Source organism: Pseudomonas sp. LG1D9 (genome assembly GCF_002949995.1).
Classification (GTDB): domain Bacteria; phylum Pseudomonadota; class Gammaproteobacteria; order Pseudomonadales; family Pseudomonadaceae; genus Aquipseudomonas; species Aquipseudomonas proteolytica.
This window is the reverse complement of the sequence record NZ_CP026881.1, coordinates 114,379-170,432: the sequence shown is the minus strand read 5'-3', so window position 1 is coordinate 170,432 and position 56,054 is coordinate 114,379. Positions and strand designations below refer to the sequence as shown.

The 56,054-nt window shown below is 57.7% G+C and carries 55 protein-coding genes, 1 tRNA gene and 4 pseudogenes (1 of these 60 running past the window's edge); 35 read left to right on the top strand and 25 right to left on the bottom strand.

Annotated features, from left to right (window positions below; all coding sequences use genetic code 11):
• Window positions 1-38: 38 nt before the first annotated feature.
• The 3 genes from infA to aat form a co-directional block, all read right to left on the bottom strand.
• Window positions 39-257: a translation initiation factor IF-1 gene (gene infA / locus C5F71_RS00815; RefSeq protein WP_002553999.1), complete on the bottom strand. Its 219-nt coding sequence runs from the start codon at window positions 255-257 to the stop codon at window positions 39-41.
• 100 nt (window positions 258-357) lie between these two features.
• A complete protein-coding gene (locus C5F71_RS00810) occupies window positions 358-1,065 on the bottom strand; it encodes an arginyltransferase (protein WP_029293558.1) in 708 nt (235 codons plus the stop codon).
• Between the two features lie 55 nt (window positions 1,066-1,120).
• Entirely contained in the window at window positions 1,121-1,801 is a 681-nt protein-coding gene (aat, locus tag C5F71_RS00805; protein WP_029293560.1) for a leucyl/phenylalanyl-tRNA--protein transferase, read from the bottom strand.
• A 521-nt stretch (window positions 1,802-2,322) separates the two neighbouring features.
• Here aat and C5F71_RS00800 point away from each other — a divergent pair.
• Genes C5F71_RS00800 through cysG form a run of 6 tightly spaced genes read left to right on the top strand, consistent with a single transcriptional unit; the run spans window position 2,323 to window position 9,811 of the window.
• Entirely contained in the window at window positions 2,323-4,731 is a 2,409-nt protein-coding gene (locus tag C5F71_RS00800; protein WP_029293562.1) for a DNA translocase FtsK, read from the top strand.
• Between the two features lie 57 nt (window positions 4,732-4,788).
• Window positions 4,789-5,412 carry an outer membrane lipoprotein chaperone LolA gene (gene lolA, locus C5F71_RS00795; RefSeq protein WP_029293564.1) on the top strand — a complete coding sequence of 208 codons (624 nt, stop codon included), beginning with the start codon at window positions 4,789-4,791 and terminating at the stop codon, window positions 5,410-5,412.
• Window positions 5,413-5,422: 10 nt separating this feature from the next.
• Window positions 5,423-6,748 carry a replication-associated recombination protein A gene (locus C5F71_RS00790; RefSeq protein ID WP_029293566.1) on the top strand — a complete coding sequence of 442 codons (1,326 nt, stop codon included), beginning with the start codon at window positions 5,423-5,425 and terminating at the stop codon, window positions 6,746-6,748.
• Entirely contained in the window at window positions 6,745-7,119 is a 375-nt protein-coding gene (crcB, locus tag C5F71_RS00785; protein WP_029293568.1) for a fluoride efflux transporter CrcB, read from the top strand. The genes C5F71_RS00790 and crcB overlap by 4 nt, the downstream gene beginning before the upstream one ends.
• Window positions 7,120-7,135: 16 nt before the next feature.
• Window positions 7,136-8,416 (top strand): serine--tRNA ligase, encoded by a 1,281-nt coding sequence (gene serS / locus C5F71_RS00780; protein WP_029293570.1) that lies wholly within the window; start codon window positions 7,136-7,138, stop codon window positions 8,414-8,416.
• Window positions 8,417-9,811, top strand: coding sequence for a siroheme synthase CysG (gene cysG, locus C5F71_RS00775; RefSeq protein WP_029293572.1), 1,395 nt, complete (start codon window positions 8,417-8,419; stop codon window positions 9,809-9,811).
• A 129-nt stretch (window positions 9,812-9,940) separates the two neighbouring features.
• On the opposite strand, the gene C5F71_RS00770 is transcribed toward cysG, so the two are convergent.
• From C5F71_RS00770 to C5F71_RS00740, 7 genes are all read right to left on the bottom strand, one after another.
• Window positions 9,941-10,936 (bottom strand): glutathione S-transferase family protein, encoded by a 996-nt coding sequence (locus tag C5F71_RS00770; protein WP_104910384.1) that lies wholly within the window; start codon window positions 10,934-10,936, stop codon window positions 9,941-9,943.
• Between the two features lie 88 nt (window positions 10,937-11,024).
• Window positions 11,025-12,026, bottom strand: coding sequence for a glycosyl transferase family protein (locus tag C5F71_RS00765; protein WP_104910383.1), 1,002 nt, complete (start codon window positions 12,024-12,026; stop codon window positions 11,025-11,027).
• Complete coding sequence (locus tag C5F71_RS00760; RefSeq protein ID WP_029293579.1) at window positions 12,023-12,358, bottom strand: TusE/DsrC/DsvC family sulfur relay protein; 336 nt, start codon at window positions 12,356-12,358, stop codon at window positions 12,023-12,025. Before C5F71_RS00760 ends, C5F71_RS00765 begins: the two co-directional genes overlap by 4 nt.
• Window positions 12,355-12,648 carry a sulfurtransferase complex subunit TusB gene (gene tusB / locus C5F71_RS00755; protein WP_104910382.1) on the bottom strand — a complete coding sequence of 98 codons (294 nt, stop codon included), beginning with the start codon at window positions 12,646-12,648 and terminating at the stop codon, window positions 12,355-12,357. The genes C5F71_RS00760 and tusB overlap by 4 nt, the downstream gene beginning before the upstream one ends.
• A complete protein-coding gene (gene tusC / locus C5F71_RS00750; protein ID WP_104910381.1) occupies window positions 12,648-12,998 on the bottom strand; it encodes a sulfurtransferase complex subunit TusC in 351 nt (116 codons plus the stop codon). Before tusC ends, tusB begins: the two co-directional genes overlap by 1 nt.
• Window position 12,999: 1 nt before the next feature.
• On the bottom strand, window positions 13,000-13,392 hold the full coding sequence (tusD, locus tag C5F71_RS00745) for a sulfurtransferase complex subunit TusD (protein ID WP_104910380.1): 393 nt from the start codon (window positions 13,390-13,392) through the stop codon (window positions 13,000-13,002).
• Between the two features lie 87 nt (window positions 13,393-13,479).
• A complete protein-coding gene (locus C5F71_RS00740; protein ID WP_029293588.1) occupies window positions 13,480-14,151 on the bottom strand; it encodes a Bax inhibitor-1/YccA family protein in 672 nt (223 codons plus the stop codon).
• A 152-nt stretch (window positions 14,152-14,303) separates the two neighbouring features.
• Here C5F71_RS00740 and C5F71_RS00735 point away from each other — a divergent pair.
• Window positions 14,304-14,394, top strand: a tRNA-Ser gene (locus tag C5F71_RS00735).
• Window positions 14,395-14,677: 283 nt separating this feature from the next.
• Window positions 14,678-14,842 carry a hypothetical protein gene (locus C5F71_RS28870; protein ID WP_158682843.1) on the top strand — a complete coding sequence of 55 codons (165 nt, stop codon included), beginning with the start codon at window positions 14,678-14,680 and terminating at the stop codon, window positions 14,840-14,842.
• 261 nt (window positions 14,843-15,103) lie between these two features.
• Here C5F71_RS28870 and C5F71_RS00730 read toward each other — a convergent pair whose 3' ends face one another.
• Window positions 15,104-15,403, bottom strand: coding sequence for a hypothetical protein (locus tag C5F71_RS00730; RefSeq protein ID WP_092239209.1), 300 nt, complete (start codon window positions 15,401-15,403; stop codon window positions 15,104-15,106).
• A gap of 536 nt (window positions 15,404-15,939) precedes the next feature.
• Window positions 15,940-16,230, bottom strand: a pseudogene (locus tag C5F71_RS29160) (hypothetical protein); the annotation flags it as partial.
• 387 nt (window positions 16,231-16,617) lie between these two features.
• On the opposite strand from C5F71_RS29160, the gene C5F71_RS00720 reads away from it, so the two are divergent.
• Window positions 16,618-17,133 carry a hypothetical protein gene (locus C5F71_RS00720; RefSeq protein ID WP_092239211.1) on the top strand — a complete coding sequence of 172 codons (516 nt, stop codon included), beginning with the start codon at window positions 16,618-16,620 and terminating at the stop codon, window positions 17,131-17,133.
• A complete protein-coding gene (locus C5F71_RS00715) occupies window positions 17,130-17,519 on the top strand; it encodes a hypothetical protein (RefSeq protein ID WP_092239213.1) in 390 nt (129 codons plus the stop codon). Before C5F71_RS00720 ends, C5F71_RS00715 begins: the two co-directional genes overlap by 4 nt.
• Window positions 17,520-17,735: 216 nt before the next feature.
• Here the strand turns inward: C5F71_RS00715 and C5F71_RS00710 are convergent, their stop codons facing one another.
• Window positions 17,736-18,308, bottom strand: a complete 573-nt coding sequence (locus tag C5F71_RS00710) for a PAS and helix-turn-helix domain-containing protein (protein WP_092239215.1) — start codon at window positions 18,306-18,308, stop codon at window positions 17,736-17,738.
• Window positions 18,309-18,479: 171 nt separating this feature from the next.
• Between C5F71_RS00710 and C5F71_RS00705 the strand changes: the two genes are divergently transcribed.
• The 4 genes and pseudogenes from C5F71_RS00705 to C5F71_RS29575 all read left to right on the top strand — a co-directional run.
• Window positions 18,480-19,823, top strand: a complete 1,344-nt coding sequence (locus C5F71_RS00705; RefSeq protein ID WP_092239217.1) for an MFS transporter — start codon at window positions 18,480-18,482, stop codon at window positions 19,821-19,823.
• A 212-nt stretch (window positions 19,824-20,035) separates the two neighbouring features.
• A complete protein-coding gene (locus C5F71_RS29585) occupies window positions 20,036-20,572 on the top strand; it encodes a cupin domain-containing protein (protein WP_092239219.1) in 537 nt (178 codons plus the stop codon).
• Between the two features lie 146 nt (window positions 20,573-20,718).
• Window positions 20,719-21,015, top strand: coding sequence for a DUF1330 domain-containing protein (locus C5F71_RS29580; RefSeq protein WP_092239221.1), 297 nt, complete (start codon window positions 20,719-20,721; stop codon window positions 21,013-21,015).
• Window positions 21,016-21,101: 86 nt separating this feature from the next.
• Window positions 21,102-21,221: pseudogene (locus tag C5F71_RS29575) on the top strand (DUF4113 domain-containing protein); the annotation flags it as partial.
• A gap of 101 nt (window positions 21,222-21,322) precedes the next feature.
• On the opposite strand, the gene C5F71_RS00685 reads toward C5F71_RS29575, so the two are convergent.
• Window positions 21,323-22,255, bottom strand: coding sequence for a LysR family transcriptional regulator (locus C5F71_RS00685; RefSeq protein ID WP_092239223.1), 933 nt, complete (start codon window positions 22,253-22,255; stop codon window positions 21,323-21,325).
• Window positions 22,256-22,364: 109 nt separating this feature from the next.
• Here C5F71_RS00685 and C5F71_RS00680 point away from each other — a divergent pair, with 109 nt between their 5' ends.
• The 3 genes from C5F71_RS00680 to C5F71_RS00670 are packed head-to-tail and all read left to right on the top strand — an operon-like array spanning window position 22,365 to window position 24,709.
• Window positions 22,365-23,450: a TauD/TfdA family dioxygenase gene (locus C5F71_RS00680; protein WP_104910379.1), complete on the top strand. Its 1,086-nt coding sequence runs from the start codon at window positions 22,365-22,367 to the stop codon at window positions 23,448-23,450.
• 4 nt (window positions 23,451-23,454) lie between these two features.
• Window positions 23,455-24,213: a TSUP family transporter gene (locus C5F71_RS00675; RefSeq protein ID WP_029293609.1), complete on the top strand. Its 759-nt coding sequence runs from the start codon at window positions 23,455-23,457 to the stop codon at window positions 24,211-24,213.
• 16 nt (window positions 24,214-24,229) lie between these two features.
• The gene (locus tag C5F71_RS00670; RefSeq protein WP_016964635.1) at window positions 24,230-24,709 is read left to right on the top strand and encodes a YbaK/prolyl-tRNA synthetase associated domain-containing protein; all 480 of its coding nucleotides are present in this window, start codon (window positions 24,230-24,232) and stop codon (window positions 24,707-24,709) included.
• A gap of 152 nt (window positions 24,710-24,861) precedes the next feature.
• On the opposite strand, the gene C5F71_RS28865 is transcribed toward C5F71_RS00670, so the two are convergent.
• A complete protein-coding gene (locus tag C5F71_RS28865) occupies window positions 24,862-25,314 on the bottom strand; it encodes a hypothetical protein (RefSeq protein WP_158682842.1) in 453 nt (150 codons plus the stop codon).
• 343 nt (window positions 25,315-25,657) lie between these two features.
• Window positions 25,658-26,872 carry an aldose 1-epimerase family protein gene (locus tag C5F71_RS00660; RefSeq protein WP_029293613.1) on the bottom strand — a complete coding sequence of 405 codons (1,215 nt, stop codon included), beginning with the start codon at window positions 26,870-26,872 and terminating at the stop codon, window positions 25,658-25,660.
• Between the two features lie 319 nt (window positions 26,873-27,191).
• On the opposite strand from C5F71_RS00660, the gene C5F71_RS00655 reads away from it, so the two are divergent.
• The 5 genes and pseudogenes from C5F71_RS00655 (at window position 27,192) to C5F71_RS00640 (ending at window position 30,929) form a co-directional block, all read left to right on the top strand.
• Window positions 27,192-28,085, top strand: coding sequence for a hypothetical protein (locus C5F71_RS00655; RefSeq protein ID WP_070996073.1), 894 nt, complete (start codon window positions 27,192-27,194; stop codon window positions 28,083-28,085).
• 90 nt (window positions 28,086-28,175) lie between these two features.
• Window positions 28,176-28,844: pseudogene (locus C5F71_RS29570) on the top strand (PAS domain S-box protein); the annotation flags it as partial.
• 234 nt (window positions 28,845-29,078) lie between these two features.
• A pseudogene (locus C5F71_RS29565) lies at window positions 29,079-29,444 on the top strand (methyl-accepting chemotaxis protein); the annotation flags it as partial.
• Window positions 29,445-29,643: 199 nt separating this feature from the next.
• Window positions 29,644-29,859: a hypothetical protein gene (locus tag C5F71_RS00645; protein ID WP_158682841.1), complete on the top strand. Its 216-nt coding sequence runs from the start codon at window positions 29,644-29,646 to the stop codon at window positions 29,857-29,859.
• Window positions 29,860-29,888: 29 nt separating this feature from the next.
• Window positions 29,889-30,929: a sensor domain-containing diguanylate cyclase gene (locus tag C5F71_RS00640; RefSeq protein WP_104912576.1), complete on the top strand. Its 1,041-nt coding sequence runs from the start codon at window positions 29,889-29,891 to the stop codon at window positions 30,927-30,929.
• Window positions 30,930-31,044: 115 nt separating this feature from the next.
• On the opposite strand, the gene C5F71_RS00635 is transcribed toward C5F71_RS00640, so the two are convergent.
• The 5 genes from C5F71_RS00635 to C5F71_RS00610 all read right to left on the bottom strand — a co-directional run bounded on the left by C5F71_RS00635 (window position 31,045) and on the right by C5F71_RS00610 (window position 36,202).
• Window positions 31,045-31,353 carry a hypothetical protein gene (locus C5F71_RS00635; RefSeq protein ID WP_104910376.1) on the bottom strand — a complete coding sequence of 103 codons (309 nt, stop codon included), beginning with the start codon at window positions 31,351-31,353 and terminating at the stop codon, window positions 31,045-31,047.
• Window positions 31,354-31,408: 55 nt separating this feature from the next.
• Window positions 31,409-32,011, bottom strand: a complete 603-nt coding sequence (locus tag C5F71_RS00630; RefSeq protein WP_104910375.1) for a hypothetical protein — start codon at window positions 32,009-32,011, stop codon at window positions 31,409-31,411.
• Between the two features lie 270 nt (window positions 32,012-32,281).
• Window positions 32,282-34,687, bottom strand: a complete 2,406-nt coding sequence (locus tag C5F71_RS00620) for a TonB-dependent receptor (RefSeq protein ID WP_104910374.1) — start codon at window positions 34,685-34,687, stop codon at window positions 32,282-32,284.
• A gap of 76 nt (window positions 34,688-34,763) precedes the next feature.
• Window positions 34,764-35,699: a FecR family protein gene (locus tag C5F71_RS00615; protein ID WP_104910373.1), complete on the bottom strand. Its 936-nt coding sequence runs from the start codon at window positions 35,697-35,699 to the stop codon at window positions 34,764-34,766.
• A gap of 5 nt (window positions 35,700-35,704) precedes the next feature.
• Window positions 35,705-36,202, bottom strand: coding sequence for an RNA polymerase sigma factor (locus C5F71_RS00610; RefSeq protein ID WP_224791095.1), 498 nt, complete (start codon window positions 36,200-36,202; stop codon window positions 35,705-35,707).
• A gap of 822 nt (window positions 36,203-37,024) precedes the next feature.
• On the opposite strand from C5F71_RS00610, the gene C5F71_RS00600 reads away from it, so the two are divergent.
• Both C5F71_RS00600 and C5F71_RS00595 read left to right on the top strand, forming a co-directional pair.
• Window positions 37,025-37,345, top strand: a complete 321-nt coding sequence (locus C5F71_RS00600) for a hypothetical protein (RefSeq protein WP_029293635.1) — start codon at window positions 37,025-37,027, stop codon at window positions 37,343-37,345.
• Window positions 37,346-37,471: 126 nt separating this feature from the next.
• Window positions 37,472-37,843 carry a hypothetical protein gene (locus C5F71_RS00595; RefSeq protein ID WP_029293636.1) on the top strand — a complete coding sequence of 124 codons (372 nt, stop codon included), beginning with the start codon at window positions 37,472-37,474 and terminating at the stop codon, window positions 37,841-37,843.
• A gap of 286 nt (window positions 37,844-38,129) precedes the next feature.
• On the opposite strand, the gene C5F71_RS00590 is transcribed toward C5F71_RS00595, so the two are convergent.
• From C5F71_RS00590 to C5F71_RS00580, 3 genes are all read right to left on the bottom strand, one after another.
• Complete coding sequence (locus C5F71_RS00590; protein ID WP_029293638.1) at window positions 38,130-38,879, bottom strand: nucleotide excision repair endonuclease; 750 nt, start codon at window positions 38,877-38,879, stop codon at window positions 38,130-38,132.
• Between the two features lie 176 nt (window positions 38,880-39,055).
• Window positions 39,056-39,286, bottom strand: coding sequence for a DUF6434 domain-containing protein (locus C5F71_RS00585; RefSeq protein ID WP_070996080.1), 231 nt, complete (start codon window positions 39,284-39,286; stop codon window positions 39,056-39,058).
• A 31-nt stretch (window positions 39,287-39,317) separates the two neighbouring features.
• On the bottom strand, window positions 39,318-39,923 hold the full coding sequence (locus tag C5F71_RS00580; protein ID WP_029293642.1) for a hypothetical protein: 606 nt from the start codon (window positions 39,921-39,923) through the stop codon (window positions 39,318-39,320).
• 229 nt (window positions 39,924-40,152) lie between these two features.
• Here C5F71_RS00580 and C5F71_RS00575 point away from each other — a divergent pair, with 229 nt between their 5' ends.
• Both C5F71_RS00575 and C5F71_RS00570 read left to right on the top strand, forming a co-directional pair.
• Window positions 40,153-40,359, top strand: a complete 207-nt coding sequence (locus tag C5F71_RS00575; RefSeq protein ID WP_158682840.1) for a hypothetical protein — start codon at window positions 40,153-40,155, stop codon at window positions 40,357-40,359.
• A 5-nt stretch (window positions 40,360-40,364) separates the two neighbouring features.
• Window positions 40,365-41,153, top strand: a complete 789-nt coding sequence (locus tag C5F71_RS00570) for an aminoglycoside phosphotransferase family protein (protein WP_104912575.1) — start codon at window positions 40,365-40,367, stop codon at window positions 41,151-41,153.
• 425 nt (window positions 41,154-41,578) lie between these two features.
• Here C5F71_RS00570 and proP read toward each other — a convergent pair whose 3' ends face one another.
• Complete coding sequence (proP, locus tag C5F71_RS00565; protein ID WP_029293649.1) at window positions 41,579-43,081, bottom strand: glycine betaine/L-proline transporter ProP; 1,503 nt, start codon at window positions 43,079-43,081, stop codon at window positions 41,579-41,581.
• A 299-nt stretch (window positions 43,082-43,380) separates the two neighbouring features.
• Between proP and C5F71_RS00560 the strand changes: the two genes are divergently transcribed.
• The 9 genes from C5F71_RS00560 to C5F71_RS00520 all read left to right on the top strand — a co-directional run.
• Entirely contained in the window at window positions 43,381-44,715 is a 1,335-nt protein-coding gene (locus C5F71_RS00560) for an EAL domain-containing protein (RefSeq protein WP_104910371.1), read from the top strand.
• 384 nt (window positions 44,716-45,099) lie between these two features.
• Window positions 45,100-45,765 (top strand): response regulator transcription factor, encoded by a 666-nt coding sequence (locus tag C5F71_RS00555; RefSeq protein WP_029293653.1) that lies wholly within the window; start codon window positions 45,100-45,102, stop codon window positions 45,763-45,765.
• Between the two features lie 131 nt (window positions 45,766-45,896).
• A complete protein-coding gene (locus C5F71_RS00550) occupies window positions 45,897-46,562 on the top strand; it encodes a response regulator transcription factor (RefSeq protein ID WP_029293655.1) in 666 nt (221 codons plus the stop codon).
• 20 nt (window positions 46,563-46,582) lie between these two features.
• Window positions 46,583-48,949 (top strand): ATP-binding protein, encoded by a 2,367-nt coding sequence (locus C5F71_RS00545; RefSeq protein WP_256588167.1) that lies wholly within the window; start codon window positions 46,583-46,585, stop codon window positions 48,947-48,949.
• Entirely contained in the window at window positions 48,946-51,288 is a 2,343-nt protein-coding gene (locus tag C5F71_RS00540; RefSeq protein WP_104910369.1) for an ATP-binding protein, read from the top strand. Before C5F71_RS00545 ends, C5F71_RS00540 begins: the two co-directional genes overlap by 4 nt.
• A gap of 322 nt (window positions 51,289-51,610) precedes the next feature.
• Complete coding sequence (locus C5F71_RS00535) at window positions 51,611-52,159, top strand: fimbrial protein (protein ID WP_029293661.1); 549 nt, start codon at window positions 51,611-51,613, stop codon at window positions 52,157-52,159.
• Window positions 52,160-52,231: 72 nt separating this feature from the next.
• Window positions 52,232-52,978: a molecular chaperone gene (locus C5F71_RS00530; RefSeq protein WP_029293662.1), complete on the top strand. Its 747-nt coding sequence runs from the start codon at window positions 52,232-52,234 to the stop codon at window positions 52,976-52,978.
• Window positions 52,979-53,065: 87 nt separating this feature from the next.
• Window positions 53,066-55,609, top strand: coding sequence for a fimbria/pilus outer membrane usher protein (locus C5F71_RS00525; RefSeq protein ID WP_371923362.1), 2,544 nt, complete (start codon window positions 53,066-53,068; stop codon window positions 55,607-55,609).
• A protein-coding gene (locus tag C5F71_RS00520) for a fimbrial protein (protein ID WP_104910367.1) crosses the window boundary here: on the top strand, window positions 55,606-56,054 show its start. 679 nt of this gene lie beyond the right edge of the window; 449 of the gene's 1,128 nt are visible here — the first part of the coding sequence; the start codon lies at window positions 55,606-55,608; its stop codon lies off the right edge, out of view. Before C5F71_RS00525 ends, C5F71_RS00520 begins: the two co-directional genes overlap by 4 nt.

Sequence of the window (56,054 nt, the reverse complement as noted above, 5' to 3'; positions counted from 1 at the left end):
AAACGCCCGGCATAACCGGGCGTCTTGTATTGACTTGTTTAGCGAGCGCGGTAAGTGATGCGCCCTTTGCTCAAGTCATAGGGCGTCAGCTCGACGCGCACTTTGTCACCGGTAAGAATACGAATGTAGTTCTTGCGCATCTTGCCGGAGATATGCGCGGTTACGACGTGCCCATTTTCCAACTCCACACGAAACATGGTGTTGGGCAGGGTGTCGACGACAGTGCCTTCCATTTCGAAGCTGTCTTCTTTCGACATGCAGTAAAGCCCTCGGTATCCAGTGAATGGCCCGGTGCAACTGCGCCAGGCAAAAGCGGCGTGCATTGTGCCCGAAAAAGGGTGTTTAAGCCAAGGGGTTCTAGTTAAGCGTGACCCATCTTTGATTAATTAGCAGCTCAATGGGCCGATATTGGGTCTTGTAGTTCATCTTTTTGCAGTTTTTGATCCAGTATCCGAGGTACACCGCTTCCAGATTTTGCCTGGATGCTTCACTGATCTGCCACAGGATGGCGAAGCGCCCCAGGCTACGGCGCTCTTCAGCGGGCTCGTAAAAGGTGTAGACCGCCGACAAGCCATTGGGCAGCAGGTCGGTGACCGCGACCGCGAGCAGCCTTCCTTCAAGCCGGAATTCGTAGAAACGCGAGAACGGCAGGTCGCGCACCAGAAACGTGGAAAACTGGTCGCGACTGGGTGGGAACATGTCGCCGTCTGCGTGGCGCTGTTCGATGTAGCGCTGGTAAAGATCGAAATATTCCTCGCTGAAACCGGGCTTGGCTGCGGTCACGATCAGGTCGGCATTACGTTTGAGGATGCGTTTTTGATTACGGTCCGCCAAAAATTGCGCCACAGGTATGCGCGCCGGCACACACGCGTTGCAGTTCTGGCAGTGCGGCCGATACAGGTGGTCGCCACTGCGCCGAAAGCCCATCTCTGACAGATCCGCATACACGTGCACGTCCATCGGCTGGCTGGGGTCGAGGAACAGCGTCGTCGCCTGTTCCTCGGGCAGGTAGCTGCAAGAGTGGGGTTGAGTGGCATAAAACTTCAAGCGCGCCAACTCGGTCATGATCAACCCTCGGATAAGCTTTGAAATAAGTGTAAGCCAGGTGTGCGCATGTCGCCTAAGAAACCCACGGCCCACTGCTGGCTTGATCAAGATGGTCGCGCAGGTAACCGGCAAAGTCGCTGCGGGGGATGGCGCGGGCGCCGAGGCTGTGCAGGTGATCGGTTGGCATCTGGCAGTCGATCAGGACAAACCCCCAGGCCTGCAATTGCCTGACGAGCGTGGCAAAGCCGAATTTCGAGGCGTTGTCTGCGCGGCTGAACATTGATTCGCCAAAGAACAACTGGCCCATGGCCAGGCCGTACAGGCCGCCAACCAGCGTGCCCTGGTCCCACACCTCGACAGAATGGGCATAGCCCCGTTGGTGCAGTTGCAGGTAGGCGTTCTGCATGGCGTCGGTGATCCAGGTGCCGTCTGCATAGCTGCGAGGTGCAGCACAGGCCTGTATGACGGCGGCGAAGTCCTGGTCGAAGGTCACCTCGTAGCGTTGCTGACGCAGCAGCTTGGCGAGGCTGCGGGATACGTGCAGTTCTGCGGGGAACAATACCGTGCGCGGGTCGGGCGACCACCACAGGATGGGCTGGCCTTCCGAGAACCAGGGGAAGCAGCCATGGCGATAGGCCTGGACCAGGCGGTCGGCGGACAGGTCGCCACCGGCGGCGAGTAGGCCGTTGGGTTCACGCATGGCTTTTGCCAGCGGTGGGAAAGTCAGGGTATTGCGTTGCAACCAGGTGAGCATGGGTAGTCAGGCTTACGGAAGGGGAGGGCGGTGACAGGCCAAGGCCCGCCGCGTAGGCAGTGATTATTGTCGACCCGGCGCCACTCGGCCAGCGCGATCGCGCAATCAGTGCCCAGATGCATGAGCGAGTGTTTCTGCAACTCTATAGCGGTGATGCGGTCGTAATCGCGTCATGTCGCCATCCGTTGGGCGGGAATGCTGGGTAAAGCTTGTCCAGTCTGATAAAAACAGCTCATAAGCCTTTGTCAGTAAAGACAATGCATGCTCAAATTGAAACGTATGGGCAATGCGCTTGTGTATGCTTCAGGAGCGAGGCCGGCAGCGTGGCAACGGGCACACAAACCCGTACAATGGCGGCACTATGTCCTTGTGGGCCGGCGTTAACGCCTGTTCATGACGCAGTCACGGAGTGTTATAGGACGCTTGACGACGCTCGTTCACTTTTCACCTGCCCGGGTTGGGCAGTATTTTTATAGTCATTCAACTGTTGGACGCGCTTAAGGCGCAGGAAAAGACCCGTTTTGAAGAAATCCGCCGCAGCACCCAAAACAGCAGTGGTACCGGCCTGGCGCCAGCACCTGCACTATCGGCTCAAGGAAGGCGCGCTGATTGCCATCGGTGCTTTATGCCTGTTCCTGATGATGGCCTTGCTGACCTATGGCAAGGACGATCCGGGCTGGAGCCATAACAGCAAGATCGATGATGTGCAGAACTTCGGCGGGCCTGTGGGCTCCTACAGCGCCGATATCCTGTTCATGATCCTCGGTTATTTCGCCTATATCTTCCCGCTGTTGCTGGCGATCAAGACCTGGCAGATCTTCCGCCAGCGCCACGAGCCGTGGCAGTGGAGCGGCTGGCTGTTTTCCTGGCGCCTGATCGGCCTGGTATTTTTGGTGTTGTCGGGCGCGGCGCTGGCACATATCCATTTCCATGCACCGACCGGCCTGCCGGCGGGTGCCGGCGGCGCCCTGGGCGAAAGCCTGGGCGACCTGGCCCGCAAGACCCTGAATATCCAGGGCAGCACGCTGATGTTCATTGCCCTGTTCCTGTTTGGCTTGACGGTGTTTACCGACTTGTCCTGGTTCAAGGTCATGGATGTGACCGGCAAGATCACCCTCGATCTGTTCGAGCTGTTCCAAGGCGCTGCCAACCGCTGGTGGGCGGCCCGCGTGGACCGCAAACGCATGGTTGCGCAACTGCGTGAAGTCGATACCCGGGTCAACGAAGTGGTGGCTCCGAGTACGCCTGACCGCCGTGAGCAGGCCAAGGTCAAGGAACGCCTGATCGAGCGTGAGCAGGCGCTGACCAAGCACATGTCTGATCGCGAGAAACAAGTGCCGCCGGTCATCGCTCCCGCACCGGTCAAGGCGCCCGAGCCAAGTCATCGTGTGCAGAAGGAAAAGCAGGCGCCGCTGTTTATCGACAGCGCAGTCGAAGGCACCTTGCCGCCGATCTCGATCCTTGATCCGGCGGAAAAGAAACAACTCAACTATTCCCCGGAATCCCTGGCGGCCGTTGGCCATCTGCTGGAAATCAAGCTCAAGGAGTTTGGTGTCGAAGTGTCGGTGGATTCGATCCACCCAGGCCCGGTGATTACCCGTTACGAGATCCAGCCGGCCGCTGGGGTCAAGGTCAGCCGTATCGCCAACCTGGCCAAAGACCTTGCGCGCTCCCTGGCCGTGACCAGCGTGCGCGTGGTGGAAGTGATCCCCGGCAAGACCACCGTGGGCATTGAGATTCCCAACGAAGACCGCCAGATCGTGCGTTTCTCCGAAGTGCTGTCGACCCCGGAATACGACAACTTCAAGTCGCCGGTCACCCTGGCCCTGGGTCACGACATTGGGGGCAAGCCGGTGATCACAGACCTTGCGAAAATGCCTCACCTGCTGGTGGCCGGTACCACCGGTTCCGGTAAGTCGGTGGGGGTCAACGCGATGATCCTGTCGATCCTGTTCAAGTCCGGCCCGGAAGACGCCAAGCTGATCATGATCGACCCGAAGATGCTTGAGCTGTCGATCTACGAAGGCATTCCGCACCTGCTGTGCCCGGTGGTGACCGACATGAAGGACGCCGCCAACGCCTTGCGCTGGAGCGTTGCCGAGATGGAGCGACGCTACAAGCTGATGGCGAAGATGGGGGTGCGTAACCTGTCCGGCTTCAACGCCAAGGTCAAGGAAGCCCAGGACGCCGGTACGCCGCTGACCGACCCGCTGTACAAGCGTGAAAGCATTCACGATGAAGCGCCGTTGCTGACCAAGCTGCCGACCATCGTCGTCGTGGTCGACGAATTTGCCGACATGATGATGATCGTCGGCAAGAAGGTCGAAGAACTGATCGCCCGTATCGCGCAGAAGGCCCGTGCCGCCGGGATCCACTTGATCCTTGCGACCCAGCGGCCATCGGTGGATGTGATCACCGGTCTGATCAAGGCCAACATCCCGACGCGTATGGCGTTCCAGGTGTCGAGCAAGATCGACTCGCGGACCATCATCGACCAGGGCGGCGCCGAGCAACTGCTGGGCCATGGTGACATGCTCTACATGCCGCCCGGCACCAGCCTGCCGATCCGCGTTCACGGCGCCTTCGTTTCCGATGACGAGGTGCACCGCGTGGTCGAGGCCTGGAAACTGCGCGGTGCGCCGGAATACAACGACGATATCCTGGCGGGTGTCGAGGAGGCCGGCAGCGGCTTCGACGGTGGCAGCGGTGGCGGCGACGATGATGCCGAGACCGACGCGCTGTATGACGAAGCGGTAGCGTTCGTGCTGGAAAGCCGTCGCGCCTCGATCTCTGCGGTGCAACGTAAACTGAAGATCGGCTACAACCGCGCCGCGCGTATGATCGAATCCATGGAAATGGCCGGCGTCGTCACGGCAATGAACACCAACGGCTCGCGCGAAGTGATCGCGCCAGGGCCGATGCGCGACTGACCTCGTGCCGCGTGGCAGCACGCGGCGCGCCTTTCACATCATTCTATGAGGACTCCCATGCGTCTTATCCGCATGCTGTTGTTGCCGGCATTGGCCTTGACCGCGTTTTCGGCCCACGCTGACCAGGCCTCCGTCGCGAGCCTGACCAACCTGCTGGACAAATCCAAGACCCTGACCGCGCGCTTCTCCCAGTTGACCCTGGACGGCGGCGGCACGCAGTTGCAGGAAACGGCCGGTGAAATGGCCGTCCAGCGCCCAGGCCTGTTCTTCTGGAAAACCGATGCACCCAACGAGCAGACCATCGTTTCTGATGGCAAGAAAGTCACGCTGTGGGACCCGGACCTGGAGCAGGCGACCATCAAGACCCTCGACCCGCGCCTGAGCCAGACCCCGGCCTTGCTGCTGTCCGGTGATGTGTCGCAGATCAGCGAGAGTTTCGAGATCACCTCCAAGCAACAGAGCAATGTGATCGACTTCACCCTCAAGCCCAAGTCCAAGGACACGCTGTTCGACAGCCTGCGCCTGTCGTTCCGCAACGGCGTGATCAACGATATGCAGTTGGTCGACAGTGTCGGCCAGCGCACCAATATCCTGTTCACCGGGGTCAAGGCCAATGAGCCGGTCCCAGCCTCCACGTTCAAGTTCGACATCCCCAAGGGTGCCGATGTGATCCAGGAGTAAATCGCTGCCCATGGACCTGTTTCGAAGTGACCCGATTGCCCAGCCTTTGGCCGCGCGTTTGCGCTCGACCAACCTGGATGAGTATGTCGGGCAAGAGCACCTGCTGGCCCGCGGCAAGCCCCTGCGCGAGGCCCTGGAGCAGGGTGCCCTGCACTCGATGATTTTCTGGGGCCCGCCGGGCGTGGGCAAGACCACCCTGGCGCGGCTGTTGGCGAAAGTCTCGGATGCACACTTTGAAACGGTCTCGGCAGTGTTGGCCGGGGTCAAGGAGATCCGCCAGGCAGTGGAGGTCGCCAAGCAGCAGGCCGGGCAGTACGGTCGGCGCACCATCCTGTTTGTCGACGAAGTGCATCGCTTCAACAAATCCCAGCAGGATGCATTCCTGCCTTACGTGGAAGACGGCACGCTGATTTTCATCGGCGCCACCACGGAAAACCCCTCGTTTGAACTGAACAACGCCTTGCTCTCGCGGGCGCGAGTGTATGTGCTCAAGAGCCTCGATGAAGCCGCAATGCAGAAGCTGTTGCAGCGGGCGCTGGGCGAGGACAAGGGGCTGGGCAAACGCCATCTGAGCCTGGGGGAGGAGGGTTTCAAGATTCTGCTGGCGGCGGCTGACGGTGACGGTCGACGTTTCCTCAACCTGCTGGAGAACGCCTCTGACCTGGCCGAAGACAACAGTGAGATTGGCGTCGACCTGCTGCAAAGCCTGCTGGGTGATACCCGGCGGCGCTTCGACAAGGGCGGCGAAGCCTTTTACGACCAGATTTCCGCGTTGCACAAATCTGTACGCGGCTCCAACCCGGACGGCGCGTTGTATTGGTTTGCACGCATGATCGACGGCGGTTGCGATCCACTGTACCTGGCCCGGCGCGTGGTGCGCATGGCCAGCGAGGACATCGGCAACGCCGATCCCCGCGCCTTGAGCCTGTGCCTGGCGGCATGGGAGGTCCAGGAGCGCCTAGGCAGCCCGGAAGGCGAGTTGGCGGTAGCGCAGGCCATCACTTACCTTGCCTGTGCGCCGAAAAGCAATGCGGTGTACATGGGCTTCAAATCGGCATTGCGTGCAGCGGCCGAGCACGGCTCGCTTGAGGTCCCGCTGCATCTGCGCAACGCGCCCACCAAGCTGATGAAGCAATTGGGTTATGGCGACGAATATCGCTACGCCCACGATGAGCCGGATGCCTATGCCGCCGGGGAAGACTACTTTCCCGACGATCTGGACCCTCAGCCGTTCTATCAGCCGGTACCTCGTGGTCTGGAGCTGAAGATCGGGGAAAAGCTCAACCACTTGGCGCAACTTGACCGCCTGAGCCCGAAACAGCGGAGAAAATCATGATTCCCTTGGTCGTCGCAGTCTCCGTTGGCGGTGTAGCCGGGACCTTGTTGCGCTTTGCCACGGGCAATTGGATCAACGCCAATTGGCCGAAACACTTCTATAGCGCGACGCTGGCCGTTAATATCGTGGGCTGCCTGCTGATCGGCGTGTTATACGGCCTGTTTCTGTTACGCCCGGAGGTGCCTGTTGAAGTGCGCGCCGGGTTGATGGTGGGCTTCCTTGGCGGCCTGACTACCTTTTCATCCTTTTCACTGGATACCGTGCGCCTGCTGGAAAGCGGGCAAGTGCCGCTGGCATTAAGCTATGTGGCCATCAGTGTATTCGGCGGGCTGCTTGCCACCTGGGCTGGCCTGTCCTTGACCAAACTTTGATAAACGAGAGACCGACATGCTCGATTCCAAACTGTTACGTAGCAACCTTCAGGACGTAGCGGACCGCCTGGCATCCCGCGGCTTTGCCTTGGATGTTGCGCGCATCGAAGCGCTGGAAGAACAGCGCAAGACCGTCCAGACCCGCACCGAAGCACTGCAGGCTGAACGCAATGCACGTTCCAAATCCATCGGTCAGGCCAAGCAGCGTGGTGAAGACATCGCGCCGCTGATGGCGGACGTCGAGCGCATGGGCAGCGAGCTGTCCGACGGCAAAGTCGAGCTGGACAAGATTCAGTCCGAGTTGGATTCGATCCTTCTGGGCATTCCCAACCTGCCGCACGAGTCGGTGCCGGTTGGCGAAGACGAAGACGGTAACGTCGAAGTGCGCCGCTGGGGTACGCCAAAAGCCTTTGATTTCGAGATCAAGGACCACGTCGCCCTGGGCGAATTGACCGGTGGCCTGGATTTTGAAACTGCCGCCAAAATGTCCGGCGCGCGCTTTGCCTTGCTGCGCGGCCCGATCGCGCGCATGCACCGTGCCCTGGCGCAGTTCATGATCAACCTGCACACCGGCGAACACGGTTACGAAGAGGCTTACACCCCGTACCTGGTGCAGGCGCCGGCACTGATGGGCACCAGCCAGCTGCCGAAATTCGAGGAAGACCTGTTCAAGATCAGCCGCGATGGCGAAGCCGATCTGTACCTGATCCCGACCGCCGAAGTGTCGCTGACCAACATCGTGGCCGGCGAGATCCTCGACGCCAAGCAACTGCCGATCAAGTTCGTCGCCCACAGCCCGTGCTTCCGTAGTGAAGCCGGCGCCTCGGGCCGTGACACTCGCGGCATGATCCGCCAGCACCAGTTCGACAAGGTCGAGATGGTGCAAGTGGTCGAGCCGTCGACCTCCATGGAAGCCCTGGAAGGCCTGACCGCCAACGCCGAGCGCGTCCTGCAACTGCTGGAGCTGCCGTATCGGGTATTGGCGCTGTGCACTGGCGATATGGGGTTCAGCGCGGTGAAGACCTACGACCTGGAAGTATGGGTGCCGAGCCAGGACAAATACCGCGAGATTTCTTCGTGCTCCAACTGCGGTGATTTCCAGGCCCGGCGCATGCAGGCGCGTTTCCGTAACCCGGAAACCGGCAAGCCAGAATTGGTCCATACCCTCAACGGTTCGGGTCTGGCCGTAGGCCGCACCCTGGTCGCGGTGCTGGAAAACTACCAACAGGCTGACGGTTCGATCCGCGTGCCTGAAGTGCTCAAGCCGTACATGGCGGGCGTTGAGGTCATCGGCTAAATGGAATTTCTGCCGCTGTTTCATAACCTGCGCGGCAGTCGTGTGTTGGTCGTCGGTGGCGGGGAGATTGCCTTGCGCAAATCCCGGCTGCTGGCCGATGCCGGCGCGTTGTTGCGGGTGGTTGCTCCCCTGATCGAAGATCAGTTACGGGAATTGGTGCAGGGCAGTGGCGGTGAACTGATTGTGCGTGGTTATCAGGAGGCGGACCTTGATGGTTGCACCCTGATCATCGCGGCGACCGACGACGAGCCGCTGAACGCGCAAGTGTCCAGCGATGCCCGACGCCGGTGTGTGCCGGTCAATGTGGTGGATGCGCCGGCCTTGTGCAGCGTGATCTTCCCGGCGATTGTCGACCGCTCGCCCTTGGTGATTGCAGTGTCCAGTGGCGGCGACGCGCCGGTGCTGGCGCGCTTGATCCGTGCCAAGCTGGAAACCTGGATCCCGTCCACCTACGGCCAATTGGCCGGGCTGGCCGCGCGCTTTCGGGCGCAGGTCAAAGGTTTGTATCCCGATGTGCAACAGCGCCGGGCTTTCTGGGAAGAGGTTTTCCAAGGGCCGATTGCCGATCGGCAACTGGCTGGGCAAGGCGATGAAGCTGAGCGTTTGCTGGTAGAGAAGGTCAATGGCAAGCCGCCCCATGCGCCGGGTGAAGTGTATTTGGTCGGTGCGGGCCCCGGTGATCCGGACCTCCTGACCTTTCGCGCCCTGCGCTTGATGCAGCAAGCCGACGTAGTGTTATATGACCGCCTGGTGGCGCCAGCGATTCTTGAGTTGTGCCGTCGCGACGCCGAGCGGGTATATGTCGGCAAGCGCCGCGCCGATCATGCGGTGCCGCAGGACCAGATCAACCAGCAATTGGTGAAACTGGCCAAGCAGGGCAAGCGCGTGCTGCGCCTCAAAGGTGGCGACCCGTTTATTTTTGGGCGTGGCGGTGAAGAGATCGAGGAACTGGCGGCCAATGGCATCCCGTTCCAGGTGGTGCCGGGGATTACCGCGGCCAGCGGTTGTGCGGCTTACGCCGGTATTCCCTTGACCCATCGTGATTATGCGCAATCCGTGCGTTTCATCACCGGGCACTTGAAAGACGGGACTTCGGATTTGCCTTGGAATGACTTGGTCGGGCCGTCGCAGACCCTGGTGTTCTACATGGGCTTGATCGGCTTGCCGATCATCTGCGAGCAACTGATCCGCCATGGTCGTTCGGCAGACACCCCGGCAGCGCTGATCCAACAAGGCACCACGTCCAACCAGCGTGTGTTTACGGGCACCCTGGCTGACCTGCCACGCCTGGTGGCGGAGCATGAAGTGCATGCGCCGACACTGGTGATTGTAGGAGAAGTAGTGGTGTTGCGTGAGAAGCTGAAGTGGTTCGAAGGTGCTCAGTCCCAGGTGTGAACACCGGCACTCATATCAATTGTAGAAGCGAGCTTGCTCGCGAAAAATTCAACTGCGCCGCGTGCCTCCAGAATGCCCGCGTTATCGTTGACGATCTTCGCGGGCAAGCTCGGTCCTACAGTTTTTGCTTCAGCTCCAGACGCCCTTGCTGCTCATCTTCTGCCGGTCATGTTTGCTGTCAAACGCCTGCGACGGTCCCTTCGGCACAATCCCTGTCGGATTGATCGTGCGGTGGCTAGCGTAGTAATGCCCCTTGATATGGGCAAAATCCACTGTCTCGGCCACCCCCGGCCATTGATACAGCTCGCGCAACCAATTCGACAGGTTCGGATAATCCGCAATCCGCCGTAGGTTGCATTTGAAGTGGCTGTAATAAACCGCATCAAACCGGATCAGCGTCGTAAACAGGCGTACATCAGCCTCGGTCAGGTATTCACCTGTGAGGTAGCGGTGACCACCCAAGTGCTGCTCCAGGTGATCCAACTCGGCAAATACATCATCAAAGGCACTTTCGTACGCCTGCTGCGAAGTGGCAAAGCCTGCGCGATACACGCCATTGTTCACGGCGGGATAGATCCGCTCGTTCCACGCGTCGATGGTCGGGCGCAATGGCTCGGGGTAGAAGTCCAGGGTGTTGCCCGTCAGCTCGTTGAACGCGCTGTTGAACATGCGGATGATCTCTGCCGATTCATTGCTGACGATGTGATTGAGCTTCTTGTCCCACAGCACCGGCACCGTGACGCGCCCGGTGTAGTCGGCGGTATCGGCGGTGTAGCGCTGGTGCATGAAGGCAAAGTCGTCGAGCCTGTCGCCGGTAGAGCCATGGGCCTTGTCGAAGGTCCAGCCATTTTCCAGCATCAGCCAACTGACCACTGAAACGTCGATCAGGCTCTCCAGACCCTTGAGCTTGCGCAGGATCAGGGTGCGGTGCGCCCAGGGGCAGGCGAGGGAGACATAGAGGTGGTAGCGGCCGGCTTCGGCTTTGAAGCCGCTGTCGCCGCTTGGGCCAGCTTGGCCATCTGCGGTGACCCAGTGCCGGCGTTGCGCCTGTTCCCGTTGGAAGGCGCCATCTGCGCTACTTTCGTACCACTGGTCATGCCAGTGTCCTTCAATCAGCAAACCCATGACTGACTCCTTGGCTATTAAGCGTTGGAGTGCAGTCTAATCGTCTGGGTTCGAACAAATAGCGCAAAGGCTCGGGGTTAATGATCGATTAAATCGATTTGTCCCGCGCATCCCAATACTGCTGGGCCAGTTCAAAAGCCTGCTCCCGTGGGTGCCCAAGGCCGCGCAGGGCCAGGGCCATGGTGGCGATCAACGCCAACTGCGGGTAGCTATCCTGCACTTCGCCGCGCCACAGTGCCTTCAAATGCTCGGGATCGAGGCTGGCCGGCTTGACGTGGCGCTGGGCGGAGAGGGCAGGCCACTCCTCATCCCAGCTTGCGCCACCGGTGGTGCCATATAAGTGGCTGGCGGAGTCGGGATTGATCTCGATCTCGCCGCCATCGCCCTTGATCACAATGCTGTTGTCACCCAGCAGGCCACTGGCATCGCGATGTACACCCTGGTAACCGGGATGGAAGATGCTTTGCAGGCCGCAACGTGCGCCCAGTGGGTTGAGGATGCGCGCCAGGGAATGGATAGGTGAGCGCAGGCCAAGGATGTTGCGCAGGTCAATCATGCGCTGCAATTGCGGGGCCCAATCGCCCAGCGGCATAAACGCCAGGTTGCCTTGCGCAAGGGCGGTCTCGACCTGTTGCCAGTTGCGGCACAGTGGAATCTGCAGCTCACCCAGCAGTTGTTCGGTGTACAGCCGGCCGGCCGTGTGGGCGCCGCCGCCATGCATGAAAATTCGCACGCCGTTCTGCGCCAGGCACTTGGCGGCCAGCAGGTACCACGGCAGGTGGCGTTTTTTCCCGGCGTAGGTAGGCCAATCGACATCCACCTGCAGGGCCGGCGGGTTCAGGCGTTCGCGCAGGGCCTCGGTGAAGCCGGCGAGTTCCTCCGGGCTCTCTTCTTTGTGGCGCAGCAGCATCAGGAACGCGCCGAGCTGGGACTCCTCGACCTTCTCGTCGAGCAGCATGCCCATGGCTTCCCGCGCTTCTTCGCGCGTCAGGCTGCGGGCACCGCGCTTGCCTTTGCCGAGGATGCGCACAAACGGCGCAAAGGGATGTTCGGCGGGAGTTTCGGTGATCAACGGGGCGAAGTCGGTCATAAACAATTCGTCGGTCTGGGCAGGCCCGCCAGCTTGGCGGCAAGTTTGGCGGGAGTGCCTTTGAACAGTCGGTTGAGATGCAGGCTGTTGCCCTTTTCCGGGCCCAGCTTCAAGGCGGTGTACTTGATCAGCGGGCGGGTGGCCGGTGATAACTGGAACTCCTGGTAAAAACCCCTGAGCAGCTCGAGGATTTCCCAGTGTTCGTCGGTCAATTCCAGTTCTTCAGCGCTTGCCAAAGCGTTGGCCACCTCGGTTGACCAGTCATTGAGGTCAGCGAGGTAACCGTCTTTGTCCAGTTCTAGTGCGCGCGCGCCTACGGTCAGCGTATTCATAACCAACTGTTGACCTTGTCATGGTCGATCGACAACTGCACAAAACCTGGGTAGTCAACACTCTTGGCCCACTCCGGCAATGACAGGCCCCGGGCCTGGGCGTCTTCGGCAAGCACGAAGATGACCAAGGCACTGACCTCCAGGGCCTTGAAGGGCGCGCTACCGGCTTGCAGGGCATAGGTTGCATCGCCGCACAGCAGGATCGCGTCTTGTGCACCACACAGCCGTAGGCAACTGTCCAGTCGGCTGTCGGAAAAGGGAGAGTGGGACAATACATGCAAAGTCGACATCAGAGGGTCATCACCTGATCGTAACGGTCAATCATCTGGGAAATCTGTTCGCTGCTCAGTGGCTGCGCGCTATCAGGGGCGCTCAATCCACGCTCGGCCAAGCTGTGGCTGCACGCAAACACCTCATCGATGCCGAACAGCGAGAGTGCCTGCAGGTTGGCAGTCACATCCTTCTGCTGCACGGTTTTGGCATTCTGTGCAGGTGCCAGTTGAAACACCCCGTCATCGAGAAACAGCAGCCCAATCGGCAAGTCGAATGCGCCACCGGCCAGTACCACATCCAGCGCTTCCCGGGCGCTGGGCCCGGACCACGGCGCCTGGCGACTGATTACCAGCAAGGATCTGGACATTTCATGGCCCTCCAAAGCAAATCAGGCGGTCGGCGTCCTGGATTGCATCGTGCAATTGCCCAAGGCCCGACAACGCCCAGGGCGTATCGAGGTTCACCGCACTGCGCTGGTAGCGCGCAGCCTCCTCGGCATTGAGCACGCCGCGCCGTAACGCAGCAGCGATGCATACCACGCCATCGAGTTGGTGCTCGCTGACCAGGGCGCGCCATTGTTGGGCGATGTCCTGCTCATCCTGCGGCGTGACCACCGAATTGGCGGCGCTGTAGACGCCATCCTGATAGAAAAACAGCCGCACAATCTCATGCCCGCCGGCCAGTGCAGCCTGGGCAAACAGCAGGGCACGGCGCGAGGAGGGCGCGTGGGCGGCGGAAAACAGCGCAATTGCGAACTTCATGGAACACTCTGTAGGTAAACCTGTGCCAATGATAAAGCCGCAGGCAACAAAAAGCCCGCCGAAGCGGGCTTTTTGATGGGGCTGGGATCAGTCGTCGCGGCTCATGATGCCGAAGATCTGCAACAGGCTGACAAACAGGTTGTAGATCGATACATACAGGCTGATGGTCGCCATGATGTAGTTACGCTCGCCGCCATGGATGATGGCGCTGGTCTGGAACAGGATGCAGACCGAGGAAAACAGCACAAAACCGGCGCTGATCGCCAACTGCAGGCCGCTGATCTGGAAGAACATGCTTGCCAACACCGCCGCCAGCAACACGAAGAAGCCAGCCGTGATGAAACCGCCGAGGAAGCTCATGTCCTTACGGGTGATCAGTACATAGGCCGACAGGCCACCAAACACCAGTGCCGTCATGGCAAACGCCGAGCTGACCACTTCCGCGCCGCCCTGCATGCCCAGGTAACGGTTAAGGATCGGGCCCAGCAGGAACCCCATGAAACCGGTCAGGGCAAACGCCGACACCAGGCCCCAGGCCGAGTCGCGCAGCTTGTTGGTGAGGAAAAACAGGCCGTAGAAGCCGATCAACACCACGAAGATATTCGGGTAGCCAACACGCATCTGCTGCGCCACATACGCCATCACGCCGCTAAATGCGAGGGTGAGGGCGAGCAAGCCGTATGTATTGCGCAGGACGCGGCTAACCTCTAGCTGCTCAGCCTGCACGTTGCTATTAACTGCGTAATCCTGTTCGCGCATGGCGACACTCCTTCAGTTTTGAAACGTTCAGTCGCAAAGATCATAACAGACGCTCTGTAACAAGCTATGCAGAGAGTTTGACAGTGTGTTTCATTCGGGTATTATGGCGCCCGCTGAGACAGGATGGGCTACTATAATCCTGTGTTGCACAAGGGAAATTGGCAGAGTGGTTGAATGCACCGGTCTTGAAAACCGGCGAACGTTAATAGCGTTCCCAGGGTTCGAATCCCTGGTTTCCCGCCAAGATTCAAACAAAAGCCCCGCTTATGCGGGGCTTTTGTGTTTCTGGGGTTTGGCTGCCGCGGGCTTGTACTTGCTCAGCGTTCCATAACTATTATGGGATCGCTCCAGAACTTTTCTACTTCGACGGCTTCGCAGTGGCGCCGAGCTGGCCGGCCTGCATCAGGGTGACTTGGCCGCGATCAGCAATGCCGCAAGTGCTCAGACCCCCAGACACTGGAGAAGCAACAGGCCGCCGAGCAGGCCAGGGCCGACCTTGACGCTAAGGCTGCCAAGGAGAAAGCGGATGATCTTGCTGAAAATGAAAGGCTGCGCCGTGCTGCTGACGACTCTGCTCGCCGGCTGCGCATTGCGGGAGGTTGTCGTGCCGATACTTTTTGACGGTTCTTCTTATTCAATTGGTAGCCCAACCGGAGTATGGCGATGCCAAAAAACCAGTAGTGCTATCTGATATATGGGCACTATTTCTCTCAGCAAAAATTAGACGCGCAGAGGGATTAGGCTGCATGGCGCAATATTCTTCCGGAGCGCTCAGGTGCGTGATGAATGAGCGGCGATTTGGTGGTGGGCTGATCAAGGCTTAAAGAAAGCGAGACCTGCGAGCAGGCCATGGCGGCCTGCTGCAGTAACATTTATGAGTAGCGAGAACAACAGTGTTTTTTTGTTCCTTTAGATTTTTAGGTTGCTACTCTCTAGTGTTGATTTATTGTTTTTAAGACGCGCTTCGGCAGCTCTCGCAACGCCATCCTTTATAAGTTTCGGATTTCTCAAGCGCTGTAAGCAAATCACGACCGACTATACTATTTTGGCAGTTGTTATGTTTTTCATTTGGTTCTTTCATTCCCACGCATTGTTTTTTCAGGAAGGGGCTTACCACCGCCTGCTGCTTTGACGAAAGCGCTCTAAATCCCTTGTCCACGGCTAGCTTGGCGTAGCTTTGTACGCTCGGCTTTTCACCTTGAAATGCGTTCTGCGCGATAAGGGCCGAGAAAATCTCTCGCTCGATAGTCATTCGTTAATCCTTTGTTCAATCAACAAGTTTGCTCATGTTTTTTCTTATTCTGAGCAATGCGAAAGCATACGTTACCATTGGTTGTTTTTTTATTGAACTGGGTTTCCATCCAGCTATAAAAGGCAAGGCTTCTCATTTTTGGTCAGTAAATGTTGATATCTTGGTGTTTAGAATATTTCAATAGGTCTTTGTTTCAATTTGTTTCCTGTTAGAGGAGGTGAGGAAGTTCCGCTTTGCACTTTAATAAGGTCGTGCGCCGTGGGGGGCTCCTGTTTTTTTGCGTTAAATTTAAGGGTGAAAATACCGCTTTTGAGTTTCTCTAAAGTTCCGTGATTCCCTATTCCGGGCCGTCGATAAAAATTGCAAGGCTGGTACTTTGTGCGTAGCGACCTATACTGCTTTGACTAACTAACAGGAGTGCGAAACTCTCTAATCTCCACAGAGCAGGTGGTGCGTTTGTAGATAGAGGCTGGGTCCCTGGTCGAGTCGGTTCGGGAGTGCCAACAGAAAGCCATAAGTGACGAGGGCGCTACTCATCATTGAATCCGATGGATCAGCTCAGGCCCTCTGTTCTGCAAATTTCCCTTAGCCGTGTCGGCCTTGAACCACTCGAAAGCCTCGGCCGGCTCACCCTGGTGCAACACCATTTGCTCGCCCTGGCCTTCATCAACCCATTCAAACCAGTTGTCCACGGGCGTGATTGCCCGGTGTAGCCAGCCGCACTAGGTCTGCGTTCAAGGTTTCATCCTGAAGGTGGAGCAGGGCGCTTGGGTTGTGGGGGCTACGTTGTACCGCTCAAGCAGTGCCTCACCCACTGAGTTTGCCAGGCCGTAGATGCCCTCTCGGGTTTTGCGATTTGAGGCGACGAGCTGCGATCGATACCTGATAGGTCAAGGGACAGAATGGGGTGATCCGTAAGACATTCGGCGTGTAGTTCCAGTGGAACCACCCGAAAACAGGCGAGGAACAACGGCCGGAGTCACGCACGAGTTGGTTGGTTGCATCCGAGCCTGTTTTCAACGCTCTACGGTCGTCGCACAGGCATTTTTCGTACAAAAACTAAGGGATGAAGGCGTTTGGCTATTAGCACAAGCGTGCTATTTGATCCTTCCTACTCACGGCTCATATTAATCCTCCTAAATTACAGAAATCGGGAAAGGACCTCCATGAGCTACAGACTTCCACCCCCTTGTCGATGGCTGGCTATCTTGGTCATGGCCTGCAGTACCTCGGCCATGGCCGAACAAGCCTCGGGCGACTACTGGATCATCTACGGTAAAGGGGAGCGTCTGCACAACGAGGTCTACGTCGCCGATGCCGCCGGCATCATGCAAAAGCCTGGTGGCGTGCAATCGGTGCAGGTCATGCAGCTGTTCGAAGATCCGGCCTTCCCGACCCTCGCCGCCTATGAGGTGCAGGTCAAATGCAAACAGCGCCAGATCCGCCTGGATAGCGCCCGGGCGATACGTCGCTTCGACGGTGCCGTGAAGGATGTGAAGACCAACATCCAAGGCTGGGTCGCACCGAAGGATTACTGGTTGCAGCGTACCTTTGCCTTCGTCTGCGCCCCAGACAACCGTGTGCGCAACCAGATGTTGCCGATCGGCAAGATGCCGGCGACGCGGATGGTCGCCACCATCCAGGCCATGTTCATTCAGTTGATCGGTGTTCAAGCCAACAGCCAGGCGGTGCAAGAGTTGGATGACATGCTAGACAGCAGCGCCCGATGAACACACGTTCTTTGCTGTTTCTCAGTGTGCTGCTACCTACCCTGGTCGGCTGTATCCCGACCCTGCCGGAGTTGCGCGCCAGCCACCAATGGCAGGGGCGCGACGCCAAGCAGGCCATCGACTTCTTTGGCCCGCCCGGGCGCATGGAACCGTTGCCCAGCGGAGGTGGGGTGCAGTTGGGCTGGTACCGCGACACCACCTATGTGCGCCAGGAGGTGGTCGGCAGCACCGCCGAGAGGCAAGGCAATGTGATGGTCCATACCAATTACTGGGATGACGTGACCCATCCTGGCGGCTGCACAATCCTCATGACGGTGGACAAGGCGCGGCAGATCAGCGACTTCTCTATCAAGGGCCGCTGTAACGGCGTGAACCTGGCGCCGTAGCAGCCCTGGAGAAAAGCAGGCTAAGGCTCGTGGAGGGCGGGCTTGTTCTGCGATTGCAGTGCCCCGACTGGTCAGGCACCGCGAACCTTTTTTCCTGCTGTCCCGGTGTATGCCCATGAAGGTTGTGGTCAGCAGCATCCTCGCCGACGACCAGGCCAAAGCTATTCGGCAAACCCAAGTACCGGGAGCGCAACATGAGCGAGCAACTATCGAATTTCATTTGAGCACGATGATTTTTGAAACCAGCTCGGCACTGTTCTTCGACTTCAATTTTTTCATCAATCGCCCTCTGTGTACTTCGACCGTACGATGCGAGATACCGATCTTGCGCCCGATTTCCTTGCAGGTCAGGCCATTGACGATGTGGGCCGAAATTTCCCGCTCTCGAGGTGTCAGGTTGACGGTCGGCCGAAACACTTGATCCACAGGTTCAAAGTGCCAGACCATCAGTTGAAAGGGGTCATCCGGTGTTAGCGTATAGCCATTGGCCCTGGCCCAGAACACCTCTCCACTGCGGTGCTGCATGAAGCGCTCATCCGAGTAAGCCCCGTTGGTGGCATGGCGCAGCCAGCTGAGGCTGCGTTCGCCCACTGTTTGGTAGTCGGCCTGTGACGGATAAAGCTTGAGGAGTCGCTCGCCTATCAACACTTCTCGGTCAAAGCCGAATAGCCTTTCGAACGCTTTGTTGAGTTCGAGTATGCAGCGATTTCCAGTTATCACTTGGGGAGCCGGGGATACTTGGAAGGCTAAACTTTTGAGGTCATGCAGTTGTTGCTCAGGATTCATCATGGCGAGCGACCTTAAACCAGCGGTATCTACCGGAATAATTACATACTCAAAGCTACACATCTATGTACGTAGTTACACGAATAGCGGAGGGCTAAATGCTGGGGCAGTCTAGGCGTACCTGATGGGTATTCCTCAGCGTAATTACTATAAAAACAAGGCAGGGCTTTCGTCATGGCTTCTCACAACAAAAATCCGGCCCAGCAACGCCGGCGTGCTTTCATAGGGGCCACCTCGGGCCACCTGATTGAGTGGTACGACTACGGCGTTTATGGATTCCTGGCGGTATACATTGGCCAAGCTTTCTTCGTGTCAGAAGATCCTACCACTAGCTTGTTGAGCAGCTTCGCTGCATTCGCGTTGAGCTTTTTTATTCGCCCACTTGGAGGTCTGTTTTTTGGCCCCCTCGCGGATAAGATCGGTCGGCGCCGGACGTTAATCACTGTCCTGATGCTCATGTCGGGTTCTACTTTTTGCATAGGTCTGTTACCCACTTATCATACGATTGGTATCGCCGCACCTATTCTTCTGATCCTTATCCGTTGCGTACAGGGTTTTTCCGCCGGTGGCGAGATCGGTACGATCACAAGTTTCATCTCTGAATATGCAGGGCCGGGGCGCAGAGGGTTTTCGACGTGCTGGCTTATGGTGACAGCGGTCTTAGGACTGGTGCTTGGCGGTGTGGTGGCCAATGGTATGACTTGGTTAATGGGGGCTGAGCTGATGCAAGAATTGGGTTGGCGAATTCCGTTTCTGGTTGCGGGACCAATGGGGCTGGTCTCCATGTACATCCGCTTGAAGCTCGAAGACAGCCCGGAGTTTCTGGCTTTGCAGAAAGCTGGCGAGACTTCGAAGGCCCCTTTACGAGAGGTGTGGCAGTGGAAGCGCTCGATCACGCTAGTGTTCTTCATCATTACCCTACATAGCTCGATCTTTTATCTGGTACTAACGTTTGCCTCCACCTATATGTCTCGCATCTTGAAATTCGATAGCGGTGTAACGCTGCTGTTTGTGTTCATCGCTAGCGTGAGCGCAGCGTTTGTAATGCCATTTGGAGGTATTTTCACCGACCGTTATGGCCGTAAGCCCTTTCTACTGGTCGTGGGAGGTCTGGCAACCCTAGCGATGTTCTGGTTCTTTAAATCCGCTCCCGGAGCCACACCCACGAGCTTCTTTCTGCCTTTGATGGCCGTCGCCATCCTATTCGGACTTTACGCTTCATCCACCTACGCTACGATGAGTGAGTTGTTGCCTACCCGGGTACGTTCAACAGGTATCGCTATAGCGTATAACATTCCGGTGGCGGTGTTTGGCGGAAGCGCTCCATTTATTTCTACTTGGCTAATCCAGCAAACAGGGGATATCACCTCGCCGTGGTATTTTTACATAGGTACAGGTGTCGTTTCACTTATTGCGCTTCTAATGCTACGCAAAGAAGATTTCGTAGGAGGCGATGCCACAATTCAAAATTCTAACAATTACAAAGTCGCTAATAAGAAAGACACCATTCCCGTTTGAGTCTTCAAGGAATACGTTATTACCGTAATGCCATAGTGGGCTGTCGTTTCTCGTGAGTTAGTTCTCGCGGTAATGGTCGCGGCGACGTCATACTGCCTCTCGGTAGAGAGTACTGATGCTCTCACAAATTAATTGGGTGATGGGCGTTGTGCGCCTTGCTGTTTGAATGGGCAGTATGGGTCGTGAAGGAAAATTATGTTTTTAGGCATGAGATGGGTTGTCGTCTAAGTGTTTGTGCTGAAAAAACGAACAAGCTTTGTTTGGTATTCATGGAGAATAAGAGGGTGGACATGCAAACTTATAATAAAACTCTACCGCACCCGGAGATGCCAAGTGCGGTGGCAGAACTTTTAAAGAGGCTGGCGTACGCTACGCCGGAGAATGCGCCATTGGTGCCAGGCCGGCGCTCATTTTTCAAGTATCGCGACTTGGGGCTTACAGACGCTACTGAAGGTGTGGCGAGGGCGCAAGTCACTTGTGCTACGGACATTATGGAACAGACCGGCTGGCATTATCATATCTGTGATGTTCATTTTATTTACACCCTGCGAGGGTGGATCGAACTTGAATTCGAGGACGGTCGGGTCATACGTGTGGGGCAGGGTGAGTCTCTGTTCATTCCTCCAGGACTTAAGCATAACGAGACTGCAATTTCACCTGATCTCGAGCTCTTTGAAATGTCAGTGCCGGCTAAGATGGGGACGGTAGCATGTGACCCTCCGGATCATCTCCCCCGCCGAAGTAAATAAGAGCGTCCAGTCTTAGGCGGCATGATGGTATTTGTAGATTCCATTGAGCCGCTAATGCTGAAAGGTGCGAACGGGTACACCTCATATCCATCTTCTAGGGTGGTACTGATTAGCGTCGCCGAGAAAACTGAAAGCGCGAGGAAAATATGGAAAAGAAAGGCTATTTGTTTGCAGAGCTGACGATCACAGACCCCGACGTGTTCTACAACGAGTATATGGTGAGTGTCAGGCCTGTCCTTGAAAAGTTCGGAGCCACTTTCTTGGTAGGCACGAACCAACCACACGTCATTGAAGGTAGTCGAATCGTTCCGCGGGTCATACTGCTTGAGTTTCCTTCGGTCGATGTGGCCCACGACTTTTATTATTCTTCTGACTACCAAAACATCATTGATTATAGATTTCGATCTTCGTCGGCCCATCTATACATCTTGGATGGTCTTTAGCGCTATGTGCTGTAGCCCAAGACGCAAAGAAGTATATCCATGTGTGGACGCCCGGCGCTCAGCACTCTACCTAGCGTTCAATATGGAGGGGAACACTGCGGTCGGCCAGTGTTCCGACGAACCCCGACTGGGGAATGCGTCGGGAGATGATGAGCCGTCGTTATACGACGAGACTTGATCAACTGTGGTCGGTTGCTTGTAAGTAGCGGTGTCTGGTAATCAGGCAGGAGTCATGAGGACAGCCAGCGTCAGCTTGATGAACTCTTCATTCGCAAAGTGAGCGGTCAGGGCCGAACGACCCGTAACCTCATATCAGTGCTGAGCCGCGTTTACATTCGAGGCTTTCACCTAAGCCACGGATCATCTCCATCAATGCCTTCACCCGCAGCGGTAAATTTCCGGCCGGGTACACCGCGTGCATCTGTGGGCTCTCACCGCTGCTGGAGGTGAGTTTGTACTCAGGACAAACCCGGCACAGGCGCCCAGCTTGCACTTCGGGCTCCGCCATCCAATCCGCCAAGCGGGCGATCCCGACGCCCGCGAGGGCTGCCTGGAATACCGCCAGACCGGAGCTGAAACGAAATTTAGGATGAACCCGAAAGCTGATGGCCTGCTCCTCACTGCGAAAATTCCACTCCTTGAGAATCCGCGGCGCCGTATGCAGGATCAGCGAATGCGACTCCAGTGCCTCGATGGAGTCGGGCATGCCGTTGCGCTCCAGGTAGCCGGGGCTGGCATACAGATAACGCGAGTAACTCCAGAGCGCAAAGCCGATCAAGTCGCTGGATTGTGGAAACGCGCCGCGAATCGAGAAATCCAGCTTGCTCTTGGCCGGGTCGATGATCTCATCGGTGAAAACCACATCGATGTTAACGTCCGGATAACGCTCGCAGTATTGCGCGATCAACCGGGGCAATACCCCGTGTCCGAGAAACTCTGGGGCGGAAAACCGGATCCAGCCGGAGGCCAGGCCGCTGAGGCCGGCCAGGTCTTCATCCACCTCACGTTGCAGTTCGAGCATTTTGTATGCGTGGGGCAATAAGCATTCACCCGCTTCGGTCAAGCTCACGGCATTGGAGGAGCGATTGAACAACTTGAGCCCCACACTTTCCTCCAGGGCTTGAACCGCACGGGTCAGTGCGCTAGGGGAGCGCCCCAGAGTCCGTGCCGCGGCGATGAAGCTGCGCTTGCGAGCCACGGTCGCGAAGGCTTCAAGTTCACCCAACATATTCAACGCCACTCTCCACCTCATTGCATTTTTCACAACGCGGCATTGCAACACAAAAAAGGCCCTTCCGTTAATCTTCCTGTTCGACCCACAAGGATGGGGTAAACAGGAGCGCAAGGACGTGTCGAAGTTAGATGAAGTAATCGGGAAGGCCGCAGGGTGTGTTGATGAAGTAATTCATGAGTTGCTGGAAAAAAAATCAGTGAGTTCGAACCGACGGGAGATACCGCAAATTCATCTGTCGCTCGAAGAACAACGCGCACTTCAGGCCGGTCTGGCATCGCTGGAGGTGACCGATAGCGCCTCGGGTATCCGCAACATGCCGGACCTGGGGTTGTTGCTGGAAAGTGTCCTGAGCACCGAGAAAATCCAGCAGCTACGCAATTTTCCACGGGCCCGTGAAGTGGCGATGATCGTCAGGGGGCTGCCGCTGGACCCGCAACTGCCCGCCACGCCCTATGACCGGGAGCCGGGTATCGAGGACTTGTCGACACTGGCCGGGGCTATTTTGTCGGTGCTGCAAACTCTGCAAACCCGTCCGCTGGCGTACGAGGGTGAAAGCAACGACACCGTGTTCCGCCACGTATCGCCCAAGCACAGGCGAGAGACCGAAAAGAGCTCCTATGGCTCGCGCGCGGATCTGGGCATGCATGTCGACAACCCCCACCTGCCTTTGACCTGCGAACCCGTCTCGCAGCTGTCGGCCTGTCCGGAGTACCTGTCCCTGACCGGCCTGCGCTGCGAGCTCGATGTGCCGACGCGCATCGTCGCCATTGACGAGGTGCTGGCCATTCTGCCGGCCTACGTCGAAGAAGAATTGTCACGACCGAACTTCACCGTTCGCCGACCGGCTTCCTTCGGCAAACAGGGGAATGTGCTGGAAAACGTCCCCTTGCTGTACAGAAGCGCAAGCGATGGCCTGTATTGCCGCTACAACAAAGCGAGTGTCGAGGCGACCTGCGCTAATGCGCAGTTTGCCCTCCAATTGTTCGCCGCCGTCGCCAATCATCCCGATGTCGTGCACCACATATTGCTGCAACCAGGGGACATGCTGATCTTCAAGAACCAGCAAACCCTGCATGCCCGGGATGGTTTTACACCCCGCTACGATGGCCGTGATCGCTGGATGTTGCGTGTCTTCGGGGTCAATGATCCGGCACGCGTGGTGCCGCTGGACCCTCATCAACCCTACATAGTCAGAGCCTGATTTCATGGTCGATATTGTCATCCTTTGCGTGTTCGCCTTCGCCGCCGGCCTGATCGATGCGGCGGTGGGCGGCGGTGGACTGATCCAGATACCCGCGCTATTCAACGTGCTGCCCACCGCTCAACCGGCGGCGCTGCTGGGTACCAACAAGGTCGCGGCCGCCTGCGGCACCGCATTCGCGGCCCGGTCCTTCGTGCGCAAGGTGGTGATCGACTGGGGGCTTGTGATCCCGGCCGCCTGCGCGGCCTTTGTCATGGCCTTCTTCGGAGCCGCCACGGTGTCGTTCGTACCCCAGTCGATGATCCGGCCGGCGGTGCTGGTGTTGATTGTACTGATGGCGATCTACACCTTCTGGAAAAAGGATTTCGGCGCCCTGCACAAACCCATGCGCATCGGTACCAAGGAAAAACTGCTGGCGATCGTCATTGGCGGTGCCATCGGTTTCTACGATGGTCTGTTCGGTCCCGGCACTGGTAGCTTCCTGATCTTCCTGTTTATCCGCTTCTTCGCCTTCGACTTTCTTCATGCCTCGGCATCGGCCAAGCTCGTGAACATCGCGACCAACGTAGCGGCACTGATGTTCTTCATTCCGACGGGTAACGTGCTCTACCTGATCGCAATCCCCATGGCGGCATTCAACATCCTGGGCGCGCTCACTGGCACCTGGTTGGCGGTTCATAAAGGGGTGCCCTTTGTCCGGGCTCTATTCCTGGTGTTACTGGTGATTCTGATCAGCAAACTGTCCTACGACCTGCTCCTGTAAACCAGAGGAAAACTACATGCATCCCATGTTCGATCGCCTTGTGGCACTACTTGATGCCCGCTCAGCCTCCTACCGGGTGCTGATGCACGATGCCGAGGGGCAGTCGGCGCGCGTCGCCGAAATCCGTGGCACCGAGCCCGGCCAAGGCGCGAAGGCCATGCTTTGCTCCCTCAAGGGCCAGGCCGGCCCCTATGCACTGGTGATACTGCCGGGCGACCAGAAGCTGGACATGAAGAAAGTCGGAGCGGCCCTGGGCGGGAAAAAAGCCGAGCTGGTAAAGGCCGAAACCGCCATGGAACTGACCGGGTGCCGGATCGGCGCCATCCCTCCTTTTGTTTTCGATGAGCGGATTCAATTGATCGTCGATCCGGCCTTGACCACAGGCTACGCTGAAATAGCCTTCAACGCGGGGCGGCTGGATGCGTCGATGGTGCTCGATACGCAGGATTACCTGGCGATTGCCATGCCTCGATTGCTGGATATCAGTCAGGCCTGAGCAGACGTTTTCGCATAGGTTTCAAGAATAAATCAGTCGCCTTTTTTCTCCGTCTCTACCGGGCTGACCGGTTACTACGGGTAGAAAGCGATAGACCTCAAGAGTCCGCTTTTGGCCGACAGACGTCTATCATGACAGGCAGAAACCCCTAGTTAGGAGCCATTTGGTGTGGCGTGTAAGAATTTACCGCCTTTAGCTTCAACTGCCGAGCGAACTGCCGCGGCATCTGATGTCGAGCCGATAAATGCAAGTTGCAACTTAGGAAGCATGCTTGATGTGTTACTTAAAGCTGCAATAGCTGAGTTGGCTGCAAAAGAACTATCGGTTCCTGAGATGGCGACACGCACATCAGCTTTGCTTGCAGGGGCAATTATTTGGTGGATACCTGAAACAATTGGAGATTCTAAACCTGCACTTCCGATAAGCGCGGATGCCATAGCTCCGGAAATGCCGTTATTCGCTGCGGGAACCCAAACTAGATTGAATTTTTGTTGCTCAAATAAAATTGTCGCAGATTGTGCGGCTTGCTGTGGCGATTGGCTCCCAGTTGTAGCGCATCCGACTAATGCAAATAACAAAATTGTGAATGCCGCGAAAAGTTTCATAACTGCTCCTGAATATTTATTAGGCGACGGTTCTGTCGCCCAATTGCTGAGTGTATGTTGTATGACTTTCCATCGCTAGTTCCACTCAAGTACTTCGTTCTGCACAGGACCTGATGTGGCCGCAAACACTGGTGGAGCATGTCGAGCTATTTGTTGAGCATTACCCGTACATGAGAACGCAGATCTCTTTTTTCTTGTCCCAAGCAAGGAATCCATACGCCAAACCAAAAGAGTTTAAGACTCAGGTCCATGATTTTTTGACCTGGATGGCTTCAGAAACCGCCTAGGTCTGCGGTGGGTCGACGCCAGCCCTTCGCGAGGGCTAGCAGTCGGGCGACAATGCTCACCCCTTGGTCAGATCAACCAGCGGCGTCTGCCGCACCTCAGTCTCCCGCCCATCCTGAATCTCGCTCACCTGCTTCAAGGCCTTATCCACCGCCGCCTTATCCGTCAACAAGCTGTAGCTGATGCGGAACTGCTTGTGTTCCTTGGGCCCAATTGTCGGCACCAGGTTCAGTGGCCGCTGATAACGGCGGTTGTAGGAAAAACTGGTCCCCGGCTCCAGCCCCGTGACATAACCCTGGCCTTGGGTATCGGTGTTTTTCCACAGGGAAAACACGGGCAGTGTCTGGGTATTGAAACCGACCGAAACGCCCAGGCTGCCGGCCTTGTTATGCAACACGGTCAACGTATCGCCCTTGGCATCGGCATACGGCACCACGTTGTAAACCGTTTCGTCGTAGTCCTTGGTCGGCGCGCGGTAAGTTTGCCAGTCGGGCAGGTCGCCCTTGGCTTTGTCGTTGAACGGCGACACCTGTTTCACCGGCGCGGCGAAACGAGCGCCTTGCTCCAGGAACGGGGTACTGAAGTTGCTGTGATACAGCGCCTGGTACTCCTTCGGATAGTCGCCATTGTTGGTCAGGGTGTCGTTGAGGGCGAACACGACGCTGCCGGGTTCGGTGACCAGTTCGGTCGCGACCGAGAAGTCGACCTTCTTGAACGCCTGCTCTTTCAGTTCACCGCGCAGGGTGATGGCGTACGGTGGTTTTTCATCGATATGCAGGGTGACTTTGTTCGCAGGAGTGTTGGCGGCCCGACCGTGCAGGGTCAGCAGTTCGCCGTTGTCGACGCCGGGGTGGCCGACCCATTCGTAGCCGCAGCGGGTGACCAGTTCATTGAAACCTTCCAGCCAGCCCAGGCCACCGCGGCCATTGAGTTCGATGAAGGACGGATTGACCACTTCCTTGACCGGAGAATCCCAGCCCATGCGCACATTGCCGACCGAGGCCTGCAAGACGTTCATTCCGCGAGTCGGCACTACCGAGAGTTTCATCGTGCCGTTATCGATGTCGACGATGCTGACACCTTCCTGCCGCCCGCCGTGCAAGGTGCGTAGGGTAACGCTGAAGGGTTTGTCGGTTTTTATTCCGAGTTGCTGGCTGGTGATCTGCCAGTTCTGGGCGGCTTTGTCGGTGTCGAGCAGAACGTAATCCCAGGCCATGGCGTGGGAGGCAGCGGACAGTGCGCTGAGGGCAACAAAGAGTTTGAGCGGGGTCATGGCGGCAGCCTTTCTTGGAGTTGTGCCATTTTTATAAACGTGATGAAACGTTTCAGCAAGCTAAAAAATCGACCCATCGCCGACGAGGTTGGCAGTGGGCGCGGGGCAAACACGGTTGTGTCGTTGATAGCCCAAAGCAGACCTTCGTAAACGTCCGCATTCGGTCGAATGCTTCACAAAAGCGATGCGAGGTTTAATACGAAGGGGAAGCGACAGAACATTTTTGGGGTGAAATTTTCAGATGGTTGAATACGCATATACTGGGCATGATGCAGGTAGTGGCTATTTGATGTTGTCTTGTGAGGTCTATTGAGCGTCGATGAATAAAACTGATCTGCTTGAGTATCTGATAGAGACCAGTTCCGCGATGACCCGATGCGACATGGATGACGCGATCCTTCTACATTTCGATTTGGTGATGGAGAACTATCGACAAAAACCGCTGTTTTACAAAAATCTGCTCAAATATGACCGGTTTATGGTGGCGCTTTCTTTGTTGAGCTTTAATTACAAAGATCATTTGGTGCCCCTGTCCAAGGTTAAAGCGTTCTGCCAAGAGCGTGGTTATTTATCGCGCAATAGCTTGGACTCTTACTTTTCGTTTTTCTTTATTACCGGTTATATACAAGTCCGGATGCATGACGAAGACAGTAGGCAGCGTGTTTTCAAACCCACCGGCGCGGCGCTGTGTGAAACCACCAGGATGATTAAATCTTATTTGCTGCCGTCGCAGTTGATAGTTCCATACGATGCTTGCCTGAAAGATGTATGGGAGTCGGAAGACATGCTGCGTGTGTTTTTTCATGGCTTCGCAAAGTTGTTGGAAGCTGATGTGATGCTTGACAAGTTATTGCCTGAAGCAAAATGGATTATGAACAGAGATGGTGGGCATCTGCCGATGCTTGCGTTGTATGTAGACAGCTTGCGTAAGGATTCAATTCAGGCCGGTTATAAGGTGTCAACGTATATTGAGCTTTCTTCGCGCTTGGGCGTGTCGAAGACTCATATCATACGCATGGTTCGAGAAGGTGAGCTACACGGATATTTCAAATGCCACAAGAATACGGTGGAACTACTTCCGGCTTTTCTGGATTTGGTGAGGCGCACCATGGCCATAAATTTTTCAGTGGCGCGAATTAGCTTGAAATTAGGAATGGGGGATAGCGAGTTTAATGATAAGTATCCCCGGACCAAGTCTTTGCTTGGTTCGTAGCGTGAATGCTTTTGAAAGGCCGTGTTGTTGGGCGGCATAATATACAGACATTGTCCTTTATTGTAGTACTCGTTAGCATCGGAGGTCAGTGTGTTTAACCGTCGCATAAAAAATGCTCTGCTCGACTGCAAGGGCGAGCTCGGTACATTACTTGGCGTATTCGCCAACCTTGAATCGGTTTTTATTTCACTGCGTGTTGATCGGGCGGGCCGAATCATCTCGGCCAACCAGCGATTCGCCGATGTGCTTGGCTATTCGTTAGATGAGCTATCCGGCTCGGAGATTAGCAACATACTGGCTGAGCCGCGCAGCGCGTTTGCGCCGAATCTGCGGGCCAGTGAATTGCAGCGCTACACCGCTTCAAATGGCCAAATTGTCACGCTTGGCATGTGTTGGCTCTCTTTGTCTGAACGCACATTTCAAGGCTACGGCTGTATCGCTCCGCCGTTGGCGCGGGACGAGCAGGAAGGCGTGGAAATGTTCAGCGCCTTGAACCGGTCAACCGCAATTGTGCAGTTCAGCCTCGCTGGTGAAGTCCTACATGCCAATAAGCCATTTATCGACGCAATGGGCTACAGCCTTGCAGAGATAGAAGGCAGGCATCATCGCCTATTCTGCCTGGACGAGGATGTTGCTTCTGCGGCTTACGCTGATTTCTGGAAGTCGTTGAATAAAGGTGCGTTCATTGCGGGGCGCTTTCGCCGCCTGGATAAACACGGCCGGGTCGTGTGGCTAGAAGCAACCTATAACCCGATCAAGGATGCTTGCGGGCAAGTGTACAAGGTCGCCAAGTTCGCCAGTGTGGTGACAAAGCAGGTTGAGAGAGCCGATAGAGTCAAACAGGCAGCACACATGGCTTACGAGGTTTCGCTCGATACCGATGTCAAGGCGGACCGGGGCATGGGCCTGGTAGGCGACTCGGTAATATCCATGCAAACCATCGCGCAACAAATGGCTTCAGTGACCGCAAGCATGAGTGCCCTTGAGTCACAGTCGCTGTTGATCGGATCTATTGTTGACACTATCGGCGCCATTGCCACGCAAACAAATCTCTTGGCGCTTAACGCAGCCATCGAAGCTGCGCGCGCGGGAATGCACGGCCGTGGTTTCGCGGTAGTTGCGGATGAGGTGCGCAAACTCGCTGGGCGCACCAGCACGGCGACACAGGAGATTGCCAGCGTAGTGCGACAGAACGGTGAGTTAGCCCGTCAAGCCACTGTTCAGGTCCAGTGCAGCCGAGACCAGGCCGATAGGTTGCTGGAGCTGGCTGAGCAGGCAGGCAGGGCGATGGCAGATATTCAGTTGGGTGCCAAGCAAGTTGTGGAAGCAATTGGGCGGGTCACCAGCGACCTGGATTGATGAGCATCGTTAGCATGTCATTACAAGGCAGTGGAAGTAATCCTTGGACCTTTTTTGTGCACGTTGCTCGCGCGTAGAAAAACTACCTATTCTGAAATTGCAGCTTGAATAAACTATCTTTCCAAAAATGCTAATAACGTGCGGTGGTCGACCTTGTGTATATGTCGAAAAGAATGTGTGAGCCGCGTGGGACGAGTCTATGAAAAGTTCAGCTATGCAAGCTTGGGAAGCCCTGATTGTTCGATATGAGCCAGAAATGGATTTGGAAACTTACTATTTCGGTCTGTTGGACGCGGCAGACGAATTGTTGCGCTGCGGCCTTGTTAGCGACACGGAGTGGCGGCAGATGGCACGGCTGTCGGCAAATTTTTTTATCGAAATGATTGAAAGAGGGCAGGGCGAAGACGTCGAATAATCTGAGTCGTTATGGAAAGGGAATTAGAGATGCCAGCGACTTTCAAGATTAGGCCGCGAATGCGGACATTGTTATCACCCGCGGTAACAAAAGTTGAGTTGGTTGGGGTGGTGGCGTGGCTGGGTGTTTTGTTGGTGGATCCAGTGCCGAGTATCAATTGGCTGAATTTTTCAATTACCATGTGCCTGCTCTTAGTTTGTCACTTTCATCGTGCGACCGGTAACTTCCTGGTATGGCGGTTTTTGGGTGGCGTATACATCGTTGTATTGGCATTTGGTTTTTCTTGTGTGATTGATTCCGGTGCAGAGCTGCGTGTATTCGCCCTGCCTCTGGCCGTTATAATTGTGGTGAGTAGCGCCATTTTATTTATCACGGTTCAGGACTATCTGCTATCCAGTGCGCTGGTGTGGATTTTGATGTGGTCAAACCTTGACGTGGGCATGTATAGGGGGTTGGAAGTATATCTGGTGCTGTTTTGCGTATCGTCCATGTCAATTGGCTTTACCCTGAGCTTTACATATTTGAAAAATATGCGCTCAGTGTTATTGATCGAGAGTGAGTTCAGAACCCTGGCGGAGACCGATTTTCTTACCTCTATACTCAACCGGCGAGCATTTATGGAGAGTTTCCAGCAAGTGATGGCAGGTGGGGGCGATGGCTATTTTATAATGTTGGATATCGACAGTTTTAAAATTAAAAATGATCAGTATGGTCACGATGTGGGCGACAAGATTTTATGCGCAATGGCCGCGTGCTTGCAGTCCACGCTTGGCAGTCACACTGTTGGAAGGATTGGTGGGGAGGAGTTCGGGGTTTTACTGTTGGGTGACGATGCTTCGGTCGCCAATGAATACGCGTTGCGGCTTTTGGAGGCGATCCGGCACAGCGTCTCGCCACCCCATCACTACACCTGCAGTGCCGGTATCGCGCGATTCTCGGCGACGTCCGACATGTCTGCAGTACTTAAGTCTGCCGACTGTAATATGTATGAGGCCAAGCGCAACGGTAAGGATCGTGTTTTTCGGGATGGCAAGCAGCTCATGCCGCCAACTCATGGTACGCCACGGTGAATAACTGATTGGGTAGGGCTGAATTGCCCCCAGCTTTACAATCGCGGCAAGAAGCGCAGGGAGCGTCTGTCTGCCGGGATCCGAGTTCATGGCACCGTGGCTGACGCTCGTGTATTCAGGAGGCAGATGAATCTGCATCGCGAAGCATTGCTACCAGTTCAGACGCCAGGGCGGCCGCTTCTTGGCGATAGTCTTTGTTCCAGCAGCATGACCAGTCATCAGGCCTGCCCTGATCTTCCCATTGCGCCAACGCAAGCCCGTTGATTATCTCCAGTTCGAACCAGAGGCGTTGCCAAGCGACGGCGTCCTGGACCAAAGCAGTGTCTTGCCACAGGAATTCTGTTTGCGCGACAAAGGCCGACCATGCGAATAGATCCTCTGAGGCTCGTTCGGCGAGCGCTGGCCAGTACTTTGTGACACCCAATGAACGACTCCTTGTAGTTGCGTTGGCAGCCATGAGTTTGTCCCCGTGGCCCGCTTTATAAAACATCTATGCCAGGATAGAGATCCGCCGGTGGATGATAATCGGGATCCTCGAAGCGGCTATTGTTGTAATGGGTTTTGGCCGTCGGCCCTTCGCCTTTGTACGACACCTGCGAGTTTGGTGTGAGATGCCACCCATCTGCGTTTTTGTCGCGCTCGATCAGAGACGGATACAGCGTGCAGGTGCCTGCTGAACCTGATGTCAGCCTGAACTGGTAAAAGCGCCCAGCGTGGGGCGTGAACTTCGTCGTGACAGAGCAGGATTGCGTGCGTCCCCCTTCCCAGAACATACCCACATGCGTTTCGATGCCTGGTCGGATCCGCGTTTCGTAATAGTCCGACGTGAGGTTTTGCCCTGCTTTCGGCATACCCTCATCTTGTGTATGGATGAACGGAAGCGGCCCACTGCGAATGACGCCGCCCGAGCGTATGCCGTTTTCGTATTGGTACAGATCGGCATGCTGAGTGAAGTTGACGATGCGGATCCAGGCGGGGTTCGGCTCGTTTTCAGGTGCCGTGAAGTAATCGGTGTGCGGCAAATACTGGCAGCCTGCGAACAACGGCAGAGCCAGCAGGCAGAGCGCAGTGCGTATCGACATGGGGCCTGTCCTGTTGCGGAGTCAGGGTAGAGACCACAAAAAAAGAGGAGCATTGCGTAACAGCTGAAAAATCTCGATGGGGTTATTAGCGTCCCTGAACCGCCAGTCTTCTGTGGAACGCCAGCGCTACGTGCCGGTCATCAATCACATGGGCTTGGCAATGGGTAAGATTGCGGTCCCGTGTGCGGCTATGGCGGCGTTTACCCCGTAGCGCAATCGTCCTAGCATCTCGCCCACGTCCGTCCTTGGACATGAGAGTCCAGCCGCTTCTTAGAAGCTGTAGCGGGCCGTCAGTTTGAAATTGCGTGGGTCGCCGTAGACGTCGTACGGTTCATAGCCCCCGTTGGCGATGCTGACGTAATAAGTACGGTCGAACAGGTTGTTTACGTTGAACTGCAAATCCAGTTGCTCGCTGGCCTTGTAGCCTGCCACCAGGCCGGCCACGGTGTACGAGCCCTGTCGATTTTGCCATGCACTGCTACCGCTGCCTCCCGCGGTGCGGATCTGGCTCTGCTGGTAAACATCACCGCCAATGCGCCAGCGTTGCAGGTCGCCGGGTAGGCTGTAGATCGTGGAGAGCTTGAATAGCTGACGCGGCAGTCGGCGGTTGAAGTCCTGGCCTTCCAGGGTTGCATTGGCGTCGTTGACGTATTTCGTCTGGGTGTAGGTGTACCCAGCGGCCAGTTGCCAGTTTTCGGTCAGGGCGCCTTGGATTTCCAGGTCAACACCTCGGCTGCGCACCAGGCCGGAAGCCTCGTGGCACGAACTGTTGGCGGCTGGACCGCAGCCTTTGACGTCAGGCAATTCCTGGGCGCGATTCTTCTGATCAATCTGGAAAACAGCGAGGCTGGCGTTCAGTGCGCCATCGAAGTATTCGCCCTTGATACCCACTTCGTAGTTCTCGCCCAAGATAGGCTCGATCACTTGCCCACCGAGGCCTTTTTCGGTCTGTGGCTTGAAGATATCGGTGTAGCTGACGTAGACCGAGTGATTGGCGTCCAGGTCATAGACCAGGCCGGCATAGCGGGTCAAATTGCGCGTGACCTTGTAGCTGCTTGCGGGGGTGGCCCTGCTTTCGAATTCGTACCAGTCCAGACGACCGCCGAGAATCAGCGACAGAGGTTCGGTCAAGCGCAGGCGGGTGCTGGCATAGAGACTGTCCTGAGTCGTCGTCTCGAGGCGGCCGTCGGGGCCTTTGACGATATTGGGCTTGGTATGACCACGTGGGTCCCACGCGAACAGATCGACGTTGCTGTCGATGAACCTTTCCCAAATATTACCGGTACGATAATCCAGCTGGCGCTTGCTGAGGCCCATGCTGAAGTCATGTTCTTGACCCAGCAACTGGAAGGGGCCGCTGAGGGCCAGGTCATAACCTCTTTCCTTCTGTTCCATGGCTTGCGTCCATAGATAGTGGCGGTTGTATCCCCATATGGAAGAGGCCAGTACGTCATTGTCGGTCGTCGACTGCATGGCTGCCATGCGCAGCTTCCAGTCGTTGGCGAAACCGTGCTCCAGGGTCGCGAAATAACCGGTGGTGCGGTTGTTCATGTATTCATAGTCGTGTCCCAGGAACGTGTCCCGGGGTAGCCCTAGATGACCACCGCCACGGGCCATGGGCAACCCGCCCCAGACGTAGTTGGTGTAGTCCTTCTGCCGATAGGCGCCCAGCGTCAAAGTGGTGGTATCAGTCAGGTCGGCGTCTACCACGCCGTAGTACAGGTCCGCGTCACTTTCCACCGACTCGCGGAAGCTTTTCGAGTCTTGCCGCGAGAGCACGGTACGGGCGCGCAAAGTGCCGCTTTCATTGAGTGGGCCGCCAATGTCCAGGGTGCTGCTGTAATCGTCCCAACTGCCAGCGCTGCCGGTGAGCACCGCCTGGAACTTATGTGTCGGGCGTTTACGCACCAGGTTGATGGCGGCCGCAGGGCTGCCGGCGCCTTGGGCCAGGCCGGTGGCGCCGCGAACGATTTCCACCCGGTCATACATGGCCAGGTTGGCTTCGCTGCTGGGCAGGTAGGTGAGGAAGCTGGTGGGAAAACCGTCGTACATGACGGTGTCGACGTCAAACCCGCGCGCGCTGAAGGTGGGGCGCGCCACGCCGCCGGAGTTATTCAGGAAAATCCCCGGCGCGCTATGGGCCACATCACTGATGGTGGTCATGGCCTTGTCGTCCATGCGTTTGCGCGTGACCACGCTGACCGACTGTGGCGTTTCACGCAAGGTCAAGGGCAGCTTGGTGGCGGTCTGCATGGCGCCAGTGGTGTAGGAACCGGTGTTCTCGGTCGTTTCGCCCATCTCCTGGCCGACGATTGCCGTTTCCCCCAATTGCAGGGTGCTGCTCGATTCGGGAGCCTTCTCCAGCATCACGCTGTTCGCGCCGGTCGCGCGCCAGGTCAAGCCGCTGCCTTTCAATACTTCAGCCAGTGCCGCCTCTGGCTCTTTGGGGCCGACCACCCCAAGGCTGTTCTTGCCGGCTACCAACGTGCCATCCACTATCACCTGTAAACCGCTTTGGGCAGCCAAGCGGTTCAGCGCGCTCGCCAAGGGTTGCGGTGCGATATTGAATGAGTGGGGATCAGCAAACGCCAGGCCGGATATCAGCACGCACAACAGTGTAAGCGGGGCTGCGGACAAAGATTTTATTGGCAAACCTTCAGGTAACGGATGCTGCATCAGTGCTCTCCCTAATACGAAACATTATCGTTCTAGGGAGGGGAGACGGGTGACACGCCAACACCCGTAAAAATAGTCAAGTCTTGGAGGAGATCACCAGCAGATAGTCGGTGTAGCGCTCGATCTTGAGGGGAAAGACTTTCTCCAGCGTCGCCAGGCCGTCGTCCAGGTCGTCGAGTTGAAAGGTGCCGCTGACTTTGAGTGCGCCCAGGCTCGTGTCCCGTATCAGGATGATCCCCGGACGATAGCGTTCGACCTGCTCAAGCACCTGCGCAAGCGGCGTCATTTCGAAGACCAGGCGACCCTGCTCCCACGCCAGTATCGTGTCGACGACCACACTCTGCTTGGCGCCCAGGCCATCGGCACGCCCACCCACGGTTTCGCCAGCGCTGAGCGTCACCTTGTCAGGCGCATTGGTGACAGCCACACGCCCGCGGCGCACCGTGACATCCACGTGCTCGCCATCACGGCGCACTGCGTAGATCGTGCCCAGGGCCGTAGCGCTCAGGGCCCCTGCCTGCACACTGAAGGGCCGTTGTGGGTCCGGCTTTACATCGAACACGGCCTCGCCCTTGCGCAGGGTAATGCGGCGCCCATCGCCGGTGAAATTCACATCTACGGCGCTGTTGGCATTCAAGGTGATGTGAGAACCATCAGCAAGCGTGACCTGGCGACGCTCAGCGGTGCCGGTGTAATAGTCTGCGTCCAACGCCATGTATTGCGCCCATGCCACGCCGAGCCCGAGTACCAACGATGCTGCGATACCCATTGCCCACACGCGTCGCGACGACGGCCGTGCTGCGGCACGAGGCTCGGCCAGATGTGCGCTTAAACTCCACAGCCGACGCGCCTCGACAAACGCCTGCTGATGCTCCGGTGCCTGTTCGCACCATGCCCGCGCCGCGGCCACATCAGAGGGCTGCACCGAGCCCGAGGTAAGGCGAATCACCCACGCGTGGGCAGTGCGCTGGACTTCGCTAATGGATTGGGGGGTGTCGGATTGATCATGCATACCGGCTATCGTTGCAGGCATTGGCTGAGAAAGTCGAGAGTAATAGCTAATTGTTTTTCCACCGTACTTACAGATACCTGCAGTTGAGAGGCTACTTCCTTATGGGGAAGGTTGCGCAGCCGGCACAGGGTAAATATCTCCTGGCACTGGATAGGTAAGCGGTGCAAAGCGGCGGCCATTGCGGCGAGTTCCTGTTGCGCTACCACGACATCGAACAGAGCCGGGCTTTCGCCCGTTACCTCGTAAAGGTAGGCGGTGCCTTCGTCGAGGCGCTCCCGTGTTTGCCTGCTGCGTGCATGATCAATCGCCAAGTTACGGGCAATTTTAAAGATAAAGCCGCGTAGGTTGAGCACCGGTTTACGGGGTGGCTGACGGAGCAGGCGCAGGTAGGTTTCCTGAGTCAGATCGGCAGCAGTCTCAGGATTGCGCAACTGACGATGAAGAAACGAACGCAACTCGGTGGCATGGGCCCGAAACGCCACCTCAAGCTCTTCGGTGGTCATGCTCGACATTGGCAGAGATCACGCAGAGGAAAGCCCCGTACTTTAATGATAGCGCTTCGCATTAACAATCTTTTCTTGGGCTGCCAGCTTGATCGGCCTATGACTGGAAATGGCAGCGACTGGCAGAGTGCGGCCAGGGGATGAGTCTGCTGACCCTTGGGCTGTTGGGCAGTTTGTGTTCGGCCGGCAGGGCGCATGGATCTGGGGCATGTTTGCCGCAGGTTTTTTGCGGGTTACTTGCGTAACTCACGTTTGATGCATCTGATAAACCACTGCGCTCCAGTAGCGGTTTCCATTGCGTATCTGGCGAGTCGAGCCGCTAGCCTCGAGCTGCTTACCAATCATTCAATTCATGAAGCTATGACCGGGCAATTGCATGTCGACTAAAGAAACCTTGCCGCTCATGGTCAGGTTCGGCTGGCCATGGCGCATCAGGATGATCTCCCTGTTCACTGTGTTTACGTCCTTGTCTTGCTGGTGGGGGCGGGTGAAGGATGAGTGCTTACGGGCAGTTAAAGCCAGGTGGCTACTGGGTAGGCAGAACATTGAGTCGGGAGGGTACCACCTGGGCAATAGGCGCGCGGCATCCCGAAAAAATAATCAGGGTTTTTATAAAAGGCAATGAGCCACTAGCCCATCTGTGCTAGTTCACTCGCGAATGGATCAATGCTAACTTTTGGGCTTTATTTTTGTGGTGAAAGAGGGTTCTTTTTAGTGCCTTCTCTAAAAGTTTATTGGTCCGGCAATTAATTAAATCCCCGTTCCCCAGCGAAGCCGAAGTTAGGGTTGCGCTCAACCCTATTGCAACTAAGGAGAGTGCTCATGAATTACCGATGCCTGCTGCCCATGCTCTTGCTGGCTGGTTGTGTTTCGCAACCCAATCATCAGGGTGTCAATTGGGGAGATGGCGCTTGCCCCAAACCCGCGCCAGAAAGCATTTCGGCCACTAATCATCTGGTGATAGAAGACGGTAAGACACTGAAATGCCAAATCCGCCCTTATGTCTGGAACATGGCTTGCCAAGGGATCGTCGACGCAGGCACTGAAGGCGTTATTTGCCAGGACAATGGGGGGAACCAGATGATTTTCTTGTTCGATGACAAAGGCGTGTTGACTACGCATCGCAGCGTGAAGGCGGGCTAGTGCGGACCACACGACAAAGATCAAGGTGGCAGCCGAGCATGAATGACGGGTGCGGCGAGTAGCGTTGTGGCAATTTGGATTGCAATGGGTTATTAAAACCGCCAACTATTCGCCGGGAAGCTATCAATGCGTTATTTACTGGGATGTACGGTTTTGCTGGGGTGCGCCACTGCGTTCGCTGATGACGCGCAACTCAAACAGTGGGAAAAGATGGATCGTTGCTCGACTGCTGCGTTTATCGCGGTATCTATCCTTGAAGAAAGCGAAGACACCTACAAACAGGCAATCGCTCTACAAGGGGCGCTTAATGGGCTCAAGAACAATACAAAGCTGGAAGAGACAAACCCGACTGAGAATGAAATGACGGGCGCCTACAACATGGCGCTAAGGATCTCCCACACGATGCCACGCCCCTTCGGCACTCGGGGTCATGATTGGCTTGTCGCCCAGGCTGCCACCGCCTGCACCTTATGGGTGCCTGAAGTCAAACCGCAGTAAGGGCTGGCGCTGGTGGCTGGGCTTACATGCCCAGGGTCGGAATGGTTACCTGGCCACATTCTATTAGTTGGCCAGCGGTCACTTGAAGCACATCATTGGGTTTTGCGGCGTATCCGGCAAGAAAGCCGATGGCCAGCAACGCGATACAGAGCAGGGATTTTCTTAAAATCATCGGGAATTCGCTGAGTCATGGGTATGAAAACATGCAGCACTGATTCCAGATTGTGAAAAAGGTTCCTGCCGGGCAGGTAGCGCGCCCGCTGATCTGAACGCGGTAAGACGCTACCTACGAAAGCAGCACCACACGGGCGCTCTCGAATAGCACGGGCCGTACAAGAATCTTGTAGCTGTCAGCATCGAACGACTGCGGTGGTAGGGCCGGCGCCAATCGGGCTTCGGCCTGCGAGGCATAAGTCCCGATGTACCGCCAGTTGTCCACGACGTGGTATTGCTCCATCTGGCCATGGCATTCGTGCAGCGCAATGGCGGCGGGGTACGGCCAGCGATGGACGGCCCAGTGCGCCAACGCCTGCAGCAAACGCTCGGTGTGGGCCGCATGGGTTTCATCGCCCCGGCACGCCCCGGCGCATTTACGGATCTGCGCGCGGAAACAACCTTTTGCGCTGGGTGGTTCTATACCCATCAAGCTATGGCAGAGGCGGTGCTCGTCGGCGAGCAGCATCAACGCTTCGATCGCCATGCGTCGGCTGCGAAACAGCCCGTACAACTGCGGGCCCTCGGCCAGCGCGGTGGTGTCGATGATCTCGAGTTTGCCGTTGTGCATGCGCAGCGAGCACAGGCGCCGCTGCCGGCGCAGGCGCTTGTTCTTCAAGGGTTGCATCTCTTTGATCAGGCGCGACTCCAGCAACAGTGCACCGATTTCCCCTGCGGTCTGCTGGTACTCGATCCGCTGTGCCTGACGCAACATGCGCGCCTCTTCCGGGTTGCGCAGGTGCGCCAGCAGGCGGCTGCGAAGATCGACACTTTTACCGATGTACAACGGCAGCGAATCGTCTTGTGCGTAGAAAAAATACACGCCGGGCGCACGCGGCGCCGCCTCGGCCTGGGCGCGAAGGTGGGCAGGATATTCGAAGGATGGGGCGGGAGGAGTCGGGCGTAGAGGCATGCCGAATATAGTGCGGCATGAACCGCAGAAATGGGGTGCCGCCGGTCGGGCGCCGGCGAACCTGCACTCAACTTGCGTTGGGCAGGTTACTGATCCAACGCTTGCCGCCGGGATGACGAATTACGATTCCATTGATCTGCCACGTCGCCCATGGTCAAGGGCTCGCCACTCTTGATCCACGCCATGAACGCCCGATCGAACTTGAACGACTCCCCGCACTCGCCGATCAGGAAGCGGCGGACCTTCTGCGTATTCCTGTAGTGCGGGTCCAGTGGGGTGTCGCGGGTGATGGGGCCCGAGTGCCAGTCGAAGATCATTGCCGCTCCTTGGGTGATGCAGGTTTCTGACTCAACAATTGAAGACCGGAGCATAGCGTTCTTCACGCTTTTTGAAATGAATCGGCGCCATCGGCACTTTTTCGCCGTTCACGAATATCGCCGGGAAGGTGAGGGTGAAGTCATCCATATCGCCCTTGCCCAGGGCCGTACCCTTGCGGCTGCTGTTCGATTGCTCCTTGGGATCAAAGCCGGTTTTCAACTGCTCGATACTGACTTGATAGGTTTCACCTGTCGCCAGCGTTACGGTGACCAGGGGTGAGGCGGCGCTGACCCACAATGGCGGATCGGTCTGTTGATAGGCCGCCCGGCGTTCATCCGGGGTGTTCAGGTTGCGCAGGCGCGGGGGGGTGTAAAGCCGACCAAACAGACGTAGTTCGGTGTCGGTTGAGCGCAGCTTGTCCGGCCAGCTGTATGTTCCGGGCGGTGCTGCATAGACCAACACGTGAACCCAATCGAGCTCTGCCGAGCGTGGGGCAAAGCTCATCGCGGCTTTCGGGCCGGGGCAGGTGCGTTCGAGCAGAGCATTTGTACCCACTGTCGATTGCGGGTGCAGATACGGCCCGGTGCTGCATCCGGCAAGCAGCGCGAGGAGGATATAGAGAACGTAGTGCTTCATTGGGGCCAACTCCATTGGTCGTCAGCGCGACTATGTCATCTCTGCGGTGAGTTCTCATCAGCTCTGTGCAGCATTCTCTGGCGAGAAACGTTCTTGTTTGCCCAGGGCTGAGATAAACTCCGCGGATTCTTGAAAGGGAGCCTTGCGGCAATGGAACTGAAATCGTCGAGCAGAAGTATTCGGGTGCTGGGTTGTGCCGGGATAGTGGCCGGTGCGGGTGGGTAAATTCATGCAGCACCTGCGAACCTTGAATCTCGCCACGGAACGCTTTCTGAGTCGGTTTACCCGCACGCAGTTCCTGTGCGCTGCCATTGCCTTCACCGCGCTCAACTTCGTCTTGGACTACACCTTTGCTGCGTATACCTCGCTCTATCTCTCAATGCTCAGCGGTTGGCTGTTTGCCATGGGTTTTGTGAGGTTCCGGTCTGAACCGTGATGCGTATGTTTGATCACTACCTGAAGCGATGGGACCTGGTCGTCGACGGCGATGCATTCGTCTCGCGCAACGGCAATCTACTGCCCGTTCGCCAGCGTGGCACGCCTGCCATGCTTAAAATCTCCCAAGTGGCCGAGGAGCAGGCTGGCAGTTTGCTGATGGCCTGGTGGGACGGCGAAGGTGCAGCCCCCGTGCTGGCCCATGACGGCGAGGCCTTGCTCATGGCGCGTGCTTTGGGCTCGGCCTCGCTGATACAGATGGTCAATGACGGCCGGGATGAGGAGGCCACTCGCATCCTGTGTGGCGTAGCTGCGCGCCTGCATGCACCACGGGCCAATCCGACTCCCGCATTGGTTGCCCTGGAGCAGTGGTTCGAAGCGCTATGGCAAGGGGCGGCCATGCACGGCGGCATTCTTGAGCATTGTGCAAGCACTGCACGTGAACTCCTGGCAGCCCCCCGGGATGTCGCGGTACTGCATGGCGATATTCACCATGGCAACGTGCTGGATTTTGCCGCGTCCGGCTGGCTGGCCATTGATCCCAAGGGCCTCTACGGCGAACGGGGCTTTGATTATGCGAACCTGTTCTGCAACCCCGATGAACGCGCCCTGGCCCCGGAGTGCTTTGCGCGGCGGATCGAAGTGGTCGCCAGTGTTTCGGGTATCGAGCGGCGCAGGCTCCTGCAATGGGTGCTTGCCTGGGCAGGGTTGTCATCAACCTGGATGCTTGAAGAGGGGGATGAACCGGGAATCACCCTCGGCGTGGCGCAACTGGCGGCGGCGGCACTGCGGTGATCAGTAAGCTGTCGCCATCACCCCCCCTGTAGGAGCTGGCTTGAAGCGATCGCGCAGGACCGGTCGCCGACAAAGTGACTGACCCACCGCCATCGCCGCATAGGTATCTACACAACTTTGCTGCATCGCATAAACCCAGGCAGATAGGTCTGTTGTGGCGAGCGGGCTTGTCGGAACGCCGCATCGCCCGCGCTGGGCTGCGAAGCAGCCCTAGTAAGCCGAATGCGGTGTATTAGATACACTGTAGCGGCTGATTTTGGGGCTGCTTCGCAGCCCAGCGCGGGGCAAGCCCGCTCGCCACAGGGAAGATCGTCAGTTTCTGAAAGTTGTGTAGATGCCTATGGCCATCGCCGGCAAGCCGCCCCTAGATTTTTTTGCCGCCCAGCCAAGCGCGCTGCCTGATCGAGCTCCCTAGTAGGAGCGGATCAGTCGATCCGCGGATGCTGTTGCGCCAGGTTCTCGCGCTTGGCTTCCAGCTCGGCGATCTGCTCGTCCAGGTCTTCGATCTTCTGCTCGATATTGTCGTGATGCTCCTGCAGCAGTTCCCGTGCCTCTTCGATATCCGACGCCGCCGGGGCCGCGCCGCGCAGGGGTTTGTTGGCGGTTTCCTTCATGGTCAGCCCGGTGACCAGGCCCACCACGGCAATGACCATCAGGTAGTAGGCAGGCATGTACAGGTCGTTGGTGCTTTCCACCAGCCAGGCCACAGCGGTTGGGGTCAGGCCGGCGATCAGCACCGAAATGTTGAACGCGCTGGCCAAGGCGCTGTAGCGGATGTGGGTGGGGAACATTGCCGGCAGGGTGGACGCCATCACGCCGATAAAGAAGTTCAGCACCACCGCCAGCATCAGCAACCCGGCGAAAATCAGCCCGAGCTTGCCGCTGTTGATCAGCATAAACGCCGGAATCGCCAGAGCCAGCAGCCCGATGCTGCCGGCGATGATAAAAGGCCGGCGCCCGACTTTGTCGCTGATAAAGCCGATCAAGGGTTGCACGAACAGCATGCCGACCATGATCGCGATGATGATCAGCACGCCATGGTTTTCGCTGTAGTGCAGGTTGTGCGTCAGGTAGCTGGGCATGTAGGTGAGCAGCATGTAGTAGGTGACGTTGGTCACGGCCACCACGCCGACGCAGGTCAGCAGGCTGCGCCAATGCTTGGTGGCGACTTCCTTGAACGACACACGCGGGCCGCGGGCCAGGCCTTCGCGGTCGCCCTGTTCGAGCTTTTCAACATGCTGTTGGAAAGCCGGAGTTTCTTCCAGGGCGTGGCGCAGGTACAGGCCGATCATGCCCAGGGGCAGGGCGAGGAAGAACGGCAGGCGCCAGCCCCACTCCTGGAATTGCTCTTCGCCCAGCACGCTGGAGATCACCACCACCACGCCCGCACCGAGCACGAAGCCGGCGATGGAGCCGAAGTCCAGCCAACTGCCGAGGAAGCCGCGCTTGCGGTCGGGGGCATATTCGGCGACGAAGATCGAAGCCCCGGTGTATTCACCGCCCACCGAAAACCCCTGGGCCATCTTGGCCAACAGCAACAGGATCGGGGCCCAGATGCCAATCGAGGCATAGGATGGAATCAGGCCGATGGCAAAGGTGCTGATGGACATGATCACGATGGTGGCCGCGAGGACTTTCTGCCGCCCGTACTTATCCCCCAGCGCACCGAAGAACAGGCCACCCAGAGGGCGGATCAGGAAGGGCACGGAAAAGGTCGCCAGCGCCGCGATCATCTGCACGCCAGGGTCGGCGCCGGGGAAGAACACCTTGCCCAGCACATAGGCCACGAAGCCATACACCCCGAAGTCAAACCACTCCATGGCATTGCCCAGTGCGGCGGCGGTAATCGCCTTGCGCATCTTGGCGTCGTCAACGATGGTGATGTCGTTCAACCCGATTGGGCTGACGCTTTTCTTGCGTGATTTCATACAGGTCACTCTGTCACTGAACGGTGTCGATGCCATTGTTTTAATGGCATGGTCTATTCGGTCAGATACATGAGGACACGAAATAATTCACCGCTTTATGTTTTTTTTCCTGTAGGCGCCGGCTTGCTGGCGATGCTCCTCGACGATAACGCGAGACAACTGACCTGATCTCAGGCAATCCGCGCGCCATTGTGGCTCGCACACCCCGCAGGCAAGGGCGCTTTTAGTCCCAATCCTATTTGCTTCTTTTTTGGCACTGATAAGCTTTTTTCCTGGAAAAGTATCGGGAAATTCTTGTCATGATCGTAAATGCCGCCGTACCCAACGAGTTCAACGCCCTGCGCGTTATCACGTTGGCAACCGACGCCACCTGTGCCAATCGGCTAGCCGGCGCGTTGCGCAGTATGGGCGTGACCGCGCTGACCAATGCTCAATCGTTGAGCGACGTGCAGACCTGGCTGGTTGAACAGCCGGTGGACGTTATCGTCTGCGAAATTCGTCCGGGGTGTGACGATGGGCTGATGCTGCCAAGCCTGCTCAAGGGCCTGCACGAAGCCGGCACCGTGGCGCAGTTGCCGAGCGTCTTCTGGACCGGCGAAACCACCTTGAATGCCCAGGTGCGCGCTGCAGAAGAGGACGGTGTGGTGTCCCCGCATGCCGACACCCAGCAGCGCTGGATCAAGCACATGGGCGGGGTCGCCATCAGTGCGCTGGAGTCTCATGCACGATTGGCCCGGGCCGCAGGGATTCTGGTGGAGATCCTGCGTGAAGGCGCAACCCTGGAACTGGGCGATGCCCTGCGAGCCGTGGTGCTGACCCGCGCGAAACCGGACCCGCAGTTGCACATGACCACATTCGACGCCTTGGCCGAGGATGAAGTGATCAATGCGCTGACCACGGGGGAGGGGTTGCGCTTTGTGTTCCAGCCGCAATTCGAACTGTTGAGCCGGCGTGTAGTGGGGGCCGAGGCACTGGTGCGCTGGAAGCACCCGCGCTTTGGAGAAATCCCGCCGTCGGTGTTGATGCCGTTGGTCAACCGCCTGGGCCTGGACCTGCTGCTGTTCAGCCTGGTGGAGATGTGGAGCATCAGGGCGATGCTGGCGCTCAAGCGTGAAAACATCCTGATCCCCATCGCGGTGAACGCCTCGGCCAAAACCCTTTGCACCCCGCACTTTGCCGACCGTCTCGCCACGCGGATGCAGCAGGCCGAGTTGCCGAACCGCTTGCTGAAAATCGAGCTTACCGAGGACGTACCCGAGCCGGATGAACTGCATCTTTCAGCCTCGCTGACGGCGATCCGCGCCAAGGGCTTCCAGGTGTCCCTGGATGATTTCGGTACGGGCGCGGCCACCCTGAATCTGTTGGCGAACCTGTCGTTCGATGAGATGAAAATCGACGGCTCGTTCGTACGTGCAGTAGAGCAGCACTCCTCATCACGCAAGGTGATTGCAGGCATCGTCAGCTGGGCCGGCCTGCTGAATCTGAATCTGGTGGCCGAGGGCATCGAGGATGAGTCCACAATCCCTTTGTTGCACCGCTTGGGCTGCCGCGTCGGGCAGGGTTATGCGCTGGCGCGACCGATGGAAGTCGAGGCTTTTTTGAGCTTCCTGATTCAGCGCAATAAACATCAATAAATAGACTTGTGTTTGCCTGTCTGCCCTGTTGATGTAGTTTTTAGGAGTACTCTTATTTCCATTTTTTCATCGGTGACTTAAATTCCCCCTCGTCGAATTTTTTAAATTATCTGCCGCTGGAGTTAATCAATCTGACTATTCAATAATTATTGTTGAAGGTCATTGATTTCAAAAAAAACGACTGTTCGCCTGGCAACTTCAAATTTGCCAGTGCGTAGTGTATTGCGTGATCAAAAGTTCGCCTGCTGCTTTTTAATGTGCGCTTGCTCAGTTGCACGGATGGAATTGACGTTGTAAGCCCGTCTGCAATGACGGCAACTTACCAATGATGAGGCGGAGTTGTTTTTCATCTTTTTGCTCGTTATATAGAGTGTCCTGTGATCTATGAAACGCTTACAAATTGCTTTGCTGGATGATCATGCAATCGTGCGACATGGCCTGGTCAATCGTTTAGTGCAGGAACCTGATTTTGAAGTGGTCGGTGTCTACGCCCGCACGCGTGAACTGTTGGCAGGGCTGGCCAAGGCTCCGGCGCAGGTGCTGTTGCTGGACTATGTCCTGGGGCCCAGCGAGTTGGACGGTGTTTTACTGATTCGAGCGTTGCGGGTGAAGTTTCCACAATGCCGCATCCTGGTATTTTCCACCCACCATGATGCCGCCACCGTGATCCTGGCCTTGCGCGTAGGTGCTCGGGGGTTTCTCGGCAAGAGTGAAGACATGGGCCAGTTGATCGATGCCGTCCGGCTGGTGGCATCGGGCGTGGTCTACCTGAGCCCGGACATGGCCTACCGGGTTGCCGAGGCCACTGCGGTCAACTATGACGGTGAAGTCCGCAACCGTGAGGATGCCCTGCGCTTTGTCAGCCTGTCCGCTCGCGAGCAGGAAGTGATCCGCTGTTATCTGACCGGCATGACCATCACCGAGATTGCTGAGAAATTCAATCGCAGCATCAAGACCATCAGTTCCCAAAAGGCCTCGGCTTTTCGCAAGTTGGGCGTGATATCCAACAACGAGTTATTCAAGATCAAGCACCTCATTGAAGGCGTCTGAACCCGCCACCCACGCGCCGTGCGATTTGCTGGTTGTTGCATATACTTACGAGCGTGCCAGACGTTGTAGCGGTGGGTTACCCCTGTTTTTCGGCAGCGCGGTGTGCGCTGGGCTGAGTGGGCTCGATCACGATGAAACCTATACGTATTGCTTTGTTGGATGATCACGCGGTTGTTCGACATGGTCTGGCCAATACCCTGGCGGCCGAGGCGAACTTTGAAGTAGTGGGCATTTATGAGCGCAGCCGGGACCTGATCGCCGGCCTCGCCACGGCGCCTGCAGACTTGCTGCTACTGGACTTTTCCCTGAGTCCTGAAGAGTTGGACGGCGTGTCATTGATCCGCGCCTTGCGGGTCAAGTTTCCCGATAGCCACATCCTTGTATTGTCCACCCACCATGACCCGGCGACCGTGGGCTTGGCCATGCGTGTCGGGGCGCGTGGGTTTGTCGGCAAGGGCGAAGACATGGGCCAGTTGGTCAAGGCCATCCGTAAAGTCGCGGCGGGGGCGGTGTACCTGAGTCCCGACATGACCTATCGCCTTGCCGAAACCGTCACCAGCGATACCCGCAAGGGCCCTGGCGAGGTGCCGGACGCGCTGATCCTGGCGGAGTTGACCAGTCGCGAGCAGGAGGTGATTCGGTGTTACCTGGCGGGCATGACCATTACCGAAATCGCCGAGAAATTCAACCGCAGCATCAAGACCATCAGCACCCAGAAAACCTCGGCGTTTCGCAAGCTGGGAGTCACTTCGAACAACGAACTGTTCAAGCTCAACAAGATCATTGGTTCGCCATGAGGCAGTGGTTATGGGGGAGTGTGCTGTTGTGGTTGATAGGAGGAGCGCCTGCTCTCGGCGCGGATGGGGTTCAACTGAGTGAACAGGAGCAGCAGTGGATTCAACAACACCCGGTGCTACGGGTGGGGGTGGCGGAGGGGCTGATTCCATTCGAGTACCTGAGTGACGGGCGACTGCAAGGGCGTTCGGCGCAGTACCTGCAATTTGTGACCGATGCCACGGGCCTTGAATTCACCTACGTGCCAGGAAAGACCACGCAGATACGCGAGCAGATGCTCCTCGATGGCCAGGTCGATCTGTTGTCCTCTTACCTGCGCTTCAGGTCTGAGCGGGCGACCAAGGGCCTTACCGCGCTGACCTACCACACCACTTCGCCGATCATCGTGACCCGTGTCGACGGCCTCGATATCTTTGACATCGACCAACTGCAAGGCAAAACCGTGATGGTCCCCGACGTGGATCATTACGATGAGATAGTCAGTGAAACAGGGGCCAAGGTCACGCTGATCAAAAGCCGATCGGCCCTGGAAATGCTGACCCGTGTCGAGGACGGCAGTGCCGACGCGGCCATCGCCTCGGAAACCTTCCTGATGCCCTATCTGTACCGACAGTTCCAGGGCATCCTCGAAGTTTCAGGCGTGGTCGGCAGCCAGGCGCTGGATGTCAGCATGGCGGTTCGCTCGGACCAGGCCATGCTGATCTCGATCCTCGACAAAGTCCTGGGGTCAATCACCGCCGAGCAACGCCGAGTGATCTATAGCCACTGGTATCACGACCTCGACCTGAATGTCCCAACCTTGCTTACCCTCTACAAGCACTTCTTGCATGTCCTGGTCATGGGCGCGTTGGTGCTCGCCAGTTTGTGTGTGCTGGTCTATCGCGGCCATCGCCGGCGGCGTCAGGCCGTACGCAACGAGCAGGAAAAAACCATGTTCCTGGCCGTCATGGGCCATGAAATACGTTCGCCTATGAATGCCGTGCTGGCGGCCATGGAATTATTGGGGCACACCCGGCTCAATGAGCAGCAGCGCCACTTTGTGCACCTTGCCAATGGCGGCGCCAACGCATTGGTGCGGTTGCTGGATACCGTGCTGGACACCCCAGGCTCGGGTGCGCGGGCGTTGCGCCTGAGCATTGAACCGACCGATGTGACCGCGCTGGTGCAAGGCGTAGTTGGCTTGCACCGCCTGCGCGCCCGGGAAAAGCACCTGAGCCTGAACGTGAGCATCCACACTACGCTGCCCTTGCTGTTACTCGACAGCTCCCGCCTGACGCAGATCTTTCATAACTTGCTATCCAATGCCATCAAGTTCACCGATGCCGGTGGAGTCGATATCAAGCTGTGCCTGGTGGGCTCGCAGGCCGACGGCCAGCAATTACAAGTCAAGGTGCGCGATACCGGGATCGGTATGAGCGACGCGGTGCAGGCATCGTTGTTCCGGCCGTATGCCCAGGCCACTCACTCTTACAAGCGCTCCGGTGGTACCGGGCTGGGCCTGGTGATCTGCCAGCAGTTGGCCAACTTGATGCAGGGTTCGTTGACGCTCAACAGTGAACCGGGGGTTGGTACCACCATCATCCTCTGCGTGCCGGTGACGGTTGCACCGCAGATTACTGAACAGCCGCAGATTCAGCCGTCCGCGCCTCAGGCCGTGACGGGCGGCCTGCAGATCCTGGTAGTGGAAGACACCCTGGCCAACCAGGAAGTGCTGCGGGCGCAGATCGGTGGCTTTGGCTGCGCGGCCGTGATCGCCGCCGATGCCGCCCAGGCCCGCAGCTTGTTTGGGGAGCGAGCTTACCAATTGATCCTGATGGACTGCGACCTGCCGGACCAGGACGGTTACAGCCTGGTGCGCGAACTGCGTGAGTTCGAGCGCGATTTGGGGCGTCCACGCTGCCCGATCATCGCTATTTCTGCCTTGACCGGTGAACCGCACCTGAAACGCTGCTTGGAGGCGGGTATGGACGCAGCCTTGAGCAAGCCGATACGCCTGGGGCAACTGCGCGAGGTGATTGAGCGTTGGTGCGACGTCAAGCTGGCGGCACCCCGTGCGAGCCTGATGGCCCCACAGCTGGATCAGGCGGCGATCAATCGGGAAATGGCCAGTGACATCGGCAGCCTGATCAAGGCCATCGCGCTATGTGACCGGCCCAGTGCGGTCCACGTTGCCCATCGTCTGCACGGGGCCGCATTGATCATGGAGTGGTTGGCCCTGGGGCAGAGTGCCGAGCATCTGGAGCGCCTGTTGCGTGGGCCGCAGGGCTGGGATAACCCGGCCTATGCCCAGGCCCTGCGGGCGTTGGTTGAGCATTGGCAGGCCTTGGGCGGGAATGCGACCCTCGACGTGCTGCCGCCCAATCGGCCCGCACGAGTGACGCAGCGATGAGCGCCTTCCTGCAACGCCTGCTGTTGCTGGCAATCCTGTTGTGCAACCTGAGTGGGGCGTCACACGCCAGCCCGACGCCGATGGAGTTGACCCAGCAGGAGCGTGATTGGATTGCCGCCCACCCGGTGCTGCGTGTTGGCGTATTCGATAACTTGCTGCCTTTTGAATACATCAGCAACGGCCAGCTCAGAGGCTTGTCAGCCAAATACCTGAGGGTGATTGCAGCGCGCACGGGCTTGCATTTCGAACCTGTCACCACCACTACGCGCAGCGCCCGCAAAGACATGTTGATCAGCGGCGAAGTCGATATATTGCCCACCCGGCGCCGCGACGATGACCCGGCAAAGGATCTCGGGATGCTTTACACCACGCCCTACAACACCAGTTCGACGATTATCGTCAGTCGGTTTGGTGACCAACCTTTTGCCGACCTGGAGCTACTCGCCGGCAAGCGGGTGGTGATGCTGGGTCGTGAGGAGGACTATGTCGCGTTCTTGAGGCATAAGGCCCCGGGGATAACCGTTGTCTCTGCGCTGAATGCGGTGGACATGATGGCGATGGTCAAGGATGGTCGCACGGATGCGGCGATTGCTTCGGAATGGCTGCTGATTCCCTACCTGTCTCGCCAATATCATGGGGTGCTGCAGATTTCAGGTGTGCTTCCAATGCTGCATACCGGTGTGAGCATGGCGATACGTGACAGCGATGTGCTTCTGCTGTCCATCCTGGACAAGGCGCTGGCGTCCATCAGCGGCGATGAGCGCAAGGCGATCTATGATGCCTGGTTTGTGGAGATGGACCTGGACATACCCACGGTCAAGGCTATTGCCGAGCATTACCAGGGCGAGTTGTGGCTGTTACTGGTGGTGGTGATAGTGCTGCTTGCATTGGTCTTGCAAAGTCGTCTGCAGCGTCGCCACGCCATGAACAGCGAGCGGGAGAAGGCGATGTTTCTGGCAGTCATCAGCCATGAGGTGCGTTCGCCGATGAACGCCGTGCTGGCTGCCGTCGAACTGCTTGAGCACACCCCACTCGACGAGCGGCAACGACACTTCACCGCGTTGGCCAATAGCGGCGCCAATACCTTGCTGCGGTTGGTGGATGATGTGTTGGACATCTCCAAGATGGAAGCCGGGCAACTGGCCCTCAATCTTGAACCGGTGGACCTCTGGGCGCTGGTCTTGCGGATAGTGGGCGAGCATCGAGCCCAAGCGCAGGAAAAGGGCCTCGAGCTGCTCGTCACCGGCGAGCGTCCCGGTGATCCGCTGTTGCTGGACGAGTTGCGCCTGGCGCAGGTGCTGCGCAACCTGATCGGTAACGCCGTCAAGTTCACCGAGATCGGTCGGGTAGAGGTGCAGTTGCAACTTCTGGCAGCGCCTGCGGTGGAGGTGCGGCACCTGGTGATTCGAGTCATCGACACGGGCATAGGCTTGTCCGAACAGGCGCAATCCTCGCTGTTCCGGCCTTACGCCCGGGCCAAACAATCCTATCGGCGCACTGGCGGTACCGGCCTGGGCCTGGTGATCTGCCGGCGCCTGGTGAGGCTGATGCGCGGCGAGTTGGTGCTCAGCAGCCTGCTGGGCGTCGGGACCCAGGTCGAAGTGAGAGTGCCCGTTGAACTGGCTGCATCCCCCCCCTTGCCGGCGAACGCGCCTGCCATACCTGAGGCCGGTAACGGTTTGCAGGTGCTGGTGGTGGATGACTCGTTGCCCAGTCGGCAAATATTGCAGGCACAGCTCGCAAGCCTTGGCTGCGGCGCGCTGCTGGCGGCGGATGCAGCCCAGGGGCTGGCATTGTTCAGCGCCCATCGGGTCGATATGGTGTTGATAGCGTGTGATTCGCCAGAGAGTGATGAGCGTATGGCTGGTGCGTTTCGTCAGCTGGAACGCGAACACGAACGCTCATACTGCCCGATCATCGCCGTCTCGACAGTTGCCGGGAATGAATACCTTCAGCGTTGTTTTGATGCCGGTTTAGATGGCGTAATGACTAAACCCATCCAACTGGCCAAGTTGCAGCAGATGATTGAGCTCTGGTGCGAACTCCCCCAGGCCCCGCCAGTTGAAAGGAGTCTGGAGCCGGCGGCGACACCGGAGGCGCTGCGCAAGGAACTCAACAGCCTGATAGAGCGGCTCGCCTTGCGCGATCGCAGCTTGGCGTTGGACGCAGCGCAGAGACTGCACTCTGCCGCGCTGGAAGTGGGTTGGGCAGACTTTGCAGCGATGGCGCAGCGTATCGAAGTGCTGTTGCAAGATGAACTGAGCTGGCCTGCAGAGGCTATCGCGGGCCATGCCCGCAGCCTGCTTGAGCACAGGGGTGGGCTTATTGGCGGGGCCTAGGCTGGATGCGGGCTTCAGCGCTACATAGCGGCTGCTTTTTATTTCGTGTGTTTAACCATTAATAAGTATTGGCAGGGCTGCTTTTTAGGAGTGTTCCTATTGACGGAGTGTGGCTGTTATTTCAATAAAGACTAGCGCGCAACAGTAAGTTTCAGTGACGTTGAAAGTGTAAGAAAGGTGAGGCGTTCAAGGGTTTTTCAGAGCACTCCTATATGGAGTTTGATGCGCCGTCCCTAAACTTAATCCTGCAACAACACAGAAGCTCTCCGATAAACGGAAGCTTTACAACTTACTGTAGAACATCGCTCTCTCGGAGTTACTCATGAATTACAAAGCCCGCGCCCTCGCTGTACTGGTCGCTGCCACAGTCTCTTGCGCTGCTCTGGCTTCGGACGGAAAAATCGATTTCAACGGCGAACTCAAAGCCGAAACCTGTCAGGTAGCAGTGAACGGTGCCAGCGGTGCGAGCGGCACGACCGTCACGCTGCCAACCATCTCCACTGCTTCCCTGGCTGCCGCAGGTCAAGTGGCCGGCCAGACAGGTTTCAACATCGAGTTGAGCAAGTGCTCGGCCGCGATCAAGACCGCTGCTGCATTCTTTGAAGCGGGCGGCAGTGTTGATCCGGTCAGCGGCAACCTGAAGAACGTGAGCGGTTCTGCCACCAAGGTTCAACTGCAACTGGTTGACGCCACCAATGGCGCAAAAATCCAGGCCGGCAACACCGCGCAGGTCACGTCCACCAGCCGTATCGATGTCGACGCTACCACCACCTCTGCCACCCTGCCGTACGCTGTCCAGTACTTCGCCCAGGCGGCTACTACTCCGGGCACCGTTGTCAGCTCCGTGACTTACTCCATCAACTATCAGTAAGTCGCAGGCCATGGACACACGCCCTGTTGATGTTTCAAGGGGCGTGCTTCCATGCGGCAACGGGATTGCTTTATGTCTTGCTCACTTGCATTCAAGCAACTGCTCCTGGCAGGGATGGCGACACTGATGTGTTCCCAGGCCTTGGCTGGGGTAGTGATTACCGGAACCCGTCTGATCTACCCGGCGGACCAGAAAGAAATCACCGTAAAACTCAATAACAACGGCACGCAGCCGGCGTTGACCCAATCGTGGATCGACACCGGCGACGTCAAATCGACCCCGACCAGCTCCCAGGCGCCGTTCCTGCTTTCGCCACCGGTGGCGCGCATTGATCCGACCAAGGGCCAAAGCCTGCGGCTGATGTTCACAGGGGCTCCCTTGGCCCAGGACAAAGAGTCGGTGTTCTGGCTTAACGTGCTGGAAATTCCGCCCAAGCCTGAGGCCGGCACCGACCTCAATACCCTGCAAATGGCGTTTCGCTCACGGATCAAATTGTTCTACCGCCCGAGCGATTTGCCGGGCACTGCCAGTGAGGCGATTGAGCAGGTGCAGTGGCAACTGGTGCCGGCACGTGACGGGCAAGGCCTGGCGTTGCAGGCGTTCAACCCGACGGCGTTCTATGTCTCGCTGGTTGAACTGGAACTGGTGGCTGGCGCCCAGCGTGAGCGCAGTGAAGACGGCATGATCGCTCCGGGTGAAACCCGGCAGTTCGTACTGCCCGCGCTCAAGGCACGACCAGCCGGCGATGCCCAGGTGGAGTTCAACGCCATCAATGATTACGGCGCACTGGTCCCGACTCGGAAACCACTCCAGCGCTGATCAATCCCTGACGTTTTTACTCGCGAGTCACTTATGTCGACCTCTTTCAGCTGCAGGTTTTTTCTGCGGGCGCGGCCTCGCTTCGCCTTGAATCCGCTCACGGCCTTGATCCTCAAGGTGCTGGCCGTTGCTCCAGGCGTAATGGCCGTGCAGGACGCACTGGCGCAAGAGGTGCAATTCAATGACGCGTTCCTGCCTGAGGACTCGCGCAATCTCGACCTTGATGCCTATCAGGCTGGCAACCCGGTGATGCCGGGGCAATACCGTGCAGACGTGATTCTTAACGGGCAGTTGAACAGCCGCCAGGATATCCGTATCGAGGCCCAGGCCGACGGCAGCAAGCCAGTGGTGTGCATGACCCGTGGCTTGCTTGAGCGCCAGGGCGTGGAGATGTCCAGCCTGTCACCCGAGGCCAGCCTGGCCCTGGACAGCCAGGGCTGTGCAGCGCTGGGTACGCTGATCCCGAGCGCCACCGCGACCTTCTCGCCAGACAACCAGGCCCTCGACCTGAGCATCCCGCAAATGGTGCTCAAGCGAAATGCGCGCGGTTATGTCAGCCCCGAGTTGTGGGACCGTGGCGTCACCGCCGGTATGCTCAGCTACAACTTCAGCGGCAACCGTAACCACACCCGCAGCGGCAATTCCGACTCGGCGTTCCTGGGGCTGCAGGCCGGTCTCAACCTGGGCGACTGGCGCTTGCGCCACAATGCCTCGATGAATTGGCAGTCGCGCCTGGGTACCAATTACCAGGCCCTGGACACTTACGTCCAACGCGATATCACTGCGCTGAAAAGCCAGTTGACGGTGGGCGAGTCCAACACCACCGGTGAGATCTTCGACACCTTGTCGTACCGTGGCGTGCAACTGGCCAGTGACGACCGCATGTTGCCCGAATCCATGCGCGGCTATGCCCCGGTGATCCGTGGCATTGCCCGCACTAACGCGCGGGTGACCATTCGCCAGGCCGGCAACATCCTGCTGGAAACCACCGTGGCCCCCGGCGCATTCGTGATCGATGACCTGTACTCCACCGGCTACGGCGGCGACCTTAACGTGAGCGTGGCCGAGGCCGACGGCACCGAACAGAACTTCATCGTGCCGTATGCCTCGGTCAGCCAATTATTGCGCCCTGGCACCTCGCGTTTCAGCCTGACTGCAGGTGAAACCCGCAACAACTACGTCGACCAGCAGTCGCGTCTGTTGCAAGGTACTGTGCAGTATGGCCTGAACAATACCTTCACAGGCTTTGCCGGCATGCAGTCAAGTGATGACTACACCGCGGTGCTTACCGGCCTGGCATTTGGTACGCCCATCGGGGCCATGGCCGTCGACTTGACCCACGCCCAGACTGACCTGGCCACCGGTGCCGCCAAAGGGCAGAGCATGCGCGTGTCCTACAGCAAGAACGTGCTGAGTACGGGTAGTAACTTCTCCGTTGCGGCCTATCGGTTTTCCACCAGCGAATACCTGGATTTCAGCAACGCCATACAGCTGCTTGATGCCGAGAAAAGTGGCTGGGACACCAGCATGTTCGGGCGCCCGCGTAGCCGTTTTTCGGTGACCGCTGACCAGAGTCTCGGAGAATGGGGGCAAGTGGCAATCAGTGGTTTTGCGCAGAACTATTGGAACCTGCCGGGCAGTGACTTGCAGTACCAGTTCAGCTACAGCAAGCAGTTCAATCGCATCAGCTTCAGCGTGAACGCCAACCGCAGCCGCATGGGCCTGGGCGATATGCAAAACAGCTTCTTGCTGACCATGAGTATGCCGCTGGAATTTGGTGCGTCTGGCCACAGCCCGCAAATCACCGCGCAGGTGGGGCGTGATAGCGAAGGCAACTACAGCGAACAGGCCGGCATCAGCGGCACCGCTGGCGATGACCGCCAGTATGGCTACGGCGCAACCTTCGGCCATGATGGCGCCAGCAACAGCAAGAGCGCAGCCCTCAATGGCCAGTACACCGGCGCAAGGGCCATGCTCAGTGCTGCCCTGGGCCGTGGCGATGGCTATACCAGCGCCTCGGTGGGCGCCAGCGGCACGGTGGTGGCCCATGCCGCCGGCGTAACCATGACGCCGTATCGCGGTGAAACCATGGCGGTAGTCAGTGCGCCGGGTGCCGAAGGCGCCAAGGTCTCGGGGTATCCAGGGCTCAAGCTCGACAGCCGCGGTAACGCCGTGGTGCCGTACCTGCGCCCTTATGAATTGAATGAAGTGGCGATCGACCCGATTGGCAGTTCGCTGGATGTCGAACTCAACGAAACCAGCCAGCAAGTGGCTCCGCGTGCTGGCGCCGTGGTGCACCTCAAATACACCACCAACCAGGGCCGCGCGGTGTTGCTCAACGTGCGCCTCGACGATGGCAGCAGCCTGCCCTTTGGTGCGGGCGTGACCGATGCCGAAGGCACGTCGGTGGGCATGGTCGGGCAGGGCGGTCAGTTGTACGCCCGGATCAAGCCTGAAACCCGCCAGTTGCTGATCAACTGGGGCAGCAAGACCCATCAGCAGTGCGCGCTGGTGATCCCGGCCGGCCCCGGCGAGGGGCAGCAGTTGCAGCAGTTGGACGCCGTATGTGCGGCCGGTAAACAGGTGGCTGGCAGCGTACAGCCCAACACTCTTCAAAAGGTACAGTTATGAACATCGGCGCTTTGATCAAGGCGGGCCTGGCCGTCGGCGCATTGTGGGCGGTGGCCGGGACGGCCATGGCGGTCACGTGCACCTACATGGACGGTATTCGCCCGGCCGTGGGCTCCATGCCATTGCAGGTTTCGGCGATCACTATCGGGCGCGATGTGCCAGTGGGTACTGAAGTGTATCGCCAGAAATTCAGCATGGCGTCAGGCCAGGCGCCCAAGCTTGAGTGCCTCTACGCCCCGTATCAGCAGTGGACCGAGCTGACTGTCGAATCCAGCTATGCCCTAGCCAGTGTGTCCAGCGGGACGTATGCCAACAAAGTCTACAGAACCAGCATTCCGGGGCTGGGGGTCGCCTTCAATAGCTTGGGTGGCCCGTTGCCAAGGCAATCTGGTAAAGCCTGGACCACCTGTACGAGTGGCTGGAGGTGCCTGGTCCCATTTGAAGG

Coding starts and splice junctions, on each gene's coding strand:
- infA (WP_002553999.1), bottom strand. CDS start 257: ATGTCGAAAGAAGACAGCTTCGAAATGGAAGGCACTGTCGTCGACACC.
- C5F71_RS00810 (WP_029293558.1), bottom strand. CDS start 1,065: ATGACCGAGTTGGCGCGCTTGAAGTTTTATGCCACTCAACCCCACTCT.
- aat (WP_029293560.1), bottom strand. CDS start 1,801: ATGCTCACCTGGTTGCAACGCAATACCCTGACTTTCCCACCGCTGGCA.
- lolA (WP_029293564.1), top strand. CDS start 4,789: ATGCGTCTTATCCGCATGCTGTTGTTGCCGGCATTGGCCTTGACCGCG.
- C5F71_RS00790 (WP_029293566.1), top strand. CDS start 5,423: ATGGACCTGTTTCGAAGTGACCCGATTGCCCAGCCTTTGGCCGCGCGT.
- crcB (WP_029293568.1), top strand. CDS start 6,745: ATGATTCCCTTGGTCGTCGCAGTCTCCGTTGGCGGTGTAGCCGGGACC.
- serS (WP_029293570.1), top strand. CDS start 7,136: ATGCTCGATTCCAAACTGTTACGTAGCAACCTTCAGGACGTAGCGGAC.
- cysG (WP_029293572.1), top strand. CDS start 8,417: ATGGAATTTCTGCCGCTGTTTCATAACCTGCGCGGCAGTCGTGTGTTG.
- C5F71_RS00770 (WP_104910384.1), bottom strand. CDS start 10,936: ATGGGTTTGCTGATTGAAGGACACTGGCATGACCAGTGGTACGAAAGT.
- C5F71_RS00765 (WP_104910383.1), bottom strand. CDS start 12,026: ATGACCGACTTCGCCCCGTTGATCACCGAAACTCCCGCCGAACATCCC.
- C5F71_RS00760 (WP_029293579.1), bottom strand. CDS start 12,358: ATGAATACGCTGACCGTAGGCGCGCGCGCACTAGAACTGGACAAAGAC.
- tusB (WP_104910382.1), bottom strand. CDS start 12,648: ATGTCGACTTTGCATGTATTGTCCCACTCTCCCTTTTCCGACAGCCGA.
- tusC (WP_104910381.1), bottom strand. CDS start 12,998: ATGTCCAGATCCTTGCTGGTAATCAGTCGCCAGGCGCCGTGGTCCGGG.
- tusD (WP_104910380.1), bottom strand. CDS start 13,392: ATGAAGTTCGCAATTGCGCTGTTTTCCGCCGCCCACGCGCCCTCCTCG.
- C5F71_RS00740 (WP_029293588.1), bottom strand. CDS start 14,151: ATGCGCGAACAGGATTACGCAGTTAATAGCAACGTGCAGGCTGAGCAG.
- C5F71_RS28870 (WP_158682843.1), top strand. CDS start 14,678: ATGATCTTGCTGAAAATGAAAGGCTGCGCCGTGCTGCTGACGACTCTG.
- C5F71_RS00730 (WP_092239209.1), bottom strand. CDS start 15,403: ATGACTATCGAGCGAGAGATTTTCTCGGCCCTTATCGCGCAGAACGCA.
- C5F71_RS00720 (WP_092239211.1), top strand. CDS start 16,618: ATGGCCTGCAGTACCTCGGCCATGGCCGAACAAGCCTCGGGCGACTAC.
- C5F71_RS00715 (WP_092239213.1), top strand. CDS start 17,130: ATGAACACACGTTCTTTGCTGTTTCTCAGTGTGCTGCTACCTACCCTG.
- C5F71_RS00710 (WP_092239215.1), bottom strand. CDS start 18,308: ATGATGAATCCTGAGCAACAACTGCATGACCTCAAAAGTTTAGCCTTC.
- C5F71_RS00705 (WP_092239217.1), top strand. CDS start 18,480: ATGGCTTCTCACAACAAAAATCCGGCCCAGCAACGCCGGCGTGCTTTC.
- C5F71_RS29585 (WP_092239219.1), top strand. CDS start 20,036: ATGGGTTGTCGTCTAAGTGTTTGTGCTGAAAAAACGAACAAGCTTTGT.
- C5F71_RS29580 (WP_092239221.1), top strand. CDS start 20,719: ATGGAAAAGAAAGGCTATTTGTTTGCAGAGCTGACGATCACAGACCCC.
- C5F71_RS00675 (WP_029293609.1), top strand. CDS start 23,455: ATGGTCGATATTGTCATCCTTTGCGTGTTCGCCTTCGCCGCCGGCCTG.
- C5F71_RS00670 (WP_016964635.1), top strand. CDS start 24,230: ATGCATCCCATGTTCGATCGCCTTGTGGCACTACTTGATGCCCGCTCA.
- C5F71_RS28865 (WP_158682842.1), bottom strand. CDS start 25,314: ATGAAACTTTTCGCGGCATTCACAATTTTGTTATTTGCATTAGTCGGA.
- C5F71_RS00660 (WP_029293613.1), bottom strand. CDS start 26,872: ATGACCCCGCTCAAACTCTTTGTTGCCCTCAGCGCACTGTCCGCTGCC.
- C5F71_RS00655 (WP_070996073.1), top strand. CDS start 27,192: ATGAATAAAACTGATCTGCTTGAGTATCTGATAGAGACCAGTTCCGCG.
- C5F71_RS00645 (WP_158682841.1), top strand. CDS start 29,644: ATGAAAAGTTCAGCTATGCAAGCTTGGGAAGCCCTGATTGTTCGATAT.
- C5F71_RS00640 (WP_104912576.1), top strand. CDS start 29,889: ATGCCAGCGACTTTCAAGATTAGGCCGCGAATGCGGACATTGTTATCA.
- C5F71_RS00630 (WP_104910375.1), bottom strand. CDS start 32,011: ATGTCGATACGCACTGCGCTCTGCCTGCTGGCTCTGCCGTTGTTCGCA.
- C5F71_RS00620 (WP_104910374.1), bottom strand. CDS start 34,687: ATGCAGCATCCGTTACCTGAAGGTTTGCCAATAAAATCTTTGTCCGCA.
- C5F71_RS00615 (WP_104910373.1), bottom strand. CDS start 35,699: ATGCATGATCAATCCGACACCCCCCAATCCATTAGCGAAGTCCAGCGC.
- C5F71_RS00610 (WP_224791095.1), bottom strand. CDS start 36,202: ATGACCACCGAAGAGCTTGAGGTGGCGTTTCGGGCCCATGCCACCGAG.
- C5F71_RS00600 (WP_029293635.1), top strand. CDS start 37,025: ATGAATTACCGATGCCTGCTGCCCATGCTCTTGCTGGCTGGTTGTGTT.
- C5F71_RS00595 (WP_029293636.1), top strand. CDS start 37,472: ATGCGTTATTTACTGGGATGTACGGTTTTGCTGGGGTGCGCCACTGCG.
- C5F71_RS00585 (WP_070996080.1), bottom strand. CDS start 39,286: ATGATCTTCGACTGGCACTCGGGCCCCATCACCCGCGACACCCCACTG.
- C5F71_RS00580 (WP_029293642.1), bottom strand. CDS start 39,923: ATGAAGCACTACGTTCTCTATATCCTCCTCGCGCTGCTTGCCGGATGC.
- C5F71_RS00575 (WP_158682840.1), top strand. CDS start 40,153: ATGCAGCACCTGCGAACCTTGAATCTCGCCACGGAACGCTTTCTGAGT.
- C5F71_RS00570 (WP_104912575.1), top strand. CDS start 40,365: ATGTTTGATCACTACCTGAAGCGATGGGACCTGGTCGTCGACGGCGAT.
- proP (WP_029293649.1), bottom strand. CDS start 43,081: ATGAAATCACGCAAGAAAAGCGTCAGCCCAATCGGGTTGAACGACATC.
- C5F71_RS00560 (WP_104910371.1), top strand. CDS start 43,381: ATGATCGTAAATGCCGCCGTACCCAACGAGTTCAACGCCCTGCGCGTT.
- C5F71_RS00555 (WP_029293653.1), top strand. CDS start 45,100: ATGAAACGCTTACAAATTGCTTTGCTGGATGATCATGCAATCGTGCGA.
- C5F71_RS00550 (WP_029293655.1), top strand. CDS start 45,897: ATGAAACCTATACGTATTGCTTTGTTGGATGATCACGCGGTTGTTCGA.
- C5F71_RS00540 (WP_104910369.1), top strand. CDS start 48,946: ATGAGCGCCTTCCTGCAACGCCTGCTGTTGCTGGCAATCCTGTTGTGC.
- C5F71_RS00535 (WP_029293661.1), top strand. CDS start 51,611: ATGAATTACAAAGCCCGCGCCCTCGCTGTACTGGTCGCTGCCACAGTC.
- C5F71_RS00530 (WP_029293662.1), top strand. CDS start 52,232: ATGTCTTGCTCACTTGCATTCAAGCAACTGCTCCTGGCAGGGATGGCG.